The sequence below is a fragment of the Lysobacter sp. A378 genome, assembly GCF_054052125.1.
Map to the genome: position 1 here is coordinate 849,295 of NZ_JBSVRK010000001.1, position 54,560 is coordinate 903,854.

Below are 54,560 nucleotides of genomic sequence, written 5' to 3' on the forward strand. Positions count from 1 at the left end.
TCGAAGCCGAGCGGATCGAAGCCGAGCGGATCGAAGCCGAGCGGATCGAAGCCGAGCGGATCGAAGCCGAGCGGATCGAAGCCGAGCGGATCGAAGCCGAGCGGATCGAAGCCGAGCGGATCGAAGCCGAGCGGATCGAAGGCGAGCGGGTCGAAGGCGAGCGGACCGAAGCCGAGCGGACCGAAGCCGAGCGGACCGAAGCCGAGCGGACCGAAGCCGAGCGGATCGAAGCCGAGCGGATCGAAGCCGAGCGGATCGAGGCTGAGCGGATCGAGGCTGAGCGGATCGAGGCTGAGCGGATCGGAGCCGAGCGGATCGAAGCCGAGCGGATCGAAGCCGAGCGGATCGAAGTCGAGCGGATCGAAGCCGAACGGATCGAAGCCGAGCGGATCGAAGCTGAGCGGATCGAAGCTGAGCGGATCGAAGCTGAGCGGATCGAAGCTGAGCGGATCGAAGCTGAGCGGATCGAAGCTGAGCGGGTCGAAGCTGAGCGGATCGAAGCTGAGCGGATCGAAGCTGAGCGGATCGAAGCTGAGCGGATCGAAGCTGAGCGGATCGAAGCTGAGCGGATCGAAGCTGAGCGGATCGAAGCTGAGCGGATCGAAGCCGAGCGGATCGAAGGGGAGGAAGCGGCAGAGTACGCCGCCCTCGAAATCGAATACGCACAGCAAGCCACCGAGGCGGCTGGTGGAAGCGCGGCCCCCGCAACAGCGGTCGAGATCATCAACCCAGAGGTCGAGTCGTCTCATTCCGCCGTGGCGGCGTCGGGTCAGGAAGCGCTGCCAAACGACGAGCTGGCAGACCAGGCGGTTGATGGTTTGCGGGTGGTGAAGCCCGATGAAACCGCGGCATTGCTTGATGCCATCAGCCGGATCGAGGATCCCGACCAGGATCTGGACCTGACCGATCTTGATCCCGAACTGGTCGATATCTTCGTCGAAGAAGGCATTGACCTGCTCGACCATGCCGACTCCTTGTTGGCGACATTGCGTGACCGCCCCGAGGAACGCGAGCCGCTGGTCGGCTTGCAACGCGACCTGCATACGCTCAAGGGCGGTGCACGAATGGCCGGGATCATGGCCGTTGGCGAACTTGGCCATGTCATGGAATCGCTGCTGGAAGCGGTGGTCGAACAGCGCCGTGAACTCGGCAGCGATGGCGTGCCGTTGCTGGAGCGCGGGTTCGACCGCCTGCACGCGATGGTCACCCGGGTCGGCGGAGGTCGCGCCATCGCGATGCCGGACCTGTTGATCGCCGAATTTGAAGCGCGTTCACGCGGCGAAAGCACGGATGCGGCAGTCGTCGTTGTGGAGCGGGGTAGCGACACGGCGGCGACGGCGCCCCAGGCAGAAGCGCCCGCCAGCACCACCAGTGCGACGCTTGCGCCGTTGTCGGCGCCCATTGATGACCAGCAGCAAGACGACGATGACGATATCGTCGTGCGCGCGCCGCAGGAGCAGGTGCGTATTCGCGCCGACCTGCTTGACCGCCTGGTCAACTACGCCGGTGAAGTGGCGATCTACCGGGCTCGGTTGGAACAGCAACTGGGCGCGTTCCGCGGTGCCATCTCGGAAATGGCGGCAACCAATACCCGTATGCGTGACCAGCTGCGCCGGCTGGAGATGGAGACCGAGGCGCAGATCGTTGCCCGCTATCAACGTGAGGCCGAAGAGGGTGACTCGGTTTTCGATCCACTCGAACTGGATCGTTTCTCCACCTTGCAGCAGCTCTCACGGGCGCTGTCGGAATCGGCCGCCGATCAGGGCAGCCTGCAGCTCACCCTGGACGACCTGACGCGTCAATACGAAACCTTGTTGCTGCAGCAGTCGCGGGTCAGTTCAGACCTTCAGGAAGGCCTCATGCGCACCCGCATGGTGCCCTTCGATGGCCTGCTGCCACGCCTGCGGCGCGTGATCCGCCAGGCCTCCGGTGAGCTCGGCAAGCAGGTGTTGCTGAAGCTGGACGGCTCCAGCGGCGAGCTGGATCGCAACGTGCTGGAACGCATGACCGCGCCACTGGAGCACATGCTGCGCAATGCCATCGCGCACGGGCTGGAAACGCCGGCGGAGCGCAAGCAAGCCGGCAAGCCTGAAGAAGGCACCGTCCATATCCTGATCCGCCGCGAAGGATCGGAAGTGGTGCTGGAGATCGCCGACGACGGTCGTGGGCTGGATCGGGCGAGCATCCGTCGCCGCGGCGAGGAACGCGGGCTGGTCCGCAGCGATGCAGTGCTGAGCAATTTCGACCTTGATGCGCTGATTCTTGAACCGGGCTTCTCGACTGCGGATTCTGTCAGCCGCCTGTCCGGACGCGGCGTCGGCATGGACGTGGTTGCCAACGAGGTCCGGCAGCTGGGCGGGACCCTTGACATCCAGTCGGAGTCCGGCAAGGGCACCACCTTCGTCCTGCGCCTGCCGCAGACGCTGGCGGTCACCCAGGCGGTGTTCGTCAAGATTGGCGAGGTCAACTTCGCGGTGCCGATCGCATCGATCCGCGGTGTATCCCGCATCGCGCGCGAGGAACTGGTCGACGCCGCTGGCCAGCCACGCGATACCACCTACCGTTACGGTGGCGAGGACTACGTGGTCCACGACCTCGGTCAGCTGTCGGGCCACGGCCCGGCGAAGGCGGAAGGCCAGTTGCAGATGCCGCTGTTGCTGGTTCGCTCCGGCGACCTGCGGGTTGCGGTGCTGGTCGACCAGGTCATCGGCAACCGGGAAATCGTGGTCAAGCCCGTTGGGCCGCAGGTGGCTTCGCTGCCTGGCATCTTCGGCGCGACCATCATGGGCGACGGCAGCGTCGTGGTAATCCTCGATATCGCTCCGTTGGTGCGCCGTCAGGCGGCGTTGCCTGCCGACTACTCCGGCAACGTGACGGAAGTAGTGGAAGCGCGCTCGGTGCCGCTGGTGATGGTGGTGGATGACTCGGTGACCATGCGCAAGGTCAGTGGCCGTGTCCTGGAACGGCACAACTTCGAGGTGGCCACGGCAAAAGACGGCGTCGACGCGCTGGAGCGGATGGCCGATGTCGTGCCGGACCTGATGTTGCTGGACATCGAGATGCCACGCATGGACGGTTATGAGCTGGCGACCCACATGAAGGCCGATCCACGGTTGAAAGACATCCCGATCGTGATGATCACCTCGCGCACCGGGGACAAGCATCGCCAGCGCGCGATGGATATCGGGGTCGATCGCTACCTCGGCAAGCCTTACCAGGAACCCGAACTGATGCGCAATGTCTATGAGCTGCTCGGGATCGAAGTGCGCCATGACGGGTGAATCGCTGCGGGCGGCACTGTTGGCCAGTCCCGGGTTGGCGTGTGATCGCCTGCGTGAAGTACTGGGCCTGGCCGGCCTGGAATGCGTGTTGGAAGGCGATCCGGTGGATCTTGACCCGGCAACTTTGAACGATGCTGCGCCGAAGGTGGTGCTGGTGGCGTTGGACCCGTCGACAGAGGATGCGCTGGACCGGTTCGATGCGGTGCTGTTTGATTCCGATGTCGAGGTGATCTACGAGGAAGCCGAGTTGGCTGGCAACCGCGATGGCTGGGAGGTCGCGCGTTGGCAACGCCACCTGATCGCCAAGCTGCAACGGCACGGTGACGTGTTGCCGGCGGGTACCGAGCCCGGCGAGATGGAAGTGCCCGCATCCGTCGACGTGGCGGTCGCGGCCGATGTCGCGTCGACAGTTCTCACGCAACAGCCGGCACTGCCGGCACAGCCGGCACAGCCGGAAGGGCTGAATCTGTCAGACCAGTTCGATCCGGTGCTTGCGGAAATTGCAGATATCCCGGTGGCGGTGCCTGCACCGGACCGGGCCGGCGTGAACGAGCGTCCGGCAGAGCTGAGTCTCGACGACGGATCCGTGACACTTGAAGTGGCCAATGAGTCGACCATCAAAGACCGGTTCCAGCGTGACCTGGGTGACCTGGAACGGCGGATCTCCGGCCTTGAGCTGGTCGATGACACGCCCGTCACCGGGGCCGAGCAGGCACGTGGCGCGGTGCTGGTGCTTGCGGGACTGGGAGGCCCCGATGCGGTCCGGCAGTTATTGGGTGGGATAGCGGAAGGCTTCCCGCGGCCGATACTGGTCCAGCAGCATCTGGCCGGTTCGCGTTACGACAAGCTGGTCGCGCAGATGCAGCGTGCGACCGCGTTGCCGGTGCGGCTTGCCGAACCCGGTCAGTTTGCCCATGCCGGGATCGTCTACATCCTGCCCGACTTGATCGGCGTGGATGTCAGCGATAGCGGGATCCGCTTCAACCAGGAAGGGGACCTGATCGCGTCCATGCCATCGTCGGACAGCGCCATATTGTTGTTGAGCGGCAGTGATGCCTCCCAGGTCGACGCGGTCTTGAACCACGGCTGGGCCGGCGCCCTGGTGGCGGGGCAGGCCGCGGATGGGTGTTATGACGCGGACGCGTCCAATGCGCTGGTCGCGCGTGGTGGTGACGTTGCGCCGCCGGCGGAACTTGCCGTGAGGCTGTCGCGGCGCTGGCCGTCCTGAGGAATCCGATATGTCGAAACACTCTCGCGTAAAAGCTACCCTCGCCATTGACCCGTCCCGGGATGAGGACATCGATCAGGACGTTCGTGGGGTGTTGATCCAGATCGCTGGTGCGCGCCTGCTGCTGCCCAACGCCACCATCGCCGAGGTGATGTCTTTTGCTCCACCCGAGCCGCTGGAAGAGGCGCCGGACTGGTTGATCGGCCTGACCCGCTGGCGTGGCTGGCAGGTGCCCCTGATTGGTTTCTCGACGCTTGCCGGTGTGGCGCACGAGCAAGGCGGGCTCAGCAGCAAAGTGCTGGTCCTGAAAGCGCTGGCCGGGGTCACGAAAACGCCCTATTTCGCGATCCTCAGCCAGGGGTTTCCCCGTTTGGTGACGGTGTCGCGAACCAATCTGGAAGTTTCTGCCGACGATGCGCTGCCGGCAATGGTGCAGGCGCGGGTAAAGCTCAACGAAGATGAAGCCTACGTGCCGGATCTGGCAGCGGTCGAATCGCTGATCGCCGAGACGCTGGCGCGCAACCAGGCCGCATGAGCTGGCGCACCGTCACTGCATCGGTGATCCCTTCAGGTGCCGGACAGATCGCCGAAGCGGGCCTGGAGTGCGGCGATCGTAGCCAGGCCGGCAGTTTCAGTACGCAGGATTCGCGGCCCCAGGCGTAGGCCCTGGAAGTCCGCCTGAGCGAACTGCTGCTGGTCATTGTCTGACCACCCGCCTTCCGGCCCGATCGCAAGTACCAGGGTCTGGTCGCTGTCGAGTTCAATCCTGGAAAAAGCAAGCGGACCGTCAGGATCAAGGACCAGCCTGCGCCGGTCATCGGCGCACAGTGCGCCCAAGGCATCGGCCAGCGCTACGGGTGGGGCCACCACCGGCACCACCGCGCGGCCGCTCTGCTCGCAGGCGGCGATGACTACCGCGGACCAATGCGCCAAGCGTTTTTCCGCACGTGCCTGATCGAGCTTGACCTCGCTGCGCTGGGAGATGATCGGGTGGATCCCTGCCACGCCAAGCTCGGTCGCTTTCTGCATGATCAGGTCCATCTTTTCGCCGCGCGCGATGCCTTGCAGCAGGATGATCCGCAGCGGTGACTCGCACGTCACCGTTCGGGCCTCGCCAATCAATACCCGCAACTGGCGCTTGCCCACTGCGACGACGCGTGCCGGGTAGTCGTGTCCGTCTCCGTTGAACAACGTGCACGCATCACCGACGCCAAGGCGCAACACCCGCGCCAGATGCACGGCGGGGCCTTCCGGCAGCGCCAGGTCGGTCCCCGGCAACAGGGGCTGGTCGACATATACGCGGGTCAGGCGCATCCGGCCTCCGCTATGGCCTGATCAATGACCTCACGGGTGGTGTTGGCCAGCAGTTGCAAAGCTTCCTCGTCCACGGTGTATGGCGGCATCCAATAGAGGATGTCGCCCAGCGGGCGCAGCAATACCCCGCGGTCGAGTGCGGCGCGGTAAGTGCGTAAGCCGATGCGTGCCGCGGGATCGAACGGGGTGGCCTTGTTGCCGTTCCTGGTCAATTCGAAAGCAACGATCATCCCGGCCTGGCGCAGGTCGGCGACGTGAGGGTGCTCGCCCAGTGGGGCCGCAAGCTCCGCCATGCGCGCAGCCGTGACCTGGTTGCGTGCGATCACGTCATCGGACGCGAAGATGTCCAGCGTGGCCAGCGCCGCGGCGCAGCCAAGTGGATTGCCGGTATAGCTGTGCGAATGCAGGAATGCGCGCTCACGCGAGTCATCCAGGAAGCCGTCGTACAACTCCTGGGTCGCCAGCACGGCCGCCAATGGCATGGTGCCACCGGTCAGGCCTTTCGACAGGCACATCAGGTCCGGTGCAATGCCGGCCTGCTCGCAGGCAAACATGGTTCCGGTACGGCCAAAGCCGACCGCGACTTCATCGGCAATCAGGAATATCCCGTGCACGTCGCACAGCTCGCGTGCTCGCGCCAGGTAGATCGGGTCGTGCATGCGCATGCCACCGGCGCATTGCACCCGTGGCTCCAGGATCAATGCACAGATCTCGCCGGCATGGTGATCGAGCAGCCGGGCGAGCGCGTCGGCGGCATCTTCAGCGTGGCTGGCCGCGCTTTGCCCGGGTCGTGCCAGGTAGGCATCGGGTGAGGGCGCGAACACCGCCTCGGTCAACAACGGCGCATAGACGCGCCGATACAGCGGCACGTCGCCGACGGCGAGGGCGCCGAGGGTCTCGCCGTGGTAACCGCCTTCCAGTGCGGCGAACTTGGTCCGCCGCAGTTCGCCGCGGTTGCGGAACCAGTGGAATGCCATTTTCAGCGCGACCTCGACGCCGGACGAGCCGTTGTCGGCATAGAACACCTTGGTCATCGGGGGCCGGCCGGGCTCGCGTGGCGCCAGGGCAAGCAGCCGTTCGGCCAGCTCCACTGCGGGGGCATGGGAGCATCCGGCCAGAATCACATGCGCCAGGGTGCTGGCCTGCGTGGCGATGGCGGCCGCCAGGCGTGGCTCGGCATGGCCGAACAGATTGGTCCACCAACTGCTACCGGCGTCCAGGTAACGACGGCCGTCGCGACCGATCAGCCACGGTCCCTCGCCGCGCTCTATGGCGAGTAAGGGCAAGGTGTCGGGGTGCTCGCGCATCTGCGTGCACGGGTGCCACAAGACCGCCAGATCGCGAGCGCGCCAAGTCCCGGCATCGTCTGCGGAGTTGCCCTTGCCGACTTCGCGCTCTGCTAGCATCGTTGTATCGTGAGTCTTACCCTTCATTCATCCATTATCGCGCTTCCGGCGAGTCCGGTTTCTGTCACGGGCGTCACGCCATGACCAGAAAGCTGCCGGTCATCCATGGCATCGAGGAAGACGACAGCGGGCCGTACCGGCTTGAACACCTCGACCTGGAATTCAGCAACGGAGAGCGGCGACGCTTCCAGCGCCTGCACGGTCGCGGCCACGGCGCGGTCGTGGTGGTGCCGATGCTCGATGCGGACACCGTATTGCTGGTGCGCGAGTACGCCGCCGGTGTGCATCGCTACGAGCTGGGTCTGGTCAAGGGGCGGATCGACGCAGGCGAGGTGCCGGTGCAGGCGGCCGACCGCGAGTTGAAGGAGGAGGCCGGGTACGGCGCGCGGTCGTTGACCGTGCTGCGCCAGTTGACCCTGGCTCCGACCTACATGAGCCATGCGACCCATCTGGTGCTCGCGCGCGACCTGTATCCCGAGCGCCTGGCAGGCGATGAGCCGGAACCGTTGGAACTGGTGCCGTGGAAGATCGACTCGTTGCACGAGCTGATCCTTCGCGACGATTTTTCCGAAGGCCGCAGCATCGCCGCATTGTTCATCGCCCGGGAATGGCTGAGGATGCACGGATGAGCATTGATCAGGATCTGCGCGAAGCAGTGATTGCCGTTGCGCAGGCCGCCGCGACCCGCATCCTGGACGTTTACCGGAGCTCGTTCGTGGTCGATCACAAAGCGGACCAATCGCCATTGACCGCCGCCGACCTCGCCGCCCATCACTGCATCGTGGCCGGGTTGACCCGATTGACCCCGGACATACCGGTGCTGTCGGAAGAATCAAAGCAGCTCCCGGCGACCGAGCGTCTGCGCTGGTCGCGCCTGTGGCTGGTGGACCCGTTGGATGGCACCCGCGAGTTCGTCAAGCGCAATGGTGAGTTCAGTGTGAACATCGCGCTGATCAAACATGGGGTGGCGACCTGGGGCGTGGTCCAGGCACCCACCTCCGGGGCGGTGTGGCATGGCGGCGGCGGGTTGGGCGCGTTCAAGCGCGGCGACGATGGCATCGACCAGCCCCTGCATGTACGCCGCCCCGCGACGGCACCACTGCGGGTTGCCGCCAGCCGGTCCCATCGCGACCAACGTACCGCGACGTTCATCGAACGCATGGGGCCGGTGGAGCCGGTTGGCCTGGGATCGTCACTGAAATTCTGCCGTTTGGCCGAGGGTGCGATCGACGTCTATCCGCGTTTTGGCCCCACGTGCGAATGGGACACTGCCGCCGGGCAGACGGTGTTGGAAGGCGCGGGTGGTGGTGTGGTCGACCTGAAGGGCCGGCCGTTTCGCTATAACCAACGCGATACGTTGCTCAACGGGGCGTTCATCGCACTTGGCGATACCGCGTTGCCATGGCGCCAGTGGGCCGGCAGCGACGGTTGAGCTTCGGCGGGTGATCTTCACGAAACGTCTACGCGCCGGTCGGCAGTCTTCACAAAACTGAAGACAGGAGCGACTCATGCAGGGTACGCAGGATGGAGGGTTGGTCCTCATCGTGGAGGACAACCGCAATATTTCCGAGATGGTGGGCGAATACCTGGAAGGTCGCGGCTTCGAGGTGGATTTTGCCGCCGACGGGCTGGACGGCTACCGGCTTGCGGCTGAGAACAGCTACGACGTGATCGTGCTCGACCTGATGTTGCCGCGCCTGGACGGGATCGAGGTCTGCAAGCGCTTGCGCGAAGAAGCGCGCAAGTCGACGCCGGTCTTGATGTTGACCGCACGCGACACCCTGGACGAGAAACTCAAGGGGTTGTCCTCCGGCGCCGATGACTACCTGACCAAACCGTTCGCGATCCAGGAGCTGGAGGCGCGTTTGCGCGCGTTGATCCGCCGTGATCGTCGCCAGGTGGGCGGCGAGGTGTTGAAGGTGGCCGATCTGGTGCTGGATCCGGCCAGCTTGAGAGTGACCCGCGGTGGCAGCGAGCTGCAGTTATCGCCCATCGGGCTGCGCCTGCTGACGATCCTGATGCGTGAATCGCCCCGCGTGGTAAGCCGCCAGGAGATCGAGCGCGAGATATGGGGCAACGGGCTGCCTGACTCCGATACCTTAAGGAGCCACCTGTACAACCTGCGCAAGACAATCGACAAGCCGTTCGACAAGCAATTGCTGCATACGGTGCAATCGGCAGGTTATCGGGTGGCGGATATCTCGCAACAGCCGGAATGACATGGCAAAAGTTGCCGTGACCGAAGGCCTGCCACGCCGAATCAAGCTGGCCTTCATCCTGCAGGCCGTCGTGGCCAGCATCGTCATCACCGCAGGCGTGGTGCTGACCGGTATTGCCGTGCGCGACACCATCCTGGATAAGCGGATGCAGCACGAGGCCGACATGTTCTGGGTAGGCCGGGCGGCGAGCCCGGCATTTCCATTACCGCGGACCTCCACCATGGCGGGGTATGTCGATCCGGCCGCTCCGGGCGACCGCACCGCGCCCCGGTATCTGCGCGAGTTGGCGCCGGGTCGGTACCGGATCGCGGTGCCCGGCGCTCCGGAGCAGTTCGAAGAGGTGCTGGTTGATCGCCGCCCGCAAGGCAGCTTCTACCTGGTATTCCAGACGGACCACATTGATCGCGCCATCGGCCTTACCGGGCTGGTGTCGTTGATCCTGTCGTTGCTGGTGACCTACCTGGTGTCGTGGCTGACCTACCGCACGTCCAAGCGACTGGTGGCTCCGGTCGGTTGGCTGGCCAACGTGGTAACGCGCTGGGACCCGCGCGACCCCGACGCCAGCCTGATCAAGCCCCACAACCTGCCGGTCGAAGCGGGCAGCGAAGTACGCGAACTGTCACGCGCGCTGGTCGGTTTGGCCGACCGGGTAGCGGATTTCGTCGAGCGCGAGCGTGACTTTACCCGCGACGCCAGCCACGAGCTGCGCACACCGTTGACGGTGATCCGGGTGGCGACCGACATGATGCTCGGTGATCCGGATACCCACCCAACGACATTGCGTTCGCTGGCCCGCGTGCAGAGGGCCGGACGTGACATGGAGGCCGTGATCGATGCATTCCTGATCCTGGCGCGCGAAGCCGACGTGGCGCCACAAAGCATCCAGTTCGATGTGCGCGACATCGTCCAGGAACAAGTGGAGCGCATCCGTCCCATGCTTCGCGACAAGCCGGTCGCGATCGAGCTGGTCGACAACGGCGGGCCGCAATTATTCGGTCCGCCGCACGTGTTGGCGGTGATGGTGGGCAACCTGCTCAGCAACGCCGTCCAGTTCACCGATCACGGCAACATCGAGGTGCGGCTGGAGGCGGCCAGCGTGGAGGTGCGCGATAGCGGCATCGGCATGGACGCGCAAACCATGGCCAAGGCGTTCGAGCCGTTCTATCGGCACGATGCTTCGGGCGATGGCGGGCGAGGCATGGGGCTGTCGATCGCGCGCCGGCTCGGCGAACGCATGGGTTGGCCGGTGAGCCTGGGCAGCCTGCCGGGACAGGGCACTACTGCGACCATCCGGTTTCTCGGCTAGCCCGGTGGGACAGGCGGTCGGGTCGCGCTATCCTCGGCGCCTGATACCACGGAGCCGACCATGCGCCCACTTTTCTTCGCACCCGTCCTGCTGCTCGCGTTGACCGCCATGAACGTCCACGCACAACAGCCCGCGGCGGAGACCGGGATCACATCCAGGACCGCGCTGGTGATCCACGGCGGCGCCGGTTACGTGCCACGGCAGTCACTCAGCGCTGATGACGAGAAGGCGGCGCGGGCCGACCTTGGCCGGGCGCTGGATGCGGGTCACGGGGTTCTCGCGGCCGGGGGCACCGCGCTGGATGCGGTCCAAACGGCGATCCAGGTGCTGGAAGACTCCCCACGCTTCAACGCCGGTAAGGGCGCGGTATTCAACGCGCAAGGTGGCCATGAGCTGGATGCGTCGATCATGGAGGGCCACACCCGACGCGCCGGGGCGGTTGCCGGCGTGACCACCGTGCGCCATCCGATCAACCTGGCGCGAGCGGTGATGGAGCACAGCAAGCACGTGATGCTGGCCGGTGAGGGCGCCGAAGCTTTTGCTGACACGCAGCCCGGGATCGAGCGGGTGTCCAATGACTGGTTCGACACCGAACACCGTCGACGCGCACTTGAAAAGGCGCAGGCTGCGGTCGGCGACGACACGCCGGGGCAGTACTTCGGCACGGTCGGTGCGGTCGCTCTGGATCAGCACGGCCACATCGCCGCGGCGACCAGTACCGGTGGCATGACCAACAAGAAGTGGGGGCGGATCGGTGACGCCCCGATCATTGGTGCCGGCACCTGGGCCGACGACAATTGCGGCGTGTCCGGTACCGGTTGGGGTGAGTTCTATATCCGCAATGCGGTCGCCCACGATATCTGCGCGCGCGTTGCCTACCGCGGCGACTCGCTGGCCGAAGCGTCTGAAGAGGTCGTCAACCGGATCGTCCCCGCCGCTGGCGGTGACGGCGGCGCGATCGCACTTGATAGCGAAGGCAATATTGCGATGCCGTTCAACACCGGGACCATGTACCGCGCCTGGATCAAGCCTGACGGAAGTCGTGGCATTGCGATTTTCGAGGACTAGGGCCTGGTGACCGCCACTACCGCACGTCGGGAGCCGTGTGTCGGCAGGTCGTGTACGGGGGGGCGGCGGGTTCCAGGCCGGCGTTACCGCGATTGTTGTGGCAAAATTGGCGGTCTGGCGTGGCCTTGGTTGCGTCTACCCGGAAATTTTCGGGTGAACTTCCGCGAATGGCTCCCTGGATGACCAAGCCCCTACTGATGCCGACCCCATGCTGATCCGCGAGACCTCGATTCACGGGCAACGTCACTGAGATGGCTGATCAGATCGGCCATCTGCCACGCGGTCCCGGCCGCGTGCTGAAAGCAGCCAGGTGGTCGTTGCAGGGGATTGCTGCGGCGTGGCTGCATGAGTCCTCGTTCCGTCTGGAAGTCTGTCTGTTCGTGGTGCTCGCTCCGCTGGGCTGGTGGCTGGGCCAGACGCCCGTCGAGCAGGTGTTGCTGATCGGGTCAATGCTGCTGGTGTTGAGTGTCGAACTGCTCAATTCGGCGATCGAGGCAGTGATCGAACGCTATGGAGCGCAATTCCACGAGCTGTCGGGTCGGGCCAAGGACATGGGTTCGGCTGCGGTATTCGTGCTGATGCTGAACGTGGCACTGACCTGGGCGCTGATCGTCGGGCCGAGATGGTTCTGATTCTTTATTCAACTGACATGGGACACACGCGTGCCTGAGATGCTGATGGATCCTGAAGTCTGGATCACCCTGATTACGCTGAGCTCGATCGAGATCGTGCTGGGCATCGATAACCTGGTGTTTATTTCGATCGCGGTCAGCCGGTTGCCGGTGGAAACCCGAGAGCGAGCGCGCAAGATCGGCATCGCGGTCGCCTGTCTCAGTCGTATCTGCCTGTTGCTGGTCCTGGCATGGTTGGCCGGACTGACCAGCGATCTGTTTGAGCTGTTTGGCCGGGGTATTTCAGTACGCGACCTGGTGTTGATCCTGGGCGGCGTGTTCTTGTTGATCAAGGGCATTATGGAGATCCGTGAGTCGATCCGTGGCGAGCCCGAGTCGGAGGACGTCCACACCAAGCCGGCGGTCTCGTTCGGGATGGTGCTGGCGCAGATTGCCGTGATCGATATCGTGTTTTCGCTGGACTCGGTGATTGCGGCGGTCGGCATGGCCAACCAGACCTGGATCATGGTCTGCGCGATCCTGTTGGCCGTGGTGGTGATGTTGGCGGCCGCCACGCCGCTGGGACGCTTCATCGATCGCAACCCTACGGTCAAGATGCTGGCATTGGCGTTCATCGTGCTGATCGGCGTCTACCTGATCCTGGAAGGCTTCGGGTTGCATATCTCCAAAGGCTACATCTATGGAGCCATGGGGTTCTCGGCACTGGTCGAGGTGTTGAACCTGGCGGCCAAGCGTCGCGCCGCCAGGCAGCAACTGCACCACTAGGCGAGCCCTCTTCACCCGGCGTCTATTGCATGGTGCGGTCGGCGGTGGTGCAATGCCGACCATCGTCGGGAAAGGAGTCGTGCCATGCGAATCTTGCTTGTGCTGGCGGCTGCAATGCTGCTCAGTGGTTGCGGTTACAACACCATCCAGCAGAAGGATGAAGCCGTTTCCGCCGCCTGGTCACAGGTCCTGAACGTGTACAAGCGTCGGGCCGACCTGGTGCCCAACCTGGTGGCTACGGTGCAGGGCTATGCGTCCCACGAGCAACGGGTGCTGACCGAAGTCACCGAAGCGCGCTCGCGGGTTGGCAGCATCAATGTCGATGCCGGCGATGCGGCGTCACTGGAGCAGTTCCAGCAGGCGCAGGGACAGTTGCAAAGTGCGATTGGTCGGTTGTTGATGGTCAGCGAGAACTATCCGCAGTTGAAGGCCGACCAGAACTTCCTGCAGTTGCAGGCGCAGCTGGAGGGCACCGAGAACCGGATCACGGTCGAGCGCCAGCGTTACATCGAGTCGGTGCAGGACTACAACACCTTCATCCGCCAGTTCCCGACCAACCTGACGGCGATGGTGTTCGGGTACGACACCAAACCGAATTTCTCGGTGGACAACGAGGCGCAGATTCGACAGCCACCGACGGTTGATTTCAGCCAGCCGGGCGCCACTCCTGCGACCGCGCCGACACCATCGGAGCCTGTACAGCCGGAGCCGGCACAACCGGAGCCTGCGCCGGCGAATGGCTGACGATAGCGCCATCGCCGTGGTCGCGGCAGCCCCCACGCCGCATTCGTCGCGCGGCATGGGGCGTCTGTTGCGGCCCTGGCTGGTGGTCGCCCTGCTACTGGTATCGGGCGTGCTGTCGGCGCAGGATCTTGCACCGATTCCGCCGCTGGATTCGCCCGTGGTGGATACCACCGATACCCTCGATGCGGCCACCCGCCAACAGCTGGTGGCCCAGGCACTGGCGTTGCAGCAACGCAAGGGCAGCCAGTTGCAGGTGTTGGTGGTGCCCACCACGTTGCCGGAGGACATCGCGCAATATGCGGTGCGTGCCTACGACCAGTGGCAGCTCGGTCGCGAGAAAGTCGATGACGGCGTGCTGCTGGTGGTTGCCCGGGATGACCGCCGGGTCCGGATCGAGGTCGGCTACGGCCTTGAGGGCGCGATTCCCGATGCGACCTCGATGCGGGTGATCCAGGAATACCTGGTGCCGCAGTTCCGCCAGGGCGATTACGCCGGTGGCATCGTCGCCGCCACGGGTGCACTGACCAGCCTGATCGATGGCGAGCCGTTGCCGGCACCCATGGCCGACACCCGGACTGGTCGTGACGGTGGCGGTTGGCTGTTTGCTGTGTTCGCGGCCTTTATTGCCGCCCAGGTTGCACGAGGGGCGTTCAGCAGTGCATCCCGTCCAGTGCGCGGTGGGCTGGTGGCCGCCGCTGCCGGTGGCGTTGCCTGGTTGTTGTCGTCGTTGCTGCTGGTTGGCGGCATCGGGGCGGTCATCGGCCTGCTGTTCGGACTGGGTGGCGGCGGCGGTGGGCGATTTGCGCGACACCACGGCATTGGAGGATTCGGTGGGATTGGTGGTGGCGGGTGGGGCAGTGGTGGCTTTGGCGGCGGAGGCGGTTTCGGCGGCGGCGGGTGGGGTGGCGGCGGTGGCATGAGCGGAGGCGGCGGCGCCTCGGGCAGTTGGTGACGATATGTTGATGCGAATGCTCAGGCACCTGTTTGCACCTTCCACGCGGCGGTTGTTTCCGGCCGAGCGCTTGCAACGCATCACCGCTGCGGTTGCCGACAGCGAGCAGCACCACAGTGCAGAAATATGTTTTGCGGTCGAGTCGGCGCTGTCGATCCGCGCGGTCTTGGCGGGACAGTCGGCGCGCGACCGGGCGCAGGAAGTGTTCGCGCAACTCGGAGTATGGGACACACGTGGCAACAATGGCGTGCTGCTGTACCTGTTGCTGGCCGATCACCGCATCGAACTGGTCGCCGATCGCGGCTTTGACGACCGTGTCGGATCGAAGCAGTGGCGAGGTGTCTGCGAGTTGATCGAAGAGCACCTCAAGGCCGGTGAACCCGAAACTGCCATCGTGCGCGGTATCGAGGCGATATCGGTGCTGGTGGCCGGACATTTTGCGCGCGATCCGGATGATGAGGATCGCGACGAGCTGCCGAACCGGCCCCACCTGCTGGGCTGAGCGGGCACAATAGATTGAACCTCATCGACCGGGACCGCACGCTTCATGATCATCCTGCACCAGATCAATCCAATCGCTTTCAGCCTCGGGCCGTTGCAGGTTCACTGGTACGGCGTCATGTACCTGCTGGGGTTTGGCATCGCCTGGTGGCTGGGCTTGCGCCGCATCCGCGCGGGACGATTGCCGGGCGTGAACGAGCAGGCGTTTGGCGACCTGCTGTTTTACGGCATGCTCGGGGTGGTGCTGGGCGGGCGCATCGGCTACGTCCTGTTTTACGGGTTCAGCGACTTGCTGGATGATCCGTTGATGCTGCTGCGCATCTGGGAAGGCGGGATGAGCTTCCATGGCGGCTTGCTCGGGGTGGCCGCGGCCGGGTACTGGTGGTCGCGCAAGCAGGGCCTGCATTTCTTCGATGTGGCCGACTTTGTCGTGCCCCTGGTGCCGGCGGGACTGGGGCTGGGCCGGGTGGGCAACTACATTGGCGGCGAGTTGTGGGGCAAGGTCACCGATGGCGGCTGGGGCGTGCTGTTCCCGCGCGCGCCGGAGTTTGCCGGCTGGAGCAGCGAGCAGCTGCAGGCGCAGTTTGCCAGTGGGGCCCTGGACCGGTTCGCCCGCCATCCCTCGCAGTTGTACCAGGCCGTGCTTGAGGGCTTGGTAACGTTCTGCATCGTGTGGTGGTTTTCGCGCAAGCCGCGGCCACGTTATGCCGTGTCCGGACTGTTCCTGGTGCTGTACGGCAGCTTCCGGTTCCTGGTCGAGTTCGTGCGGGTGCCCGACGTGCAACTGGGCTACCTGGCGTTCGGCTGGCTGACCATGGGCCAGCTGTTGAGCCTGCCGCTGATTGCGCTGGGCCTGTTCTGGCTGTGGCGTTCCCGTCGCTCGCCGACCGTGCAGCCACAGCCGCTCCCGGAGGCCTGACATGCGCCAGTACCTGGAGCTGCTGGGTCACGTGCTGGAGCACGGCACCGAAAAATCCGATCGTACCGGCACCGGCACCCGCAGCGTATTTGGTTGGCAGATGCGTTTTGACCTGGCCCGGGGATTTCCGCTGGTCACCACCAAAAAGTTGCATCTGCGCTCGATCGTGCACGAGCTGCTGTGGTTTCTGCAGGGACAGACCAATATCGCCTACCTGCGCGACAACAAGGTCAGGATCTGGGACGAGTGGGCGGATGCGGACGGCGAGCTTGGCCCGATCTATGGCAAGCAGTGGCGTCGCTGGGCGGGCGCGGACGGCCAGGAGATCGACCAGATCGATTGGGTGGTGAACGAGATCAGGCGCAACCCCGATTCGCGCCGCTTGATCGTCTCGTCATGGAATGTCGCGGACCTGCCGGACATGGCGTTGATGCCGTGCCACACAATGTTCCAGTTCTATGTCGTGGACGGCAAGCTCAGCTGCCAGCTGTATCAGCGCAGCGGCGACATTTTCCTGGGCGTGCCGTTCAATATTGCCAGCTACGCCTTGCTGACCCATATGGTGGCGCAGGTGTGCGGGCTGGAGGTCGGCGATTTCGTGCATACCCTGGGCGATGCCCATCTATATTCCAACCACTACCAGCAGGCGCGCGAGCAGTTGTCGCGCGAGCCGCTCGCGCTGCCACGGTTGCAGTTGAATCGGCAGGTGCAGGATATCTCCGGTTTCACCTACGCCGATATCGAAATCCAGGGCTATGACCCGTTGCCGGCGATCAAGGCACCGGTGGCGGTGTGATGGTCGAACTGGTGCTGATTGCGGCGCTGGACCGGCACCGCGCGATCGGTCGTGGCAATGACATGCCGTGGCGCCTGTCCGACGACCTCAGGCGTTTCAAGGCGCTGACACTGGGCAAGCCGGTACTGATGGGGCGCAAGACCGCCCAGTCGTTGGGACGTGCATTGCCGGGCCGGAGAAACCTGGTGTTGACCCGCTCGGGTCTGGCGCCGTTTGACGGCATGCAGCCGGTGGCATCGCTCGAGGCGGCGATCGACCTGGTTGCCCGGGACGGTGGCAGCGAGCTGTGGGTGATCGGCGGGGGTGAGATCTATGCCCTGTGCATGGCAGCGGCAGCGCGAATGCACCTGACCCATGTGGATACGGTGGTCGCGGATGCCGATGCTTTTTTCCCGGCGTTTGACCCACTGCAATGGCAGGTCACTGGCCGCGAGCGCCAACCGGCCGACCCCAGACATGCATACGGTTTCGAATTTGTCGACTACCGCCGGTGCGGCCAATAGGCGTGGTGATTCGCGCTTAGCGCCGCGGACGCTGCCGCGGCTTTGGCGGATTGGCGGGTACATCCCGGCCGGGGACCTGGACGACGCGCAGTTGGTCGGTATCCAACTGGATCGCGGTCAGCTTGCCGCCCCATACCGCGCCGGTATCGATCGCGTGCACGCCGTGGCCGATGAACAGCTCCAGTGCCGACCAGTGACCGCAGACGATCTTCAGGTCACGCTCGACGCGGCCGGGTACCGCGTACCACGGATAGAGTCCCGGTGGCTGGGTGCCGGGGACCCCCTTGTCGTCGAATGAAATCCGGCCGCGTGGCGAGCAATAACGCATTCGCGTAAGCAGGTTGATGATCGCGCGCTGGCGGTCGATTCCGGCCAGCCGGGGGTTCCAGACCGGCCCGTCGCCGTACATGTGCTTCAGCAACCGCGGGTACTGGTCGCCCCGCAGCAGTGCTTCGATTTCACGGCCGTGCTTCTCGGCCAGTTGGGTGGTCCATTTGGGAGCCAGGCCTGCATGCACCATCATCCAGCCCAGTTCGCGGTCGACGTGAACCATTTCCTGCCTGCGCAGCCAATCCAGCAAGGTATCGCGGTCGTGGGCGAAGACGACACGCTGGAGGTCGGGATTGACTCGGCGCTGGTCTTCCTCGCGACGCTCACCGACCGCCAGCAATGACAGGTCATGGTTGCCCAATACCACCTGCACGTTGTCGCGCAGCGAGTGCACCAGGCGCAGGGTTTCCAGCGATTGGCCGCCGCGATTGACCAGGTCGCCACAGAACCACAGCCGGTCGCGGGCTGGATCGAAGGCGATTTTTTCCAGCAGCCGCTGGGTGATGTCGTAACAGCCCTGCAGATCACCGATTGCCCAAACACTCATGCCAGGCCCGCCATCAGTGCAGGGTGCGCGGCACAGTCAACGTAAAGACAGGCACGGGGACGTCGAAGTGGGTGCCATCATCGGCGACCATCGCGTAACTGCCCTCCATCGTCCCCAGGTCGGTCTCCAGTACGGCCCCGGAGGTGTACTCGAAGCCTTCGCCGGGCCGCAGCCACGGCTGCTCCCCGACCACGCCTTCGCCCTCGACCTGTTGCACCTTGCTGTTGGCATCGGTAATCAGCCAGCGGCGCGAAATCAGCTGCGCCGGCACGGCGCCGCGGTTGTGGATCTGGATGGTGTAGGCGAAGACAAAGCGATCCTGCTCGGGCTCGGACTGGTCGTCGAGATACCGGGTGGCGACCTTGATGTCGAATGCATAATCGGTGCGGTGTTCCATATCTGACAGTGTAAGTCGTGACCGGCTGGAGCGGGGGGCGGTTGTCGTCAGCGGGCGAGCGAGTTGGCAAGGCGGATGAACTCAGCGACGTCGATCTGCTCGGCGCGTGCCTGCGGACTGATCCCTACGGATTCCAGTGCGGCGGCGTCGCATAGCCGCGACAACGCGTTGCGCAGGGTCTTGCGGCGTTGTCCGAAGGCATCGCGAACGACGTGGGCAAACAGCTTCCGATCTTGGATGTCGATGCTGCCGGCGGCATGCGGCACCAGGCGCACGACGGCGGATTCGATTTTTGGTGCGGGTCGGAATGCGCCCGGCGGCACCAGGAATAGCGGTGTCACCGTGCAGTAGGCCTGGAGCATCACGCTCAGCCGGCCGTAGATCTTGCTGCCAGGGCCGGCGGCCATGCGGTCTACCACTTCCTTTTGCAGCATGAACACCATGTCCCGGATCGACGGGGCGTGGTCGAGGGCATGGAACAGGATCGGCGATGACAGGTTGTACGGCAGGTTGCCCACCAATCGCAGTTGACGGGTCGATACATCGGCAATGTCGGCGGCAAGCTCGCGAAAGTCGACCTGGAGCACATCGCGGTTGATGACCGTCAACTCGCCATGCGCGCGCGCGGCGGCGGTCAGCGGGACAATCAGGTCGCGGTCGAACTCGATCACGGTCAGTTCGCCATGACGTTGCAGCAGCGGGAACGTGATGGCGCCCTGGCCGGGACCAATCTCGACCAGCTGGTCACCCGGTTTGGGGTTAACCGCCTGCACGATCTTGTCGATGATCGTGCGGTCATGCAGGAAGTTCTGACCCAGGTGTTTCTTTGCCTTGGCCGAGAAGCCACCGGAAGACGCGTGGTGGTGTTCGCCAAATGGGGTGTGCGGGGTCGTCATGCTGTCAACCGGTGCTTGCGGGCCTTGGCAAGCTGGGCGCAATGACGCGCCGCGGCGAGCAGGCTGGATGGATCGGCAATACCCTTGCCGGCCAGATCGAGCGCGGTACCGTGATCGACGGCGACACGGGGGTAGGGCAGGCCAAGGGTCAGGTTCACCGCCTGCTCGAAGCCGCTGAACTTGAGTACCGGCAAGCCCTGGTCGTGGTACATCGCCAGCACCACATCGAACCGGCGCAGTTTGTCCGGCAGGAATGCGGTATCGGCAGGTAGCGGGCCGATCAGGTTCATGCCTTCGGCGCGTAGGGTTGCCAGTACCGGTTCGATGACGTCGATCTCCTCATGCCCCATGTGACCGGCTTCGCCCGCATGCGGGTTGAGCCCCAATACCGCGATGACCGGGGCGACAATGCCGAAATCCGCCGTCATCGCCGCCTGCACGATCCGCAAGGTGCGGGTCAGTGATTCAATGGTGATCGATTCACTGACGGCACGCAGCGGCAGGTGGGTGGTGGCGAGCGCGACCCGCATGACCGGGTTGGCCAGCATCATCACCACCTCGCAGCCGGCCTGTTGCGCCAACAGTTCGGTGGTGCCGTTGTAAGCGATGCCGCCCTGGTTGATCACCGCCTTGTGCACCGGTCCGGTCACCACGCCATCGAAACCACCTTGCAGGCAGCCGTCGGCGGCACGCCGCAGTGCATTGATCACGGCTCCGGCATTGCGTGGGTCGGGTTGACCGAACGCGACGGGTACGGCGTTGGGAATGTCGACCAGGGCCAGCTCTCCTGCTGACCCGCTGGCCTGGTCTGGGGTAACCAGCCGTAGCGGCAGCCCGAGTGCGGCGGCGGCGGCCTGCAACGTGGGACCATCGCCGAATGCGGTCAGTCGATAATCCCGCGACTGCTGCACCAGGCGCACGCACAGTTCAGGCCCGACGCCGGCCGGCTCGCCTGGGACCAGCGCAAGCCGGACCGGGGTCATCTCAGTTGCCGTCGGCGGGACTCACGGCAGGCGCGCTCTCCTGCTCGGCGGCTTGCTCCGCAGCTTGCTCGGCCGCGGCGGCGCCGGAGCGGAAGTCGACGAACGCCTCGCCACGCATTTCGCGCAGGAACCGGTTCCATTCGTCCTCAAGCTTGCGCCGGCCGATGGTCTCGCGGACCTGGGCGCGCTCGGACTGCTCGCCAACATCGGCTTGCCGGACACCGGTGCGCTTGACGATGTGCCAGCCGGCCGCGGTGCGGAAGGGTGCAGACACGTCGCCGTCGGTCAAGGCGGCCACCTCGCTGCCGAAATCGGGGCCGAACTGGTCCTGGGTAAACCACCCCAGGTCGCCCCCGCGGTTCTTGGAGCTTGGATCTTCAGAGTGCTCCCGCGCCAGCTCGGCAAAATCGGCGCCGCCGACAATGCGGGCGTGCAGGGTATCGACTTCGGCCTTGGCCTGGGCGTCGGTGGTGGTGCTGGGGTCGACGCGGATCAGGATGTGACTGGCTTTGTACTGCGTGGCCATCGCCGGATCGGAGGCGGATGCCGCGCGGACGTCGACCAGCTGCAACAGCTGGAACCCGCTGGGACCGCGGATCGAATCGGTGATCTGGCCAGGGGAAAGACCACTCACCATATCCTTGAACGCGGCCGGAATTTCATTCGCCGCGCGCCAGCCCAGGTCACCGCCTTCCAGTGCGTTGGGGCTGTCGGAGTAGCGGACCGCTGCCGCGGCGAAATTCATTTCACCGCGCTCAATGACACTCTTGATGCCGTCGATCTTGCTTTGTCCGGTACTGATTTGTTCCGGGGTGGCACCTTCTGGCAATGCCACCAGGATATGGGCCAGGTGGTATTGATCGCCCGTGGCCTGCTGCGCCGCCATGGCGGCATCGACCTCGGCGTCACTGACCGACACCTGGCTCTGCGCAAGGCGCTGGCGCAAGCGCTGGACCAGCAACTCGTCGCTGATGGAGTCGCGGAACTGGGCCAGCGACGTACCATCGCCAGCCAGTTGCGCGGCCAGTTGGTCGACGCTGGCCTGGTTTTGCGCAGCGATCGCCCCGATGGCCTGGTCGACCTCCTGGTCGGTCACGCGCACGCCGGTGCTCTTGGCCCGTGCGACCTGCAGTTTGAGCAGGACCAGCCGCTCGGCGACCTGGCGTTCAAGCACGTCGTCCGGAGGCAGCTGGTCGGACCGGCCAGCGTACTGGTTACGGATATTGGCCAGCGCCCGGTCCAACTCGCTTTGCAGGATGACATCTTCATCCACCACGACGGCGATGCTGTCGATCGGCTCAAGTTGTTGCGCATGGACGACGGGCACCATAAGAAGCGCACCGGCGAGAAGACAGGCGAATAATTTCATCATGGGATCGGATCGAGGGAGTTGTCGTAATCGTCACCATCCAGAGAAGATGGTGGCACCAGATAAAGATCGTCACGATCATAGCCGAGGATAGCACGGCTCAATATATCCTCGGTCTTTTGGCCGGCCGAGCCTAGGCCCTTGAGCTCGAACTCCAGACGCAGGGAATCATCCAGGTCGCCGTTGCGCTCGCGGACGTAGCGCCGCGCGATCAGGCGCACGGCCATGCAGCAACTTTCCCACTGCACGCCGGCGATGGATTCGAGCAACTTGTCGTCTTCCAGCGAGTAGTAGTAGCGACCGACCAGGCTCCAGTTCTGGTTGACTGGATACAGGAACGAGAAATCCACCTGCTCGGTGAGGTCGCGCCGGTATCGGTAGCCCAGGTTGACCACACCGACATCGCCGATCAGGTAGCGCGTGCGGATGCTGGCAAGGTCCTCGCGACGGTACTTCGGGTCCCATTGATAGGCGGCGTTGATGCTCCAGCGGTCGGTGGCGTAGACCCCGACGTCGGCGACCCAGGCCGACTTGCCGCGCTCGACGAGGTCTTCACCAGGTACCACCACGAGACTGTCGTCGAAATACTGGATCTGCCCCAGGCTGACCGACACACGCTCGCGTCCGTCGTCCTGGCTGATCAGGCGGCTGGTGACGGCGGTCGTCAGCTGGTTGGCGTCGATCTGCCGGTCCGGGCCGGTATAGCGGTTGTCACGGAACAGCTGCCCCCAGCTGAACGTCATCGGATTGGTGTCGAAACGCGGCAGGCCGCCCTGGTCCCGGTAGGGGACATTCAGGTAATAGACCCGCGGCTCCAGGGTGTGCAGGTAGGACTCGTTGCCGAAGCTGACCTCCCGGTCGAAGAACAACCCGGCGTCGACCGACGCGATCGGCAAGCTCCGCGTCGGCGCATCGTCACCGCCATTGGCCGCCGCGAGGTTGTCGTCGAGCTGGTAGGCGGTATAACGCCAGGCCAGTTTGGGGGTGACGAACCAGGCGGCGCCTTGCAACGGCATGCTGACAAAGGGTTTGAAGTCGAGCCGACTGCCCTCGTTGCGGACCTCGTGGCGAAAGTGGACTGCTTCGGCATTGACGCCGACTTCAAACCAGCGGGCAAACGGCTGCGCCCAATTCAGATAGGCCCGAGGCATGCGGTCGTAGCGCAGGTTGCGTTCGGTCAGTGTGTAATCGGCGAGCTGGTTGTGGTCGGCCATCAGGCCCGCATCCCAGTGCTGGCCGCGGCCTAACACGCCGACCTGGCTGCGGATCTGCCAGGTCGACAGGCCGTAGAGGCTGTTGCTGGAGTCTTCCAGGTAATGGGTGTCACTGACCCAGCCCAGATTCGCCTGGGCGCGCCATCCACCGCCCAGCGCATGCACCGCGTCGAACTTGAATTGGCCGCGGTCGTCTTCCGGCAGCGTTGCCCCGGCGATCGGTCGCCCTTGTTCGTCGTTGAGGTAACGCCCGGGTTCATCGCCAGGGAGTTTGTCCTTGGGCAGCCATTCTCCGGAAAACTCGCCGCGTCCTCCCTCATACAGCCAGCGGAACTCGCCGCCCAGCTGGATGCCTCGATTGGTCATCAGCCGCGGCATCAAGGTAGCGTCGTAATTGGGCGCCAGGTTGAGGTAGATCGGCTGGCGCCAGTCGAAGCCATTGCGACCGGACACCTTGATCGACGGATACAGCAGGCCGGTGCGACGGCGGTCGTCGATCGGGAACATCAGCCATGGCACGTACAGCACCGGCACGCTGCCAATGCGCACGGTGGCGTTGTGGGCTACGCCCAGGCCCTCGGCGGTGTCAAAATCAATCTGGCGGGCGCGCAGCTCCCACCCGCGCTGCGATGGGGCGCAAGTCGAGTAGGTCGAGCTCATCAAGGCACCCTGGTCTCCCTGCATCCTGATCTGTTCCGCGCCGCCATTGCCGCGCTGCTCGATCAACTGGTAACGCAGGTCCTCGATGGTGTGGGTGTCGGCATTCTGGTCGCCGTGGGCCCGTTCGGCCACGATGCGCATCCCGGAATCCTGGTAACGCACGCTGCCCTCGGCCACGTAGGTGCCGTCCTCGCTGTTGTAGGACAGCTTGTCGGTGCCCAGGAACTGGTCGCCGCGATTGAGCTCCACGTTGCCCTTGAAGACCGAAAGGTTGCTTTCACTGGCACTGAGCGCGTCACCGGCGATATCGGTCGGCTGGTCGACGCGCTCACCGTCGACGGGAGCCGAAGGCGGTGCCTCGATGAACGCCGGCACGGCGTCCTCGATCGGGCACAGCTGCCAGTTCTCGGCGTCATCCGCCGCATGGGCGGGTAACGCCAGTGCGATGCACAACGACAATGGCAGCAAACGGAGAGTGTTGCGCACGTAGCGATCCGGGAATCCTGAAACGGCAGTTAGCTTGCCGCATCGACGGGGTCGCGGCAACGAGGGTGTGGGCGGGGATGCTGCAACATTCATGTTTGACCGCTTCTCGGAAAGTCGCATTAGGGATACGTCAACGGCCGTTATGGTTCAGTGCTCCAGCAGGGCGCCGACGTGGGCCAGGCTGCATTGTCGTAATGCTTCCAGGTCGTAACCGCCCTCCAGGGTGGATACCAGACGGCCGTCGGCGTGGCGGTCGGCAATCTCGCGCAACTGCCCGGTCAACCAACCAAAGTCGTCGGCATGCAGGCGAAGGCTGGCCAGCGGGTCGCGCCAATGAGCGTCGAAGCCGGCCGATATGAACACCATCTGGGGCCTGAAACCAGCGACGGCGGGCAACAGGTGCTCCCGCCATGCGGCGTGGAACACATCGCCATCGGCCGCTTCCGGCAACGGCCAGTTGAGTATGTTGCCGATGCCGCGTTCACTGGTCAGTCCCGTATGCGGATACAGCGAGGACTGGTGGGAGGAGACGTACATCACGCGCGCATCGGCCTGGAAGATCGCTTGGGTACCGTTGCCGTGATGGACGTCAAAATCGATCACCGCCACCCGCCGCAAACCGTACTGTTCGCATGCGTGAGCTGCGGCAACGGCAACGTTGTTGAACAGGCAGAAGCCCATCGCAACCCGGTCGGTGGCGTGGTGTCCGGGAGGGCGGACAGCACAAAATGCACGGCGGGCCTGGCCGGCCATCAACGCATCAACCGCCGCGATACCTGCCCCGGCGGCATGCAGGGCCGCTTGTGCCGAGCCGGCGCCGAGCAGCGTGTCCTGGTCGAGAGCGACGGGTGCAGCATCCGGCAGGACCACGGTATCGAGCACTTGGCGCAGCAGGCCGGGATGGTGGACGCGGAGCAGTTGGCTACCGGTGGCAGCGGGTGCCTGGTGCCACGGCAGGTCCGGCCAGACCTCGCTGATCGCCTCGATAACGGCTTGCAGACGGGCAGGGCTTTCGGGGTTGCCGGCGCCCGGCAGATGCCCGAGACAGGCCTGATGGGTATACAGGTGCAGGTCGGCGGCATTCACGGCTGCCGCCACCGGCTCAGGTCTTGCGACGCTCGTGTTGCCATGTGACTTCACCGTGGCCACTGGCGCGGGCGAGGACGCGACACAGGACGAACAACAGGTCCGACAGCCGGTTCAGGTAGCGCACCGCTTCGGGCCGGACGCTCTCGTCGCGTGACAGGGTGATGGTGGCACGCTCGGCGCGACGCACCACGGTGCGGGCGATGTGGCACCGCGCCGAGGCCTCGCCACCACCGGGAAGAATGAACTCCTTCAAGGCGGGCAGGTCCTGGTTGAACTGGTCCAGGTGTTGCTCCAGACGGTCCACGTCGGCATCGGTGATCGCCGCGTGGCCCGGAATGCACAGCTCGCCACCCAGATCGAACAACTGGTGCTGGACCGCGATCAGCAAGGTCCGGATGTCGTCCGGGACCTCGCTGGCCAGGACCAGTCCGATCGCCGAGTTGGCTTCATCGACGGTGCCGTAGGCGTTGACCCGCGCCGAGTCCTTTGCCACCCGGCTGCCGTCACCCAGTCCGGTGGAGCCATCGTCACCGGTCCTGGTGTAGATCTTGGAGAGACGATTGCCCACGGTCGCCAATCAGACCGTCTGTGCGTGCAGCGAGGGAAGGCGCGAGCGCAGCAGCGCGAAACCGCCGAACAGGATTGCCGAGTAGAACAGCGTACCCAGCACCGACCACTGGAAGAACGGGATGCCGGCGGCATAGGCCGCCGTCAGTCCGGCAACCGTCTTGGGATACATCGGATCGGCCAGGAACGCGCCGAAATTGGTGATGACGAAGAACAGCACCGAGCCCGCCAGCGAGTAACCCAGCACGGTGCCGCCGCGAACCTTGCCGCGCAGCCCAAAGCCCATTACGGCGGTCACTACGATGCAGGCGTAAACCAGCCAGATGCCGATGCCGTTGAACCAACTCGCATACAAGCCGCCGTTGAGCGATGCCAGCACCAGATCCGACAGGAACAGGCCAATCAACGGCACCAGCAACGCCCAGCTGCGGCTGGCGAAATAGGCGCCGCCAAACAGTGCGATTGCAGTCACCGGCGAGAAGTTCGGTGGATGTGGCAACACCCGGGTGAGCGCGGCGAGCAGGATCAGCCCGACCAGCACCAATGGGCCGACGGCGAACAGGGAAACAGGGGATTGGGAAGGTTTCATCGTGATCTGGGTGCGGGACGACGGAGCCGTTAGCATAGCGCAATGGCTGCCAGTTCCCGATCCGTCGAAACCCTGCCCGAAGAGGCTTGTGTGCCTCCTGCGGCGTCGCATGATGTGTTGATCATTGGCGGTGGCCTGGTGGGCTCCAATCTGGCCATCGCGCTGGAACAGGTGGGGGTCGACGTCGGACTGGTGGAGGCCGTGGCGCCGGCAGACCCGTCGACAGCCGCGCAGGCCAGCGTTTTCGATGAGCGCAACCTCAGCTTCGCCGAGGCGACCGTGAATGCGCTGACGGCGCTGGGAGTGATGCAGGAGCTGCGTGCACCGGGCGGGGCTATCGAACGGATCCACGTCAGCCGCCGCGGGGATTTCGGACGCAGCCTGCTGCGTGCCTGCGACCATGGCCGCAGCGAATTTGGCCGGGTGGTGGTCGCACGCGATTTTGGCCAGGCGCTGGAAGCACGGCTGTCCGGACTGTCCGGTTTGACGCGATATCGTCCGGCGCGTTTCCAGACGCTGGAACCGGACCAGGAAGGGTTTCGGGCTGTACGGATCGCCGACGACAGCGGTGAGCACTTGTTGCGGGCGCAGCTGCTGGTCGGCGCCGATGGCACGCGCAGTGCGGTGCGCGAGAGCCTGGGTATTGGCGCCCGGGTGCACGACTACCAGCAGACCCTGTTTGTCACCCGGATGCGGCCCGAACGCGCGCCCGACGGCACCGCCTATGAACGTCTGGGTGCGTCCGGTCCGACCGCCTTGCTGCCGCGGGGTGATCGTCATTACGGATTGGTGCACGCGGTTGCACGCGACGATGCGGAGGCGGTCGCGGCGCTGGACGAAGCCGCGTTCCTGGCGCGGGTGCAGGCGGCGTTTGGCTGGCGGGCCGGACGTTTCCTGGCGTGTGGCCCGCGGGTGGCCTACCCGGCCATCCGGGTGCTGGCCGAGCGCACACACGCCCATCGCGCCTTGTTGGTGGGTAATGCCGCGCAGACCATCCATCCCCTGGGCGCGCAGGGCTTCAATCTGGGATTGCGTGATGCACTGATGCTTGCCGAGCTTGTTGAAGCGGCGCGCCGGGCGGACCCGATGGCTGATTGCGGCGCCACCGGCCTGCTGGCCACCCATGCGCAGCGGCGTGCGCAGGATCGCCGGCGGACGCTGGAGTTTTCCGATGGACTGACACGGATCACGACGAACCCATCGCCACTGCTGAGGCCGCTTCGCAGCCTCGGATTGCTGGCGATCGATCAACTGCCGTCCTTGCAGGCGAGCCTGGTGGCCGGTGCGTTGGGCTACCGCGGCGACGTGCCCGCGTTGTCACGCCGCCGGGTGGATGACGCATGAGTCGGCGCGGGATGCTCGATGCGGTGGTGGTGGGTGCCGGCGTGGTCGGCTCCGCCGCGGCGTTGGCGCTCGCCCTGCGCGGGTTGCGCGTTGCATTGGTGGAAAACCGCCAGCCGGCCCCATGGCGACGCGATGCACCAGATCTGCGGGTGTTTGCCTTCGCGCCCGACAACGCGGCCCTGCTGGACCGGCTGGGGGTGTGGAATGCGATCACCAGCGCACGCATCCAGCCCTACCGCGAAATGCGTGTCTGGGACGCGGCTGGCGGCGCGCCGCTGGTATTTGATGCCGACCAGCTGGCGCGGCGTGAGCTGGGCTGGATCGTCGAGAACGGGTTGCTGGTTGACCGACTCTGGAACGCCTTGCCGGGGGCCGGAGTGCAACTGCTTTGTCCCGAGCAGGTCACGTCACTGGAGCAGGACGCCGACAGCGTGAATCTCGGATTGGCGTCGGGCGGTCGCCTGCGCGCACGCCTGCTGGTGGCCGCCGACGGTGCCGATTCGCAGCTGCGCGCACTGGCCGGGATCGATGCCCCGCGGCACGATTACCACCAACGTGGGCTGGTGGGGTTCATCCAGCATGAGCGTGCGCATCAAGCGACTTGCTGGCAACGGTTCCTGCCGGGCGGGCCGTTGGCGTTCCTGCCATTCAGCGACACCGATGATGGCCAGCCGCGCAGCTCGATTGTGTGGACCTTGCCGGAAGATGAAGCCGCGCGGCTGTTGGCGGCCGATGACAAGACGTTCCTGGCCGAACTTGGGCGGGCGTTCGACGGGCCGCTCGGAGCGCTGCTTGCGGTGTCCAAGCGGGCTGCGTTCCCGTTGCGCCGGCAACTGGCCACCACCCAGCTGGCTGGGCGGATGGTGCTGGTGGGCGACGCCGCGCACGCGGTCCATCCACTGGCCGGGCAGGGCGTGAACCTGGGTTTGCGCGATGTCGCCGGCCTGGATGCGATGCTGGCCGGGACGATTGCCGGCAATGGCGATCCGGGAGCGGGCAGTCGCCTGCAACGTTGGGACCGTCAGCGCCGAAGCGACAACACGATTTCAGCGCACGCCTTCGAGATGATCAACCGGATGTTTTCCAACGATGCGGTCGCGCCCACGTTGTTGCGCGGGCACCTGCTCGGCCTGGCCGGGCGCATGCCGCCGCTGACCCGGGCACTGTGGCGTCACGCGGCCGGGCTGCGGGACTGATGGTGGGCGCCTGGATCAGCGCTTGGGCATCGCCAGCACGGTGATTTCTTCACGATCGTGAAACAACTGGCGGGCACGGATGACCATCGGCCGGTGGGTCTGGTGCTCGAAGGCCTCCAGGCAGATCCGGGTCTCCTCCCAGCGCTTCTTCATCGGCAGCTTCAGGTTGAACACCGCGTACTTGCACCAGCCTTCGCGAAACCAGGTTGCCATGCGGTCAGCGACCCGGCGCGGTTGTTCGACCATATCGCAGACCATCCAGTCGACCGGGCGTCGCGGCTGCCACTGGAACCCGTCGGCGCGTATGTGTTCGACCCGGCCGCTTTCCAGCAACTGCTCGCGCATCGGGCCGTTGTCGACGGCGGTGACCAGCATGCCGTGGCGCACCATCACCCAGCTCCAACCGCCCGGCGCCGCGCCCAGGTCGACGGCCTGCATGTTGTCGCGCAGCAACCCCTTGCGTTCGTTGTCGTCCAGCAGCGTCAGCAGCGCCTCTTCCAACTTGAGTGCGGATCGGCTCGGGGCGTCGGCGTGCATCCGCAGCCGCGGAATCCCCAACGGCCATGGCGAGCTGTCCGCCGGCGTGCTGGTGGCCAGCACCAGATGGTGGCCGCCCAGGAAAACCACGTGCAGTCGCGGCCGGCGCAGGTCCTCCTTCGCGCTGAGCCAACCGGCCTTGCGCAGCGCCGGGCGCAGCGCGTTGCCGAAACTGCGGGCCAGCCCGGCCAGCGGCTTGCCGGCATCCGAGTCGGGATGTTCGACCCACAAATCGCCAAATCGCGGCTGGCCCTGGTTCGCGTTGGGCAGCTCTGCCAGCGCAGCAAGCAGCGGAGTGATCCGGTCGGTGGGATCCAGCGCGCGCAAGTCGGCCAGTCGCAACAGCTTCTGGCGGGCGAATACCAGTTGGTCCAACGGCACCGCGCGCGAAAGCGCCAACGCGTCGGCGGTGATGAACTCGACATAGCCGTTGCCACGCTCGGCACGCGCGTAACCCGACACGCCGACAAGGGCGGCCCGCTCGGTGAGCTCGGCAGCCAGTTCCGGTTCGAACCCGGCGCGGCACCAGCAAAAAAGTGCATCGGCCATGTCAGTACCCGACCCCGCCGAGTTGCGCATAGCTGGCCAGTACTTCGCGCGCGGCAGTTCGATGCAGGTCGCGCACGACCGCGATGCCGCGTCGCTCCAGCTCACCCACCCAGTCGCTGGGCAACGGGCCTTCGTCGAACTCGGTCAGCTCCTCAACGTCCTCGCTGCGTGCGCCGATCAGCAACCGGTCGATGCCGGCCCAGATCGTCGCCCCATAGCACTGGCAGCAGGGTTGCGCGGAAGTCGCCAAGGTGATTGGTCCGGCGCTGACCCCGGGTTCCACCTGGTTGAGTCGGCTGCGCTGGGTGCGCTGCTGGGCCAGCATGTAGGCCATGGTTTCAGCATGTGCCAGCGAACAGGCCTGGGGGACCACCCGGTTGACCCCGATGGCGAGGATGCGGTCGTCGCGGTCGAACACCGCCGCACCAAACGGACCGCCGCTGCGGGCATCGATGTTGCGCCGGGACAGGTCGATGGCCAGCGCAACCTTGGCGTCGTCACCGGTGTAGGTGGCGGCGGTATCGATCGCTCCGTGGACCCAGACCGGCAAGGTCAGGTGGATTTGTGCGTACAGCATCGGCAGGTCTCCATTATTTCAACCGGGCCTGGTTGCTGCCCTGGCACCGGTTATTCACGCATTGGCAATGGCTGATCGCCGGGAAGCCGCAGACCGAAGCCATGCCGGTGCTCGCGCATTGTGCCTGCACGCGGGCCGGGTCGGTCGGGCTGTCGAGGTTGACGCATGAGGGGTAATAGCCACAGCAGTTGCCGACGTTCTTTACCGTGCAATCGGCGTCGCTGTGGCAACTGCGGTCGATCTGGACCGGGTTGCCGGTGATGATCCGCCCGACACTGCTGGCGGGTGCCGGCGTGGGTGAGCGATGACCGTCGATCGTGGATGGGGCGCTGCAGCCGGCCAGCATCAACAACAGCAATAGCCATGGTACGAAAAATCCCGGGGTGCGTTTGCTCTGTCTTGCTGGCAGGCAGTGACTCAAACCTTGTTGGCCCAGATGTCGCGCAAGGTGACACTGCGGTTGAACACCGGCTTGCCGGGCGCATGGTCGCGGCGATCGGCAACAAAGTAGCCCACGCGTTCGAACTGGAAGGTCTGCTCCGGTGCGGCCAGGACCACCGAGGGCTCCACCTGCCCGGTCACGGTGCGGCACGAATCGGGGTTCAGGTGATCCTGGTAGGTCTTGCCGTCATTGTCGTTGTCCGGGTCCGGTACCAGGAACAGGCGGTCGTACAGGCGGATTTCCGTGGCGATCGCGTTGCGGGCACAGACCCAGTGGATGGTGCCCTTGATCTTGCGGCTCGCGCCTTCCAAGCCGGGCCGGGATTCGGGGTCGAGGGTGGCGTGCACTTCGATCACCTGTCCCTGCTCATCGCGCACGACACCGGTGCAGCGCACGATACCGGCACCGCGCAAGCGCACCTCGCCCCCCGGGACCAGACGTCTGAAGCCCTTGGGTGGCACTTCGGCGAAATCATCGCGCTCGATCCACAACGCATTCGAAAAGGGCACCTGGCGCGAACCGAAGTCCTCATCCTTGGGATGGTTGGGGAAGGTGAGCGACTCGGTGTGGTCGTCGGGCAGGTTGTCGATGACCAGCTTCAGCGGATCCAGTACCGCCATCCGACGGGCCGCAGTGGCATCCAGGTCCTCGCGCAGGCAGCCTTCCAGTACCGAGAAATCGATCATCGAGTTCTGCTTGCTGACACCCAGCCGGTCGACGAACAGACGCACAGACGAGGGCGTGTAGCCACGGCGGCGCAGTCCCAGCAAGGTGGGCATGCGCGGGTCGTCCCAGCCATCGACCAGCCCGGACTGCACCAGCGCCATCAGCTTGCGCTTGCTCATCACGGTGTAGTTGATGTTCAGGCGCGAGAACTCGATCTGGCGTGGCTTTGCGGCCTCCAGCGGCAGGCCGTTGGAGGTCAGCGGCTTCAGCAGGTCGGGGTGGCCGGCCAGGTCGACCTGGTCCACGCACCAGTCATACAGGGGGCGGTGGTCTTCGAATTCCAGCGTGCACAACGAATGGGTGATGCCCTCGATTGCATCACCCAGTGCATGGGCGTAGTCGTACATCGGGTAGATGCACCACGCGTCGCCGGTGTTCTGGTGCGGCACGTGCTTGATCCGGTAGATCGCCGGGTCACGCAGGTTGATGTTGCCGCTGGCCATGTCGATCTTCGCCCGCAGGGTGCGCGCGCCGTCGGGGAACTCGCCGGCACGCATGCGGCGGAACAGGTCGAGGTTCTCGTCGATGCTGCGGTCGCGGAACGGCGATGGCCTTCCGGGCTCGGTCAGGCTGCCGCGGTACTCGCGTATCTGCTCGGCGCTGAGGTCGCACACAAAGGCATCGCCCTGGGTGACCAGCTTTTCCGCCGCCAGGTAGTACACCTCGAAATAGTCGGATGAGTGGCGCAGTTCATTCCACTGAAAACCCAGCCATTGCACGTCTTCCTGGATCGCGGCGACGTACTCGAGGTCTTCGCGTGTCGGGTTGGTGTCGTCCAGGCGCAGGTTGCACACGCCGCCGAATTCCTTGGCGATGCCGAAATCCAGGCAGATCGCCTTGGCATGGCCAATGTGCAGGTAGCCGTTGGGCTCGGGTGGGAAGCGGGTCTTGATCGCCGTGTGCTTGTCGCTGGCGATGTCGTCGCGGACGATCTGGCGGACGAAGTCCTGCTTGAGGGGTGTGCCCGGATCAATGGTGGGGGACGTGGACTCAGACATGCGGCGCATCGGGGAGACGAAGGGGAAGCGACAAGTCTAGCCGGTGTCAGGGCACGGTTCCCGTTGTTGTCACGGCATTGTCGTGGTGCGCGGTATGCTCGGCTGCAATGGCATCACGCCTATTACATCACGCCTATTACATCATGCCTATTGTGGAGCGTACCGATGAGGGTCGTATATGAAGCTGCCGGGATCATTGACGCCCATCTGATCCGTCACGCGCTGGAAGCGGCGGAGATTCCGGTGTTCATCAAGGGCGAAGCCTTGCTCGGCGGCATGGGCGAGCTTCCGATGTTCGGCCTGGTCCAGGTCTGTGTGCCGGATGCGGCCTGGCTTGCGGCGCGCGAGGTGGTGGAAACGGTTGGCCTGGGCGCACCGGTCGCGCTGGGCGAATCGGACCAGGACCATTGGCAGGCAGGCGCCGCACCCGCGGTGGGATGAGAGCGGCTGCCGCGCGTTCAGCCGAGCGCTGGGTCAGGCTTCGGTGCTTCCAGCAGCGCGGCTGGCAATCGGCGCAAGCCTTGTGCGACCTGTTCCAGCAGCGGGCCCATTGCGGAGGTCTTGCGCCATACCATCGCGATGCGGCGGTGCGGCGATTCACCCCTGAAGGGCAGTAGCGCGATATCCGGAGACGGCGGTACCGGCGGCTGGGTCGCCAGTACCGGCAGCAACGTCAGCCCGACCCCGGCGGCCACCATCTGTCGCAAGGTCTCCAGACTGGTCGCACGAAACCCGTCACGCTCCCCGGCGCCGGCCATACGGCAGACATCCAGCGCCTGGTCGCGCAGGCAATGGCCTTCTTCCAGCAGCAGCAGCGGGACATGGTCAAGGTCGCTGATCGCCAGCGATTTTCGCGCTGCCAGCGGATGTCCACGGGGCACCGCCAGCAGGAAAGGTTCATCAAACAGCGGTTGCACATGCAACTGTTCGTCGTGGACCGGTAGCGCGAGCAGGGCCGCGTCCAGTCGCCCCTCGTGCAGGCGCGCCAGCAGGGCGTCGGTCTTCTCCTCCACCAGCAGCAATTCGAGCCGGGGGAAACGCTCGCGCAGTGACGGCAGCACGTGCGGCAGCAGGTAGGGGCCGAGGGTCGGGAACATGCCCAGGCGGATACTGCCGGCCTCCGGGTCCTGGCTGTGACGGGCGATCTGGGTCATCTGTTCGACATTGGCCAGCGCCTTGCGTGCGCGCTCGACGATCTCGCGCCCGATCGGGGTCAGCATCACCTTGCGGGGTGCGCGCTCGAACAGCACCACTCCCAGTTCCTCCTCCAGTTTCCTGATCTGGGTGGACAAGGTGGGCTGGCTGACGAAGCTGGCCGCCGCCGCGCGACCGAAGTGCCGGTGCTCGGCCAGTGCCACCAGGTATTTGAGATCGCGCAGGTTCATGGGGTGCCTCGCTCACGCCGCGTCGCGCCGGCTTGGCAGAGCCGGTGCGACGCGACGCGTGGGTCAGATCAGGCGACCGCGGCTTCTGGCTGCGGCACGGAGTGGGCGGTTGCCGGGGCCGGCGTCCGGATCAGATGATCGAACGCGCTCAGGGCAGCCGTGGAGCCTGCCCCCATCGCGATCACGATCTGCTTGTACGGCACCGTGGTCGCGTCACCGGCGGCGAACACGCCCGGCATCGAGGTGCCGCCGCGCTCGTCGATGACGATTTCGCCGCGTGGGGACAGTTCCAGGTCGCCCTTCAGCCAGTCGGTGTTGGGCAGCAGTCCGATCTGCACGAAGATGCCGTCCAGGTCGACCTGGTGGACTTGCTCGCTCACGCGGTCCTTGTAGACCAGTGTGGTGACCTTCTTGCCGTCGCCCAACACCTCGGTGCTCAAGGCGCTGACGATGATGGTCACGTTGGGCAGGCTGCGCAGCTTGCGTTGCAGGACTTCGTCGGCGCGCAGCTGGCTGTCGAACTCGACCAGGGTGACGTGCTTGACGATGCCGGCCAGGTCGATCGCGGCCTCGACGCCGGAGTTGCCGCCGCCGATCACCGCCACGTCCTTGCCCTTGTACAGCGGGCCATCGCAATGCGGGCAATAGGCGACGCCCTTGTTGCGGTATTCCTCCTCACCGGGAACACCCATCTGCCGCCAGCGCGCGCCGGTGGACAGGACCACGCTGCGTGATTTCAGCGACGCGCCGTTGGCCAGTTGCACCTCGACCAGCCCACCGGGTTCGCTCGCCGGGATCAGCTTGGTCGCGCGCTGCAGGTTCATGATGTCGACGTCGTATTCCCTGACGTGCTGCTCCAGCGCGGTGGCCAGCTTGGGGCCTTCGGTGTAGGTGACCGAGATGAAGTTCTCGATTGCCATCGTGTCCAGTACCTGGCCGCCGAAACGCTCGGCCGCCACGCCGGTGCGGATGCCCTTGCGCGCGGCATAGACCGCTGCCGCCGCGCCGGCCGGGCCGCCGCCGATTACCAGCACCTCGAACGGCGCCTTGGTCTTGATCTCCTCGGCCGCGCGCTGCCCGGCACCGGTGTCCAGGCGGGCGACGATCTGCTCGACCGTCATCCGGCCGGTGTCGAAGGCCTCACCGTTGAGCAGCACGGTCGGCACCGACATGATCTCGCGCGCCTCGACCTCGTCCTGGAACAGTGCGCCGTCGATCGCGACGTGGTGGATGTTGGGATTCAGCACGCTCATCAGGTTCAGCGCCTGCACCGTGTCCGGGCAGCTCTGGCACGACAGCGACATGAAGGTCTCGAAGCGGTACTCGCCTTCCAGGTCGCGGATCTGGTTGGCTTCTTCCTCGGAGATCTTCGCCGGATGGCCGCCGACCCACAGCAGCGCAAGCACCAGCGAGGTGAACTCGTGACCCATCGGGATCGCGGCAAAGCCGACGCTGACGTCGGTACCGATGCGGTTGATCGTGAACGACGGCTTGCGCGGCTGCGAATCGTCGCGGCGCAGGCTGATCTTGTCGGACAGCGCGGCGATGTCGTTGAGCAGGGTGTTGAGCTCCTGCGACTTGTCGCCATCGTCGAGCGAGGCGACCAGCTCGATCGGCTGGACCAGCTTCTCGAGATAGCCCTTCAATTGGGTCTTGAGGTTGTTGTCAAGCATGGCAATGGCTCCATGAAGGCGAAAAATGATGGCTCGGGTGCTTGCAGAAGCGGCCTGGGGCGAGGGGAGGGAGCCGGAGAGAGTGTTCCGGCAACGTCCCAGGCCGCTGATGCAAGCAACCGGATAAGCAAGGTGCGGATTCCGGTGGGCCGGATCGACGCGGCGGAGGGCCGGGCGACTTGCGCCCGGACTCCGTGTCACATGAAGCGGGTGGAGACTTTGGAGAAGCCCTGCCAACTCGCTTTTGATTGTCACTTCCGTAGCGACCGTTACTCCCGTAGGACCGTCACTCCCGCGCAGGCGGGAGTCCAGGGACGTTGCCAATCGACGACTTGACGTCCATGGATCCCCGCCTTCGCGGGGATGACGGCTTACTGTCAGGTGACGGTGCGCTGCCAGGTGACGGTGTGCTGTCAGCTGACGGTGCGCTGCCAGGTGACGGTGTGCTGTCAGATGACGGTGTGCTGTCAGATGACGGTGTGCTGTCAGATGACGGTGTACTGCCAGGTGACAGTTTGTTGCGGGGTGACGATCCGTTGCCGGGTAACGGCAACGGTTCAGGCGATCCTTAGATCTTGCCGACCAGGTCCAGTGACGGCTCCAGGGTCTTCTCGCCTTCCTTCCACTTGGCCGGGCAGACCTCGTTCGGATGGGCGTTGACGTACTGGGCGGCCTTGACCTTGCGCAGCAGCTCGGACGCGTCGCGGCCGATGCCGCCCGCGTTGATCTCGATGATCTGGATCTTGCCGTCCGGGTCGATCACGAAGGTGCCGCGATCGGCCAGACCAACGTCCTCGATCATCACCTCGAAGTTGCGGGTGATGGTGCCGGTCGGGTCGCCGACCATCGTGTACTGGATCTTCTTGATCGCCTCGGAGCTGTCGTGCCAGGCCTTGTGGGCGAAGTGGGTGTCGGTGGAGACGCTGTAGATCTCCACGCCCAGCTTCTGGAACTCGGCGTAGTTCTCGGCCAGGTCTTCCAGCTCGGTCGGGCAGACGAAGGTGAAGTCGGCCGGGTAGAAGAATACGACCGACCACTTGCCCTTCAGGTCGGCGTCGGAGACTTCAATGAACTTGCCGTTCTTGAACGCCTGGGCCGTAAACGGCTTGATTTCGGTATTGATCAGAGACATCAATGGATCCTCGGGTTGGTTGATGAACAGGAGAGAGTGAAGCCATCATAGATCGGCCGTTTTGATTGTTCAAATCGATTGAATTTATCATTGCAATAGATCGTAACTATCAATGGAGTGCTGATGCCTGAACCGATGGCAGTGGGCGGATCACGTCTGGATCCCCGGAGCGTCGCTGTGGGCGCAGCCGATGGAGTACCAGCACGCTCCAGTCCAGATCGCGGTGATCCGCTCGTTTATCAAGTGAAGCCGCGCCAAACCCCCGCTTTTTTCCGGAACCTAGGGTTGTCTCCGGTACGATGCGGCTGGTTAAGCACGCCGATTTAAAACACACCAATGCTGGAGCCCGATGGCACGCATAGACCACACGCTGCGCGCGGCACGGTCGGGGATCGAGCCCGGCGAGGCGGAGTTGTTGCTCGCCCACGTGCTGGGGCGGCCCCGAAGCTGGCTGTACGCCCATGGCGACGATTCGCTGGATGAGCAGAACTCGGCGCGGTTCGAAGTATTGCTGACGCGGCGCCGCGCGGGCGAGCCGGTGGCCTACCTGCTTGGCCAGCGGGGGTTCCGGGACTTCGACCTGCGGGTGGGCCCGGCAGTGCTGATCCCGCGACCCGAGACCGAGTTGTTGGTTGAGCTGGCATTGGACCGGTTGCCCGACACAGTGGTGCTTTCGATTGCGGACCTGGGTACCGGTAGCGGTGCCATCGCGATTGCCTTGGCACGTGAACGGCCACTGGCGCGCGTGGTTGCCACCGACGCCAGTGCGGATGCGCTGCAGGTCGCGATCGACAATGCGGGCCGGTTGGGCATGCCGAACATCGAGTTTTCACAGGGGGATTGGCTGACCCCGCTTGCCGGCGCAAGCTTCAACTTGATCGCAAGCAATCCGCCTTACATCGCCCAGGCCGATGTCCATCTGGGCCAGGGCGACTTGCGTTTCGAGCCGCGCGGGGCGCTGGTCTCCGGCGAAGACGGACTGGACGCGCTGCGGGTGATCACCCGCGATGCGCCGCAGCACCTGATGCCGGGTGGCTGGCTGTTGCTGGAGCACGGTTGGGACCAGGGCGAACGCGTACGCGGGATGCTGGCTGAGGCCGGACTGGTCGAGGTGGCGACCGTCGCCGACCTGGAGCAACGCGATCGCATCAGTCTGGGTCGCAAGCCGGATTGAACCGGTTGGAAGACCGACTTCGCGGGTTGGTGGGCAACGTGCTCAAGACGCACCGGTCGGCTCGGGGAGTGCGGCAACGTTGAGGCCTCGTTAGACTCGGGCCATCTTTCCAGCGAGCGTCAGCATGCGCAGCCTATACCCCGAGATCCAGCCTTACGACACCGGCACCATCGAGGTCGATGAACGCCACACCTTGTACTACGAGCAGTGCGGCAATCCCGACGGCAAGCCGGTGGTGTTGCTGCACGGTGGCCCGGGCGGTGGCTGCAGCAGCAAGATGCGGCGCTTCCACGATCCGGCCAGGTACCGGATCATCCTGTTCGACCAGCGTGGCAGCGGCCGCTCCACGCCGGCCGCCGACCTGGTCAACAACACCACCTGGCACCTGGTGGAGGACATCGAGAAGTTGCGGGTCAAGTTGGGCGTGGACCGGTGGCAGGTGTTCGGTGGCAGCTGGGGCTCGACGCTGGCATTGGCCTACGCCGAGAAGCACCCCAAGCGGGTGACCGAGCTGGTCCTGCGCGGGATCTTCATGCTGCGGCGCTGGGAGCTGGAGTGGTTCTACCAGGAAGGTGCCAGCCGCCTGTTCCCGGAGGCCTGGCAGCACTATGTGCAGGCGATCCCCGAGGTCGAGCGCCACGACCTGATCAGTGCCTTCCACCGTCGACTGACCAGCAGCGACGAGAAGGCCCGGTTGGACGCCGCCAGAGCCTGGAGCGTGTGGGAAGGCGCGACCAGCTTCCTGCATGTCGACGAGGATTTCACCACCAGCCACGAGGACCCGGAGTTCGCACTCGCGTTCGCCCGGATCGAGAACCACTATTTCGTCAACAGCGGCTTCTTCGAGGTTGACGACCAGTTGCTGCGTGACGTCGGCAACATCGCCGATATCCCCGGCATCATCGTGCATGGCCGCTATGACGTGGTCTGCCCGGTGCAAAATGCTTGGGATCTGCATCAGGCCTGGCCGAAGGCCGAGTTGTCGATCAGTCCGGCCTCGGGCCATTCGGCATTCGAGGCCGAGAACGTGGATGCGCTGGTACGGGCGACCGACGGCTTTGCCTAGCTCGCGCTCAGGCCGGGTTGGCGGGTGAACCGTCCGGGTTGCGATCAATCATCCACAGCCCGGCCCACAGTTTCAGGTCCAGTTCGAAGCCTTCGCGCTGCTTCTGTATCAGCCATTGCGGGACCTGCGGACGCGGGACCTTGTGCACGGTGATGTCTTCGTTGTCGACGCCGCCGCCTTCACCCACCTTGACCAGGTCCGACGCACGCACGAACGCGATGCGCTCGCTGCTCATCCCCGAAGAAGTCGGCCCGGTGAGCAGCACGTCGACGCGACCGGGCTCCCAGCCGGTCTCCTCGACCAGCTCCCGATGCGCGGCGCTGGCCAGGGTGTCCTCGGCATGGTCATCGCCGACCAGCCCGGCGGGCATCTCGATGGTGCGGGCGCCAAGCGGCACCCGGTATTGCTCTACGAACAACACATGGTCATCGGGCGTGACGGCGATGATGATCACCGCCATGCCGTTGCCGTGGGTGCGCTCGGCATACTCCCAGCGGCCGCGACGGACCATGCGCAGCCATTGGCCGTCGTAGAGGATTTCGGGAGTTTCGTCATGGTCGGTCATGGTTCGATGCTAACCGCGCCTTGACGCTAAAACACGGTTTGCCTTCAGGCAGGGGCGAATTCAAGGCCTGCGGCGTTGTAGAGCCGGCGGCGGGTCATCGGGCCGAAGCGCAGGCCATTGCACAAGGCCCCCAGGGTCGCGCCATCGGCGCTGTTGCGCAGGAAATGTTCCTGGCTGCCTTCCAACGCCACGTCGCAGGCGATGGTGGACAGTTGCCGGCACAGCAGGGCTTGCTCGCGATGCATGCGCAGCCGTTGCGCGCAGGCTTTGGCCCCACGCAGGCGCAGGAACGGGACTTCCTCGACGCGTTCGAGCAAGGCGTCCAGGGTGTCAAAGTGCGCCAGCAATGCCGCGGCGGTTTTTGCGCCAATCCCCGGTACCCCGGGAATGTTGTCCACCGCGTCGCCGCACAGCGCCAGGTAGTCGGCCATCTGTCGCGCCTGCACCCCGTGCCGGGCCGGCACCCCGTCCGCACCCCAGCGCTGGCCACGGGCAAAATCCCACTGCTCGTCGTGCTCGCCAAGCAGTTGCGACAGGTCCTTGTCAGCTGACACGATCACCGACCGGAAACCGTGCGCCCGTGCCTGCACGCAGGCGCTGCCAATCAGGTCGTCGGCTTCGTAATGGCGGTGCCCCAGTACGCTCAGCCCGAGCGCCGCGCACAAGGCCCGGCACTGCCCGAACTGGCGCCTGAGCTCTTCCGGTGCGGGGTCGCGGTTGGCCTTGTAGGCTGGATACAGCAGGTTGCGAAAACACGAATCCAGTGCCTCGTCGAAGGCCACCGCGATGTGCTGCGGCCGGGTCCGGTCCAGCAGCTCCAGCAGGAACCGGGCGAAGCCGTGCACCGCGTTGGTCGGCCAGTCGTCGGCGTCGCGGAACTCATCGGGCATCGAGTGCCAGGCCCGGAACACGTACAAGCTGGCGTCGACCAGATAAAGGGTGCGGGTGGGCACGGCGGTCGAAGCGCTCAAGGTGTCCACTGGGTGAGCAGCTCGGCGGGATCGGGGCGCTTGCGTTCAGCCGCTTGGCGGGAAGGAGTCCCCAGGTGGATGAAACCGATAACGTGTTCCGTTTCATCCAGGCCCAGCAGGCTGGCCACGTCCCGGTCGTAGGCGGCCCAGCCAGTCAGCCAGCAGCCACCGAAGCCGATTGCCTGCGCAGCCTGCAACAACGCAAAACCGGTGCAGCCTGCGGTGAGCAGGCGTTCCTGTGCGGGGATTTTTTCATCCGGCCCCAGTCGGGCGACCAGGACCACGATCACCGGGGCATGCAGGTAGCGATCGCGGTCCTTGGCGATGGCCGCCTCGCTGGCTTGCGGGTCGGCGGCCAGGTGACGCGCCGCCAGTTGCTCACCGAACACGCGACGTGCCTCGCCGCGGATGGATACAAACCGGAACGGTACCCTGGCGCCGTGGTCGGGTACGCGTGTCGCGCTGCCCAGCAGGCGTAGCAAGGTAGCCGGGTCGGGGCCCGGCTCGCCCAGCAGCATGAAAGGCACCGAGCGGCGGGCATCCAGTGGCGCCAACGGGTTGGGTGGCTGTGAAGGGCTAATGTGATAGGTATTGGTGCGGCTGGCGGACATGCATCACAGTTTGATGAAGGTAATGATTGGCTGACGTATCTTGCCACTAAGCTGCGTAGTGCGTCCGTTGAGACGAGTCAACGTCACACCAACCTCGGAGTAGGCGTGCCTATCCAACCATCGCGTGGCGTCAACGCCGTGCCAACTGATCCTACCCGGGTGCTTGAACAGATCAAGCGACTGGTGCTGGAGCATCTGGGTGGGCTGCCTGGGGAGTTTTACGGGCCGATCGAGGAGACGTTGAATGCGGCAGCCGTGGGTGGCGATGACGCCCATGCCGGACAGGTCGTCTATCAGAGCCAGTCGGCATTGTGGGTGTTGCGCCAACATCATGCAGCCCAGGTGATGCGCTACCGGCAGCAGATCGCGCAGGGGTTCGACGATTTCCGCTCGCCGCATGCTCGCAATCAAGGCGACCAGCCATTGGGCCTGATCGCTGATACCCAGATCGATTTCCACCTGGCAGGGCAAGCGCTCGTCACAGTGCTTCAACACGATTTTGAAGAGCCCCTGGAGGTGATGGACCGGCGCCTGGGACTGTTGGCCGCTGCGCTTGGCGTGGAAGCCAGCGTCAACCCGATCGGTCCGCTACGGCTGGCCAACACCTTCGTAGAGACCTTCAGCGACGAGCAGATTCCCGAGATCCTGCGCGGGCACCTGTTCGGCCATTACCAACACGAGTTGATCCGGACGTTGGACGAGATATACGCCAAGGCCAATACCCTGTTGGCAACGGCGGGCTATGGCATGGCGGAAGTGCCTCGCCGAGCACCGATTTCCGCCGGGTCGCGGTCGCCGGCGTCATCGGGTCGCAGTGAATCGAGTCATGGCGAATTGGGTCATGGCGAATCCGGTCATGCGGATGGGTCTGACGGACGAGGCGGACGAAACTACGACGGTCACGGCCACGCAGACCACATCGGACATGGTGGACACGGCGGGTACGGCCATCAGGCGGGCAACGGTCGCGTAGCGGGGTCAGATCAGGGTTACGGACGTGATGGCCCAGCAGGGCAGTCAGGACAGGCAGAGCAAGCAGGCCATGGCCATCGCGGTCAGGCTGGCGTCGGTGCAGGTATCGGCGGCGATTCCGCTACCCCGCACGAACTGGGTGAGCTGCGCAGCATGCTGCATGCATGGCGAGAGGGCGCTTTGAACAGCCCCGCCGAGCCGACCAGCCAGGCGAAAACGGACGCTTCGTCGCAATGGCACGAGTTGCGGCTCGATGAGGTGGTCAGTGTCGCCTCGCTGCTGCAGGCCGAGCCCGCCGATGCTTTCGCCCGTGCGCTGGCGGGGTCCGGGACATTGGCCGATGTGATCCGGCAACAACTCAGCGGTGGTTCGCGCCGGCTGGGACTGGATCCGCAACGGATCCGCTTCAGCACCGAAGACGAGGATGCGATCGACCTGGTCGGACTGGTGTTCGACTCGCTGTTCCACAGTCAGCAATTCGAGGCCCCGGCGCGGCGGGTGTACGCGCGCCTGGTGTTGCCTTTTGTCAAGGTGGCGTTGACGGACCAGCAGTTGTTCGTGCAGCCGGGGCATCCGGCGCGGCGACTGTTTGACTCGATCACCGAGGCGATCGCCGGCAATCGCGGCGAGACCGCCCATGAGCGTGAGCTGCTGGACCGGGCGACCGCCATCTCGCAACGCGTGGTCGCCGAGTACAACGAGGATCTGGCGATTTTCGAGATCGCCCACCATGAGCTGGACACGATGTTGCAGCAGCAACGGCGACGCATCGAATTGCAGGCCGAGCGGGCGGCGAAGGCGACCTATGGCCGCGAGCGGCTGAACCACGCGCGCGAGTACACCGACACCCTGTTGTCACGTCGTCTCGCCGCTCCGCCGTTGAGCCCCGCTGTGGCCGAGTTCCTGAGTACGACCTGGCGGCATCATCTGGTCCAGGTGCTGCTGCGCGAAGGGCCCGACAGCGAGCAGCTGGTCGAGGCGATCGCGCTGGGCGACTCGTTGGTGGAGGCAGACCGGATCGCCGCAGAAGGCCGTGGTCGCGATCTCGCCCGCCACCTGCTGGCAATAGAGCCGGCGATCAGCACCTGTCTGGCCAGCTCCGGGCTGGGTCACAGCGCTGCCGAGCATGGTTTGGCGGTATTGGTGAAGGGGTTGGTCTATCCCAACACGCCACGCGATCTGCATCCAGCGCCCCCCAGTGAGGCCGAGGAGGATGCGCAGGAGAAGTACCTGTGGCTGGACAAGGGGGAGCGACTGGAATTTGATCCTTCCCAAGCCGATCAACTGCGTTCGCTGGCCGTGGGCAGCTGGTTGCAAGTGACCGATATCCGGGGCAACTCCAGCGCGGCGAAGATTGCCTGGGTCAGTCCGGTCACCGGACGCCGGCTGTTGGTCAGCCGTCGGGGCGTGCGGCTGTTGGTGGCGTCCGTCGAGGAACTGGCGATGCTCGCCGGAGTGGGTCGATTGCGGACGGGTTGTGAGCCGACGGCTTTCGAGCAGGCGATGCAACACGTGCGGGTGCAGCTCGATCGGGCCGCCCATACCCACTGAACACCTGGTTGGGGCTTCGCCGCCGAGGGCGCATCGCGCTGACGAGGGTCATTGGTTACGATGATCCAACCTCGGCAAGGAAGTATGTGCATGACCGCGACGGCGATAACCATTGGCGTGGCAAGCGAGACTGCCCCCGGCGAACGCCGTGTTGCGTTGACCCCTGAAACCGCGAAAAAACTCACTGCCGCCGGTGCCAAGGTGCGCATGCAACGTGGTGCAGGGTCGCGAGCAGGCTTCGACGATGAGGCTTACCGGCAAGCCGGGGTTGAGCTGGCGGATGATGCCGAGTCCGCGCTGCGCGACGCGGACCTGGTCCTGTGCGTACAGGCACCGCCGGTGGAATTGCTGGGGCAGTTGCGCCGCGGTGCCGCGCTGGTCGGCCAGATCGCGCCGCAGGCAGATACTGCGCGCGCCGAAGCAATCACCTCGCGCGGGTTGCGGGCCTTTCCGCTGGAGCGCCTGCCTCGAACCACCCGGGCGCAGGCGATGGACGTGCTCAGCTCGCAGGCCGGCATGGCCGGTTACAAGGCCATGTTGATCGCCGCCCAGCTCAGTCCACGTTTCTTCCCGATGCTGACCACCGCGGCGGGAACCATCCGGCCCTCCAAGGTGCTGGTGGTCGGGGCGGGAGTGGCCGGTCTGCAGGCGATCGCGACCGCCAGGCGTCTGGGCGCACAGGTGGAGGGTTTTGATGTCCGTCCTGAAACCCGCGAGCAGATCGAATCATTGGGAGCCAGGTTCCTCGACCTGGGGGTCAGCGCGGCCGGCGAGGGTGGGTATGCGCGTGCACTGACCGATGAGGAGCGCGCCGAGCAGCAGCGTCGGCTCGGCGAACACCTCAAGGTGGTGGATGTCCTGGTCACCACGGCGGCCGTACCTGGCCGGCCTGCGCCGAAGATCATCAGCGAGGCCATGGTGGCGGGAATGAAACCCGGGAGCGTGATCGTCGACCTGGCCGCCGAGACCGGTGGCAACTGCGAGTCGACCCGGCCGGGCGAGACCATCCAGGCGGACGGCGTCACCATCGCCGGGCCGCTTGACCTGGCCAGCAGTGGTGCGACCCACGCCAGTGAGATGTTTGCCCGCAACGTATTCAACTTCGTCGGCCTGTTCCTTGTCGACGGAGCCATCCAATTCGACTGGGACGATGAATTGCTGGCGAAAACCGTATGGCCGGAGCGACCAGCGGCGGCTTAGACACGGCGATGGCCCGCGCTATCGCGAGTCTTTTCGATGTGTGCCAGCCGCCCGGGTGAGCACGTCCGCGACACGGCTATGATGCGATCAACACCTTGCGGAGAAGCAACGATGGGCGATGGACTGATGGGGCTCTATATCTTCATGCTGGCGGCAATTGCCGGCCACGTGATCATCGCCCGGGTGCCGGTCATCCTGCACACCCCGCTGATGTCGGGCTCCAACTTCATCCATGGCATCGTGCTGGTCGGCGCGATGGTGGTGTTGGGCCATGCGGACACCACGGTTGAGAAGGTCATTGGTTTCGTCGCGGTATTGCTCGGTGCGGGCAATGCTGCTGGCGGTTACGTGGTGACCGAACGCATGCTGGACATGTTCAAACCCAGCAAGCCAGTTGGGAAATCCGGTGATCAGCCCGGTGGCCCGGCGTGATCGCAGACGGGTGGCAATCGCTGTTGGCGGCGGGCAGTTACTTCATCGCCGCGACCTTGTTCCTGCTTGGTTTGCAGCGGATGGCCTCGCCACGCACCGCGCGCAGTGGCATCCGCTGGGCGGGCGTCGGGATGGTGGTGGCGACGGCCGCGACTTTCCTGCTGCCGGGCTTGCACAACTTCGAGCTGATCGTGGTCGCGTTGGTGATCGGCACGGTTGCCGCGTGGGTTTCCGGGCGCAAGGTGGCGATCACCGACATGCCGCAGATGGTGGCGCTCTACAACGGCATGGGCGGCGGGGCGGCGGCGGGGATTGGCGCGGTGGAATTACTGAAATTCTCGTCAATGACGTCGGGCCCGCCGGCCGCGGCATCCGCCGTTGCCGCGTCGCCGGTGCTGTCGGTGCTGGTGCTGGCCGTACTGGGTGCGGCGATTGGCGCCGTGTCGCTGTCGGGCTCGGTGATCGCGTGGGCCAAGCTCGATGGGAGGCTGGACAAGCGGGTGGTGTTTCCGGCGCAGCAGCTGCTCAGCGCCGTGGTCTTCATCGCCATGCTGGTGGCCGGGGGCTGGGCGGTGGTGTCGCTGGAGGTGCCGGTGATCATCGCCTTCTTCGCCCTGGCGCTGCTGCTCGGCCTGTTGATGACATTGCCGATCGGCGGGGCCGACATGCCGGTGGTGATCTCGCTGTACAACGCCTTGACCGGCCTGGCCGTCGCGTTCGAGGGTTTCGTGCTCGGCAACCAGGCGCTGATCATTGCCGGCACCATGGTCGGTGCGGCCGGCATGTTGTTGACCCGGCTGATGGCCAAGGCCATGAACCGGCCAATCAGCGGGGTGCTGTTTTCCCACTTTGGCGGTGGTGGCGAGGCGCAGGAAATTGACGGCACGCAGAAGCCCATTGAGGCCGGGGATGTCGCCGCGATGATGGCGTATGCCGAGCGGGTGGTGATCGTGCCGGGTTACGGCATGGCAGTGGCCCAGGCGCAGCACAAGGTGTGGGAGTTGAGTCAAAAGCTGATCGAGCGCGGGGTCAAGGTGAAGTTCGCGATCCATCCGGTTGCAGGTCGGATGCCCGGCCACATGAACGTGTTGCTGGCCGAGGCAGGCGTGCCGTACGACTTGATCGTCGACATGGACGATATCAACCCGGAGTTTCCGCAGACCGACGTGGCGCTAGTGATTGGTGCCAACGACGTGGTCAACCCGGTGGCGAAAACCGACCCCGCCAGCCCGATTTACGGCATGCCGATCCTGGACGTGATGAATGCCAGGAACGCAGTGGTGATCAAGCGTGGCAAGGGCACCGGCTTCGCGGGTATCGAGAATGCGCTGTTCTATGCCGACAACACCCGGATGCTGTACGGCGATGGCGCGGAGATGGTCGGGGCGCTGGTGTCGGAGCTCAAGGCGCTGGACGGCTGAGGCACCTGGCAGCGCGACACCGTTGGCACGAACAGGGTTTGGCGAGGCCGGCCCGTCAGGAGGTCGCTCAGCGGGTGGTCAGCGCAGCCACCAGCAAAGCCAGCGACAGCCAGGCCAGGTCTGCGGCGTCGTTGGCCAGCCCTGCCAGGGTCCACGCGTGGTGGAAACCCAGGCGGGTGGCTGAATCCCACGGCAGCAGGCCCAGCATCGCGCCCAGGTGGGAGGCGATGATGCCCCAATTGGCCAACACCACGATCGTGGCCGTGGACAGCACCGCCAGCAGCATGCGCCCCATGCCCGCGCGCCAACCACCCAGACGCAGGATCACGGCGACGTCCAGTGCGCCCACGACCGCCATCCAGCTCTTCTGGGAGTCGGTGTAGACGGCCAGCATCACCCAGATCGCGGCGAACCCGCAGATGCCCAGCACCAACAGCAGGCGCGAAAGCACCCAGTGGGGAAACCGGAACGGGCGAGCAGTCGATCGCGAGGATGGAACCATGGAATGGGATGTCGAGTCGGGGGCCGTGCAGCATAGCTGTCGCGCTGCCAACAGCATATTGGACTAGAATGGTCCTACTTCCAGAAAAGCCGGTCTTGGCGGCCTCCCACATGTATTCACGCAACAGCGAACCGGTCCGTTTCGAGCGCGACTGTCCTGCCGTACTGGTCCCCCAGGGCGATGTCGTCAACTTGCCCGCCGGCACCACGGGTTACATCACCCAAAGCCTGGGGGGCAGTTACACCGTGTTCGTGGATGGCAACCTGTTCCGGATTGCCGGCGAAGACGCGGATGCCATTGGCAAGGAGCCTCCCGAACCGCTGGAGCTTGCCGATGGCGCGGATGAAGGCGCTGTCGAGGAGTTGGTGTGGAAGCAGCTACGAACCTGTTTCGACCCCGAGATCCCGATCAACGTGGTCGACCTGGGGCTGATCTATGAGGCCAATGTAAAGGCGCATCCGCAACAAGCGGGGCAGCGGCTGGTCGAGGTCCGGATGACCCTGACCGCTCCGGGTTGTGGCATGGGTGAGATCCTGGTGGCGGACGTCAGCGACAAGCTCAAGATGATTCCGACGGTGACCGAGACCGACGTGGAACTGGTATTCGAGCCACCCTGGAACCGCCACATGATGTCCGAGGCCGCCCAGCTCGAGACCGGGATGCTTTGAGGCTTGAGGCTTGAGCACCGATGCGTTGCGTCGAACGCTGATGGGTGACGGCTCCATGACTCCCCGCATCCTGGACATGCTGTAGCGTGTAATTTTTCCAGGTTTGTGGAGGAGCCCATGCATGGCCCATACCTTTTTGTTCGCGCAGGGCTTGCGGTCGCATTGGTCGCTGGCATGAGCGCTTGCGCCGTGGCGACGGGCAATCCGGAGCCGCAGGACCTGACGCCGGTGCCAACGGCGGATAACGCTGATGCGTTACCGGCAGTCACGCCGGCTCCGACAAAGCTTGGCGAGCTCCCCGGTGAAGGCCCCTACCAGCGCTTCATCGTGAAGTACCGCGATGGCAGCGTCGCAGCGCAAAGCCCGGCAGCCGCACGCGCCCAGTTGGAAGCCAGTGCTGTCGCCAGTGGTCTGGACGGGGCTGCGACGGGCCAATCATTGCAACTGGATTGGCAGCTCCGCCTGGCGGTGGGTGCCGACGTATTCACCACGTCGCGTCCATTGGACCGGCAAGAGGCGGCGGCCCTGATGGCTCAGTTCGGGTCGGACCCACAGGTTGAATACATCGAAATCGACGGCATTGTGACGATCCAGCAGGGGTCGACGCTGCCGCCGCCGGAACCGCTTGGCGGCAACCTTTAGAGCGCCTCGAACCGGTTCGCTTCGACGTTCTTGCGCACCTTGGCCGGGTCCCAGATGCGTCCGTTCATGGCAATGTAGACACCGGCCGGCAGCGATTGCACCGCGCCGACGGCGGTGCCGATATTGAACTGGGCGTCGGAGCCGCGGAATCGTGCGGGGTTCAGCGCACCGGTCAACACAATGGTCTTGCCGGCGATGCTGGCCAGTACGTTGGCCGTCTCCACCATCGAGTCGGTGCCGTGGGTGACCAGCACGCAGCGCGCGTCCTGTGCCGTAATCGTTGCCCGGATCAGCTCGCGGTCATCGTGGGTGATATGCAGCGAATCCTTGCGCAGGATCGGGATCACCCGATAGCGGAACGCGACCCCCAGATCCTCCAGGATCAGTCCGATCTGTGGCTCGCCGATCTGGTAATCCGACTTGTCGTCAAAATAGATCTTGTCGATCGTGCCGCCGGTGGTGACGATGCAGAGTTGGTCCATGGGGCTTCGCGTTGCGGGTTGACCGACGATTATAGGCACCGGCGTTGCCGGGGTGGCAGGTCTACGAGCGCCTGGTCCCGAATCGTGCACGCAGCCCAGGCAGGTTGGCGGCGAATATCACCACCAATGCCAGCAAGGTTTCCATCAAGGCGAACCCCAGCTCGGCCGGGCGTGTCCATGCCGCCATGATCCCGTGGCTGAACCAGGCCAGCGCCAGTACCGAAGCCCAGAACCCGGCCGTGCGCCAGCCAAGCCATGCCGCGATCCCCAGTGCCAATGGCGGCAACCCGAATACGGTCAAGGCGACCCAATCACGCGGCGGCGCAAACCAGGCCGCATACAGCACCGCCAACCCGATCAAGCCAAGCACCAGCACCAGTGAGCGGGCCGGATGTGACCGTGTTGTGGTCCCGGGTTCGCGCGGCGTACTCATCCCAGCCTCCCGGCAATCATCGCGACCCGCTTGCCCAGCGCCCGCGCCAGGTGCGCTTCCTCGTCGCTGATTGGCCGGTCATCGCCCGTGCCAGTGACGTGGCTGGCGCCGTATGGTGTGCCGCCGGTTTGGGTGGTGCTGAGCAACGGCTCGGTAAACGGGATCCCCACCAGCAGGCAGCCGTGGTGCAGCAGCGGCACCATCATTGTCAGCAGGGTCGACTCCTGACCGCCGTGCATGGTGGTGGTGGAGGTGAACACCGCCGCCGGCTTGCCCACCAGGGTGCCGCTGGCCCATTGCCCGCCCAGCCCGTCCAGCCAGTGCTTGAGCGGCGCGGCCATGTTGCCGAAGCGGGTCGGGCTCCCGATCGCCAGCCCGGCGCATTCCTCCAGGTCGCGAGGCTCCACGTAGGGCGCTCCATCCTCCGGCACCGATGGTGCGACCGCCTGGGTGACTGCGCTGACCGGCGGCACCGTGCGCAGCCGGGCACTCATGCCCGGGACCTCGCCGATCCCGCGTGCAATCTGCCGCGCCAGCCGCGCGACCGCCCCGTTGCGGCTGTAGTAAAGCACCAGAATTTCCGCCATTGCCTTGCGCACCCAGCATCAAAGCGCTCAAGGATAGAGGAAGCCGCTGCCGTCATCAGTTAACCTGCTGTGGATGGAACCACTGGACTCCCTCAACCGCTGGAGCGAGCGCGTGCGCGATCGCCCGCGCGTGCTCAGCTTCCTGCGCTTTCTTGGCAGGCGAGTGCTGGACGACAATCTGTTCCAGGCCGCCGGCGCGTTGTCGTACACCACCGTATTCGCCCTGGTGCCGCTGTCGATGGTGGTCTTCGGGGTGCTGTCCGGATTCCCGGTGTTCGCCGAGTGGAGCGAGCGGCTGAGTGATTACATCTTCTCCAACTTCGTGCCGTCCGCGGCGCGCTCGGTGGAGGGATATCTGCTCCAGTTCTCCAGCAACGCCGGCCAACTCACCACGGCGGGCATTGTCGCCCTGGTGGTGTCCTTGCTGATTACCCTGAACGGCGTTGAAGTGACCTTCAACCGGATCTGGCGGGTCAAGGCGACCCGGCCCAAGGTCGGTCGCTTCCTGGTGTACTGGATCGTGCTGACGTTGGGGGCAATCATCGCGGCGGCCAGCCTGGCGGTGTCGGCGCGGTTCTTCTCGCTGTCGGTTTTCGACACCGCGGCCGGGCATGCCTTGGAAGTGGTGATGCTGCAGGTGGCGCCGATGGTGCTGGAACTGATTGCATTCTCGGCGATCTATCGCGTCGTCCCCCATCGCACCGTGCAGTGGCGGCATGCGATTGCCGGTGCGGTGCTGGCCACCTGCCTGTTCGAACTGGTTCGCTGGGGGTTGGGGGTGTACCTGGGCACCTTCGGCAACTACTCGCGGATCTACGGCACCGTCGCGTTCGTGCCGATCTTCATGATGTGGATCTTCCTGAGCTGGGTGGGGGTGTTGCTGGGCGCATCGCTGGCCTCCTCCAGTTCCGCATTCCGCTATCAACCCGTGTCGATGCGCTTGCCGGTCGGGTATGAGATCTACGGCTTGATGCGGCTGTTGGCGCGTTTCAACGAGGCGCGCGAACGCGGGGAGGGGCTGCATAGCGAGGATATCCAGCACCTGGAGCCGATACTGACCGACGCGCTGATCCAGGAAATGCTTGCCCAACTGGGCGGGATCAATGTGGTGCGGCGCGCCGACGATGGACAGTGGCTGCTTGCCCGGGATCTCGACAACCTGGCGCTGGGCGAGATCTACGAGGCCTGCCAGCTGCGTATCCCGATCGCGGAGGTGCACTTGCCGTGCCGGGACGATGCCTTGGGCAAGTCTGCGGTCGCCGCCCTGGACGAATTGCGAATACCCCTGCGCGACCTGCTCAAGCGCCGGGTTTCCACCATCCATGCCGAGGACTGAACCATGACCCGAACGAGCGTTGTCGTATTGCTGGTTGCCGTGCTGCTCGCAAGCTTGCTCGTCGCCTGCCAGCCCGCCGGGGACCCCGCGACCGAGTCGGCTGTTGCGCCGCCGTCGCCGGAGTCGACGGCGGCTGCGCCGGATTCACCAGGCATGGAAGTGACGGCGCCAGGACAGACCGCGCCACTACCGGACGCCGCCCATGTCCCGGTCCTTCAGGTCACCACCATCGATGGCGACCCTTACGATCTGGCCGATCATCGTGGCAAGTGGGTGGTGGTGAATTTCTGGGCCACCTGGTGCCGGCCGTGCCTGGAGGAAATGCCGGAGCTGTCTGCCCTGGATGCGATGCGCGAGCACGTCGAGGTGATCGGACTGGCGTACGAGGACATCAAGCCGGCGGACTTGAAGGCTTTCCTGCTGGAGCATCCGGTGGTGTATCCGATCAGCATCGTCGACACCTACGATCCGCCGGTCGGCTTTGACACCCCGCGTGGATTGCCGATGACCTACCTGATCGCGCCCGATGGCAGCGTGGCCAAAAAAATCCTTGGCCCGGTCACCGCCAATGAGATCGAGGCGGTGATTGCCGCCGCCACGTAAGCGGCACCGATGAGAATGGTGCGGTGCCTCAGCCGGCGCTCATCGCGAGCACCGCCGACGCGAAATCGTTGGCGAAACCCTCCATGTCGAACACATCGCCATCGCGGCGACGCTGGTCCAGCCTGGACCGGACCGTATCCAGCTGCCGGGGGTTGCGACCCAACTCGATGGCGCGGGCGATGAACGCCCGGTCGTCGGGCATGTTCATCTCATCCATCCCGAGGTGGTGGTTGAGGCTGCCGGCGACGCGTGAAGCGAAGGTCTGGCCGGGCCGGGTCAGTACCGGGCAGCCGGCCCACAGCGCGTCAGAGGCGGTGGTATGGGCGTTATACGGCTCGGTATCCAGGAACAGGTCGGCGTGGCGAAGCCGCGCAAGATAGTCCGCATGCGGTTGCTTGGCCATGAACACCAGACGCTGGGGGTCAACGCCTTCGGCCTGGGCCACCGCCCGTAACCGCTGGTCGGCATGACCCGGTCCGGACAGCAACCACAGCACGCTGCCGGGTACGCCATGCAACACCGCCAACGCACGCTTCACGCTGTGGGCGTTGAGCTTGTAGCTGTTGTTGAAGCAGCAGAACACCACGCCATTGCCATCGATTCGCGGCGGCAGGCCGCACTCGGCGCGCGGCGGTGGCGGCGCGACTTCGCGTGTGGTGTCGGAGGGCTGGAAGCAGCGGGGCAGGCGGACCACTTTTTCGCTGAAATGCGGCGCCAGCGATTCGGGCAGCACGAACCCATCCGCCAGCACGAAGTCGATCCAGGGCGCACCCGAGGTTCCCGGGTAGGCGAGCCAGTTGACCTGTACCGGTGCCGGCCGCATCGCCAGGACTTCCGGCACGCCGCCGCCGCCCCAGCCACGCAGGTCGAACAACACGTCGATGCGGGCCTCCCGGATGGCTTCGGCGACGTCGGCATGACGGCGTCCGGCGACGTCATGCAACCGGGTCGCCCGACCGAGTCGCTCCCGGATCGGGCTGCCATCGTCGGGATTGAGGGCGAACAGGTGAACGTCGATCCGCGCCTGGGTGGCCAGCGCTTCCAGCAGGGCTACCGTCAGCAGGCCGGTCGGGTGGGCACCAAACCCGTTCGACAACAATCCGGTCCGCACCGACCTGCTACTGGCGGGGATGGGCTGGCGGGTGGACAGCGGTAGCACGGCACGAGCGATGCTGGCCGAGCGCAGGCGGGCGCAGTGAAGTTGCTCGGCGGCGGTGCTGTCCTCACTCAGGAACGCGAATGGTTCGATCGCGGCCTGTCCGCGGCGGACGGCGTCGCGAACCTGGTCCGACAGCCGGTCCAGATCGCGCCAATCGCACAGCTTGCGGCGCCAGGCCAGCAAATAGGCGGCCAGTTGGGGTTCGCCGGGGGCGAGGACATGGGCCCGTGCGTAGGCATCCGCGGCCGCTTCGGCCTCACCGATGTCTTCCAGTACATGGCCCAGCCAGACGGCGATGCCGGGATGGTCGGGCGCGTTGCGTGCCGCCGCGCGCAGGCTGGCCGCAGCCTGGGCGTGGTTGCCTTGCATCCATTGTGCGCGGCCCAGGCGCGCCAGTGCTTCGGGATGTCCCGGCCGCAATGCCAGTGCACGCTGGCAGGCCGCCTCGCCGGCCCTGGCGTCGCCGGCGTCCAGTTCAGCTTCCGCCAGGACGATCCATGCCATCGGGTTGTGCGGTTCGCGGGCCACCGCTCGGCGCAGGTCATTGCCCTGGTCGATGGGCGGCATGGCTCAAGTCCCCTGCTTCATTCGCTGTGGGTCAGTCGCGCCAGTTCATCGGCCTGGTGCTCCTGCTGCAGCCGCTCCACCAGTCCATCCAGATCGCCGGTCAGGATGTTGGGCAGGTCGTACAAGGTCAGCCCCTCGATCCGGTGATCGGTGATCCGGCCCTGCGGATAGCTGTAGGTGCGGATGCGTTGGCTACGGTCGCCACTGCCAACTTGCAGCTTGCGGTCCTGGGCAATCGCGGTGGCCGCCTTGCTGGCCTGCTGCTCGGCCAGGGTGGCGCGCAGGCGCTTCATCGCGG

Annotated in this window: 57 protein-coding genes and 3 pseudogenes (1 of these 60 running past the window's edge); 31 read left to right on the forward strand and 29 right to left on the reverse strand. The window is 65.2% G+C overall.

From position 1 onward, the window contains the following. A pseudogene (locus tag ACW7G1_RS03765) lies at positions 1 to 204 on the reverse strand (pentapeptide repeat-containing protein); the annotation flags it as partial. A 57-nt stretch (positions 205 to 261) separates the two neighbouring features. Between ACW7G1_RS03765 and ACW7G1_RS03770 the strand changes: the two are divergent. Next, a pseudogene (locus tag ACW7G1_RS03770) lies at positions 262 to 444 on the forward strand (pentapeptide repeat-containing protein); the annotation flags it as partial. Here the strand turns inward: ACW7G1_RS03770 and ACW7G1_RS03775 are convergent. Beyond that, positions 355 to 567 (reverse strand): annotated as a pseudogene (locus ACW7G1_RS03775) (pentapeptide repeat-containing protein); the annotation flags it as partial. The pseudogenes ACW7G1_RS03770 and ACW7G1_RS03775 sit on opposite strands and share 90 nt — an antisense overlap. Here ACW7G1_RS03775 and ACW7G1_RS03780 point away from each other — a divergent pair. From ACW7G1_RS03780 to ACW7G1_RS03795, 4 genes are all read left to right on the forward strand, one after another. Then, on the forward strand, positions 472 to 831 hold the full coding sequence (locus ACW7G1_RS03780; RefSeq protein WP_456978837.1) for a pentapeptide repeat-containing protein: 360 nt from the start codon (positions 472 to 474) through the stop codon (positions 829 to 831). The pseudogene ACW7G1_RS03775 and the gene ACW7G1_RS03780 sit on opposite strands and share 96 nt — an antisense overlap. Positions 832 to 851: 20 nt before the next feature. Then, on the forward strand, positions 852 to 3,281 hold the full coding sequence (locus ACW7G1_RS03785; protein ID WP_456978412.1) for a response regulator: 2,430 nt from the start codon (positions 852 to 854) through the stop codon (positions 3,279 to 3,281). Continuing rightward, entirely contained in the window at positions 3,271 to 4,509 is a 1,239-nt protein-coding gene (locus ACW7G1_RS03790) for a chemotaxis protein CheB (protein ID WP_456978413.1), read from the forward strand. The genes ACW7G1_RS03785 and ACW7G1_RS03790 overlap by 11 nt, the downstream gene beginning before the upstream one ends. 91 nt (positions 4,510 to 4,600) lie before the next feature. Further along, positions 4,601 to 5,044 (forward strand): chemotaxis protein CheW, encoded by a 444-nt coding sequence (locus ACW7G1_RS03795; RefSeq protein ID WP_456978414.1) that lies wholly within the window; start codon positions 4,601 to 4,603, stop codon positions 5,042 to 5,044. Positions 5,045 to 5,076: 32 nt separating this feature from the next. Here ACW7G1_RS03795 and ACW7G1_RS03800 read toward each other — a convergent pair whose 3' ends face one another. Continuing rightward, positions 5,077 to 5,823 (reverse strand): 16S rRNA (uracil(1498)-N(3))-methyltransferase, encoded by a 747-nt coding sequence (locus ACW7G1_RS03800; protein ID WP_456978415.1) that lies wholly within the window; start codon positions 5,821 to 5,823, stop codon positions 5,077 to 5,079. Then, positions 5,814 to 7,229, reverse strand: a complete 1,416-nt coding sequence (gene bioA / locus ACW7G1_RS03805) for an adenosylmethionine--8-amino-7-oxononanoate transaminase (RefSeq protein ID WP_456978417.1) — start codon at positions 7,227 to 7,229, stop codon at positions 5,814 to 5,816. The genes ACW7G1_RS03800 and bioA overlap by 10 nt, the downstream gene beginning before the upstream one ends. Before the next feature lie 80 nt (positions 7,230 to 7,309). Between bioA and nudE the strand changes: the two genes are divergently transcribed. From nudE to ACW7G1_RS03870, 13 genes are all read left to right on the forward strand, one after another. Further along, on the forward strand, positions 7,310 to 7,858 hold the full coding sequence (gene nudE / locus ACW7G1_RS03810) for an ADP compounds hydrolase NudE (protein ID WP_456978418.1): 549 nt from the start codon (positions 7,310 to 7,312) through the stop codon (positions 7,856 to 7,858). Beyond that, entirely contained in the window at positions 7,855 to 8,661 is an 807-nt protein-coding gene (cysQ, locus tag ACW7G1_RS03815; protein WP_456978419.1) for a 3'(2'),5'-bisphosphate nucleotidase CysQ, read from the forward strand. Before nudE ends, cysQ begins: the two co-directional genes overlap by 4 nt. A 76-nt stretch (positions 8,662 to 8,737) precedes the next feature. Next, positions 8,738 to 9,448, forward strand: coding sequence for a response regulator transcription factor (locus ACW7G1_RS03820; protein ID WP_456962293.1), 711 nt, complete (start codon positions 8,738 to 8,740; stop codon positions 9,446 to 9,448). A 1-nt stretch (position 9,449) separates the two neighbouring features. Next, on the forward strand, positions 9,450 to 10,754 hold the full coding sequence (locus tag ACW7G1_RS03825) for a sensor histidine kinase (protein ID WP_456978420.1): 1,305 nt from the start codon (positions 9,450 to 9,452) through the stop codon (positions 10,752 to 10,754). A 108-nt stretch (positions 10,755 to 10,862) separates the two neighbouring features. Continuing rightward, positions 10,863 to 11,822, forward strand: a complete 960-nt coding sequence (locus ACW7G1_RS03830) for an isoaspartyl peptidase/L-asparaginase family protein (RefSeq protein ID WP_456978838.1) — start codon at positions 10,863 to 10,865, stop codon at positions 11,820 to 11,822. Between the two features lie 251 nt (positions 11,823 to 12,073). Continuing rightward, entirely contained in the window at positions 12,074 to 12,454 is a 381-nt protein-coding gene (locus ACW7G1_RS03835) for a diacylglycerol kinase (RefSeq protein WP_456978421.1), read from the forward strand. A gap of 45 nt (positions 12,455 to 12,499) precedes the next feature. Further along, a complete protein-coding gene (locus tag ACW7G1_RS03840) occupies positions 12,500 to 13,219 on the forward strand; it encodes a TerC family protein (protein ID WP_456978422.1) in 720 nt (239 codons plus the stop codon). Between the two features lie 84 nt (positions 13,220 to 13,303). After that, positions 13,304 to 13,963, forward strand: a complete 660-nt coding sequence (locus ACW7G1_RS03845) for a LemA family protein (RefSeq protein WP_456978423.1) — start codon at positions 13,304 to 13,306, stop codon at positions 13,961 to 13,963. A 55-nt stretch (positions 13,964 to 14,018) separates the two neighbouring features. After that, a complete protein-coding gene (locus ACW7G1_RS03850; protein WP_456978839.1) occupies positions 14,019 to 14,915 on the forward strand; it encodes a TPM domain-containing protein in 897 nt (298 codons plus the stop codon). Between the two features lie 10 nt (positions 14,916 to 14,925). Continuing rightward, positions 14,926 to 15,417: a TPM domain-containing protein gene (locus ACW7G1_RS03855; RefSeq protein WP_456978424.1), complete on the forward strand. Its 492-nt coding sequence runs from the start codon at positions 14,926 to 14,928 to the stop codon at positions 15,415 to 15,417. Between the two features lie 45 nt (positions 15,418 to 15,462). Beyond that, positions 15,463 to 16,335 (forward strand): prolipoprotein diacylglyceryl transferase, encoded by an 873-nt coding sequence (gene lgt / locus ACW7G1_RS03860; protein WP_456978425.1) that lies wholly within the window; start codon positions 15,463 to 15,465, stop codon positions 16,333 to 16,335. Position 16,336: 1 nt separating this feature from the next. Further along, positions 16,337 to 17,131 carry a thymidylate synthase gene (locus tag ACW7G1_RS03865; RefSeq protein ID WP_456978426.1) on the forward strand — a complete coding sequence of 265 codons (795 nt, stop codon included), beginning with the start codon at positions 16,337 to 16,339 and terminating at the stop codon, positions 17,129 to 17,131. Beyond that, positions 17,131 to 17,634 carry a dihydrofolate reductase gene (locus ACW7G1_RS03870; RefSeq protein WP_456978840.1) on the forward strand — a complete coding sequence of 168 codons (504 nt, stop codon included), beginning with the start codon at positions 17,131 to 17,133 and terminating at the stop codon, positions 17,632 to 17,634. The genes ACW7G1_RS03865 and ACW7G1_RS03870 overlap by 1 nt, the downstream gene beginning before the upstream one ends. A 16-nt stretch (positions 17,635 to 17,650) precedes the next feature. On the opposite strand, the gene ACW7G1_RS03875 is transcribed toward ACW7G1_RS03870, so the two are convergent. The 9 genes from ACW7G1_RS03875 to ACW7G1_RS03915 form a co-directional block, all read right to left on the reverse strand. Continuing rightward, positions 17,651 to 18,511: a symmetrical bis(5'-nucleosyl)-tetraphosphatase gene (locus tag ACW7G1_RS03875; protein WP_456978427.1), complete on the reverse strand. Its 861-nt coding sequence runs from the start codon at positions 18,509 to 18,511 to the stop codon at positions 17,651 to 17,653. A 13-nt stretch (positions 18,512 to 18,524) separates the two neighbouring features. Continuing rightward, on the reverse strand, positions 18,525 to 18,908 hold the full coding sequence (apaG, locus tag ACW7G1_RS03880) for a Co2+/Mg2+ efflux protein ApaG (RefSeq protein WP_456978429.1): 384 nt from the start codon (positions 18,906 to 18,908) through the stop codon (positions 18,525 to 18,527). A 47-nt stretch (positions 18,909 to 18,955) separates the two neighbouring features. Next, on the reverse strand, positions 18,956 to 19,804 hold the full coding sequence (gene rsmA / locus ACW7G1_RS03885) for a 16S rRNA (adenine(1518)-N(6)/adenine(1519)-N(6))-dimethyltransferase RsmA (protein ID WP_456978430.1): 849 nt from the start codon (positions 19,802 to 19,804) through the stop codon (positions 18,956 to 18,958). Then, positions 19,801 to 20,787 carry a 4-hydroxythreonine-4-phosphate dehydrogenase PdxA gene (gene pdxA / locus ACW7G1_RS03890; protein WP_456978431.1) on the reverse strand — a complete coding sequence of 329 codons (987 nt, stop codon included), beginning with the start codon at positions 20,785 to 20,787 and terminating at the stop codon, positions 19,801 to 19,803. The genes rsmA and pdxA overlap by 4 nt, the downstream gene beginning before the upstream one ends. A gap of 1 nt (position 20,788) precedes the next feature. Continuing rightward, on the reverse strand, positions 20,789 to 22,159 hold the full coding sequence (locus ACW7G1_RS03895; RefSeq protein ID WP_456978432.1) for a peptidylprolyl isomerase: 1,371 nt from the start codon (positions 22,157 to 22,159) through the stop codon (positions 20,789 to 20,791). Continuing rightward, positions 22,156 to 24,516 carry an LPS assembly protein LptD gene (gene lptD / locus ACW7G1_RS03900; protein ID WP_456978433.1) on the reverse strand — a complete coding sequence of 787 codons (2,361 nt, stop codon included), beginning with the start codon at positions 24,514 to 24,516 and terminating at the stop codon, positions 22,156 to 22,158. Before lptD ends, ACW7G1_RS03895 begins: the two co-directional genes overlap by 4 nt. Positions 24,517 to 24,663: 147 nt before the next feature. Further along, entirely contained in the window at positions 24,664 to 25,587 is a 924-nt protein-coding gene (locus tag ACW7G1_RS03905; RefSeq protein WP_456978841.1) for a histone deacetylase family protein, read from the reverse strand. A gap of 31 nt (positions 25,588 to 25,618) precedes the next feature. Next, positions 25,619 to 26,173 carry a cob(I)yrinic acid a,c-diamide adenosyltransferase gene (locus tag ACW7G1_RS03910; protein ID WP_456978434.1) on the reverse strand — a complete coding sequence of 185 codons (555 nt, stop codon included), beginning with the start codon at positions 26,171 to 26,173 and terminating at the stop codon, positions 25,619 to 25,621. A 9-nt stretch (positions 26,174 to 26,182) separates the two neighbouring features. Further along, entirely contained in the window at positions 26,183 to 26,761 is a 579-nt protein-coding gene (locus ACW7G1_RS03915; RefSeq protein ID WP_456978435.1) for a DUF6580 family putative transport protein, read from the reverse strand. Between the two features lie 42 nt (positions 26,762 to 26,803). Here ACW7G1_RS03915 and ubiH point away from each other — a divergent pair, with 42 nt between their 5' ends. Further along, entirely contained in the window at positions 26,804 to 28,105 is a 1,302-nt protein-coding gene (ubiH, locus tag ACW7G1_RS03920) for a 2-octaprenyl-6-methoxyphenyl hydroxylase (RefSeq protein ID WP_456978436.1), read from the forward strand. Continuing rightward, positions 28,102 to 29,301: an FAD-dependent oxidoreductase gene (locus tag ACW7G1_RS03925; RefSeq protein ID WP_456978437.1), complete on the forward strand. Its 1,200-nt coding sequence runs from the start codon at positions 28,102 to 28,104 to the stop codon at positions 29,299 to 29,301. Before ubiH ends, ACW7G1_RS03925 begins: the two co-directional genes overlap by 4 nt. 15 nt (positions 29,302 to 29,316) lie before the next feature. Here ACW7G1_RS03925 and rlmM read toward each other — a convergent pair whose 3' ends face one another. From rlmM to ACW7G1_RS03945, 4 genes are all read right to left on the reverse strand, one after another. Further along, positions 29,317 to 30,387, reverse strand: a complete 1,071-nt coding sequence (rlmM, locus tag ACW7G1_RS03930) for a 23S rRNA (cytidine(2498)-2'-O)-methyltransferase RlmM (protein WP_456978438.1) — start codon at positions 30,385 to 30,387, stop codon at positions 29,317 to 29,319. Position 30,388: 1 nt separating this feature from the next. Beyond that, on the reverse strand, positions 30,389 to 30,964 hold the full coding sequence (locus ACW7G1_RS03935) for a nucleoside deaminase (protein WP_456978440.1): 576 nt from the start codon (positions 30,962 to 30,964) through the stop codon (positions 30,389 to 30,391). Positions 30,965 to 30,977: 13 nt separating this feature from the next. After that, positions 30,978 to 31,310 carry a hypothetical protein gene (locus ACW7G1_RS03940; RefSeq protein WP_456978842.1) on the reverse strand — a complete coding sequence of 111 codons (333 nt, stop codon included), beginning with the start codon at positions 31,308 to 31,310 and terminating at the stop codon, positions 30,978 to 30,980. A gap of 71 nt (positions 31,311 to 31,381) precedes the next feature. Further along, on the reverse strand, positions 31,382 to 33,130 hold the full coding sequence (locus tag ACW7G1_RS03945) for a glutamine--tRNA ligase/YqeY domain fusion protein (protein WP_456978441.1): 1,749 nt from the start codon (positions 33,128 to 33,130) through the stop codon (positions 31,382 to 31,384). A 165-nt stretch (positions 33,131 to 33,295) separates the two neighbouring features. Here ACW7G1_RS03945 and ACW7G1_RS03950 point away from each other — a divergent pair, with 165 nt between their 5' ends. After that, a complete protein-coding gene (locus ACW7G1_RS03950) occupies positions 33,296 to 33,571 on the forward strand; it encodes a putative signal transducing protein (RefSeq protein WP_456978442.1) in 276 nt (91 codons plus the stop codon). A gap of 17 nt (positions 33,572 to 33,588) precedes the next feature. Here the strand turns inward: ACW7G1_RS03950 and ACW7G1_RS03955 are convergent, their stop codons facing one another. From ACW7G1_RS03955 to ahpC, 3 genes are all read right to left on the reverse strand, one after another. Then, positions 33,589 to 34,515 carry a LysR substrate-binding domain-containing protein gene (locus ACW7G1_RS03955; protein ID WP_456978443.1) on the reverse strand — a complete coding sequence of 309 codons (927 nt, stop codon included), beginning with the start codon at positions 34,513 to 34,515 and terminating at the stop codon, positions 33,589 to 33,591. A 68-nt stretch (positions 34,516 to 34,583) separates the two neighbouring features. Further along, complete coding sequence (gene ahpF, locus ACW7G1_RS03960) at positions 34,584 to 36,188, reverse strand: alkyl hydroperoxide reductase subunit F (RefSeq protein WP_456978444.1); 1,605 nt, start codon at positions 36,186 to 36,188, stop codon at positions 34,584 to 34,586. A gap of 568 nt (positions 36,189 to 36,756) precedes the next feature. Next, positions 36,757 to 37,320 carry an alkyl hydroperoxide reductase subunit C gene (gene ahpC, locus ACW7G1_RS03965; RefSeq protein WP_456978445.1) on the reverse strand — a complete coding sequence of 188 codons (564 nt, stop codon included), beginning with the start codon at positions 37,318 to 37,320 and terminating at the stop codon, positions 36,757 to 36,759. A 349-nt stretch (positions 37,321 to 37,669) separates the two neighbouring features. Between ahpC and prmC the strand changes: the two genes are divergently transcribed. Together prmC and pip are read left to right on the forward strand one after the other, a co-directional pair. Further along, a complete protein-coding gene (prmC, locus tag ACW7G1_RS03970; protein WP_456978446.1) occupies positions 37,670 to 38,494 on the forward strand; it encodes a peptide chain release factor N(5)-glutamine methyltransferase in 825 nt (274 codons plus the stop codon). Positions 38,495 to 38,618: 124 nt separating this feature from the next. Further along, complete coding sequence (gene pip, locus ACW7G1_RS03975; RefSeq protein WP_456978447.1) at positions 38,619 to 39,560, forward strand: prolyl aminopeptidase; 942 nt, start codon at positions 38,619 to 38,621, stop codon at positions 39,558 to 39,560. Positions 39,561 to 39,567: 7 nt separating this feature from the next. Here pip and ACW7G1_RS03980 read toward each other — a convergent pair whose 3' ends face one another. Genes ACW7G1_RS03980 through ACW7G1_RS03990 form a run of 3 tightly spaced genes read right to left on the reverse strand, consistent with a single transcriptional unit; the run spans position 39,568 to position 41,707 of the window. Next, positions 39,568 to 40,125 carry an NUDIX hydrolase gene (locus tag ACW7G1_RS03980; RefSeq protein WP_456978448.1) on the reverse strand — a complete coding sequence of 186 codons (558 nt, stop codon included), beginning with the start codon at positions 40,123 to 40,125 and terminating at the stop codon, positions 39,568 to 39,570. Positions 40,126 to 40,169: 44 nt separating this feature from the next. Beyond that, positions 40,170 to 41,096, reverse strand: a complete 927-nt coding sequence (locus ACW7G1_RS03985) for a 5'-3' exonuclease (protein ID WP_456978449.1) — start codon at positions 41,094 to 41,096, stop codon at positions 40,170 to 40,172. Beyond that, positions 41,093 to 41,707: a nitroreductase family protein gene (locus ACW7G1_RS03990; protein ID WP_456978450.1), complete on the reverse strand. Its 615-nt coding sequence runs from the start codon at positions 41,705 to 41,707 to the stop codon at positions 41,093 to 41,095. The genes ACW7G1_RS03985 and ACW7G1_RS03990 overlap by 4 nt, the downstream gene beginning before the upstream one ends. A 105-nt stretch (positions 41,708 to 41,812) precedes the next feature. On the opposite strand from ACW7G1_RS03990, the gene ACW7G1_RS03995 reads away from it, so the two are divergent. From ACW7G1_RS03995 to ACW7G1_RS04010, 4 genes are all read left to right on the forward strand, one after another. Further along, positions 41,813 to 44,230, forward strand: a complete 2,418-nt coding sequence (locus ACW7G1_RS03995) for a DUF1631 family protein (RefSeq protein ID WP_456978451.1) — start codon at positions 41,813 to 41,815, stop codon at positions 44,228 to 44,230. 90 nt (positions 44,231 to 44,320) lie between these two features. Continuing rightward, entirely contained in the window at positions 44,321 to 45,430 is a 1,110-nt protein-coding gene (locus ACW7G1_RS04000; protein ID WP_456978452.1) for an NAD(P) transhydrogenase subunit alpha, read from the forward strand. Between the two features lie 111 nt (positions 45,431 to 45,541). Further along, entirely contained in the window at positions 45,542 to 45,862 is a 321-nt protein-coding gene (locus ACW7G1_RS04005; RefSeq protein WP_456978453.1) for an NAD(P) transhydrogenase subunit alpha, read from the forward strand. Beyond that, complete coding sequence (locus ACW7G1_RS04010; protein ID WP_456978454.1) at positions 45,859 to 47,283, forward strand: NAD(P)(+) transhydrogenase (Re/Si-specific) subunit beta; 1,425 nt, start codon at positions 45,859 to 45,861, stop codon at positions 47,281 to 47,283. The genes ACW7G1_RS04005 and ACW7G1_RS04010 overlap by 4 nt, the downstream gene beginning before the upstream one ends. A gap of 67 nt (positions 47,284 to 47,350) precedes the next feature. On the opposite strand, the gene ACW7G1_RS04015 is transcribed toward ACW7G1_RS04010, so the two are convergent. Next, positions 47,351 to 47,734 (reverse strand): hypothetical protein, encoded by a 384-nt coding sequence (locus ACW7G1_RS04015; RefSeq protein WP_456978455.1) that lies wholly within the window; start codon positions 47,732 to 47,734, stop codon positions 47,351 to 47,353. A gap of 161 nt (positions 47,735 to 47,895) precedes the next feature. Between ACW7G1_RS04015 and sufT the strand changes: the two genes are divergently transcribed. Together sufT and ACW7G1_RS04025 are read left to right on the forward strand one after the other, a co-directional pair. Then, complete coding sequence (gene sufT, locus ACW7G1_RS04020; RefSeq protein ID WP_456978456.1) at positions 47,896 to 48,453, forward strand: putative Fe-S cluster assembly protein SufT; 558 nt, start codon at positions 47,896 to 47,898, stop codon at positions 48,451 to 48,453. Between the two features lie 174 nt (positions 48,454 to 48,627). Next, the gene (locus tag ACW7G1_RS04025; protein ID WP_456978457.1) at positions 48,628 to 49,095 is read left to right on the forward strand and encodes a hypothetical protein; all 468 of its coding nucleotides are present in this window, start codon (positions 48,628 to 48,630) and stop codon (positions 49,093 to 49,095) included. On the opposite strand, the gene ACW7G1_RS04030 is transcribed toward ACW7G1_RS04025, so the two are convergent. From ACW7G1_RS04030 to wrbA, 3 genes are all read right to left on the reverse strand, one after another. Beyond that, a complete protein-coding gene (locus ACW7G1_RS04030; RefSeq protein ID WP_456978459.1) occupies positions 49,092 to 49,577 on the reverse strand; it encodes an asparaginase domain-containing protein in 486 nt (161 codons plus the stop codon). The two genes, ACW7G1_RS04025 and ACW7G1_RS04030, sit on opposite strands and share 4 nt — an antisense overlap. A gap of 61 nt (positions 49,578 to 49,638) precedes the next feature. Further along, the gene (locus tag ACW7G1_RS04035; protein WP_456978460.1) at positions 49,639 to 50,010 is read right to left on the reverse strand and encodes a DUF2069 domain-containing protein; all 372 of its coding nucleotides are present in this window, start codon (positions 50,008 to 50,010) and stop codon (positions 49,639 to 49,641) included. After that, positions 50,007 to 50,597, reverse strand: coding sequence for an NAD(P)H:quinone oxidoreductase (wrbA, locus tag ACW7G1_RS04040; RefSeq protein ID WP_456978461.1), 591 nt, complete (start codon positions 50,595 to 50,597; stop codon positions 50,007 to 50,009). The genes ACW7G1_RS04035 and wrbA overlap by 4 nt, the downstream gene beginning before the upstream one ends. Before the next feature lie 73 nt (positions 50,598 to 50,670). Here wrbA and ACW7G1_RS04045 point away from each other — a divergent pair, with 73 nt between their 5' ends. Both ACW7G1_RS04045 and ACW7G1_RS04050 read left to right on the forward strand, forming a co-directional pair. Beyond that, complete coding sequence (locus tag ACW7G1_RS04045) at positions 50,671 to 51,933, forward strand: YihY family inner membrane protein (protein ID WP_456978462.1); 1,263 nt, start codon at positions 50,671 to 50,673, stop codon at positions 51,931 to 51,933. Between the two features lie 3 nt (positions 51,934 to 51,936). Next, positions 51,937 to 52,536, forward strand: coding sequence for a TlpA family protein disulfide reductase (locus ACW7G1_RS04050; RefSeq protein ID WP_456978463.1), 600 nt, complete (start codon positions 51,937 to 51,939; stop codon positions 52,534 to 52,536). Positions 52,537 to 52,564: 28 nt separating this feature from the next. Here the strand turns inward: ACW7G1_RS04050 and ACW7G1_RS04055 are convergent, their stop codons facing one another. Both ACW7G1_RS04055 and prfA read right to left on the reverse strand, forming a co-directional pair. After that, positions 52,565 to 54,262 carry an O-linked N-acetylglucosamine transferase, SPINDLY family protein gene (locus tag ACW7G1_RS04055; protein WP_456978464.1) on the reverse strand — a complete coding sequence of 566 codons (1,698 nt, stop codon included), beginning with the start codon at positions 54,260 to 54,262 and terminating at the stop codon, positions 52,565 to 52,567. 17 nt (positions 54,263 to 54,279) lie between these two features. Beyond that, positions 54,280 to 54,560, reverse strand: partial view of a peptide chain release factor 1 gene (prfA, locus tag ACW7G1_RS04060; protein WP_456978465.1) — the 3' end only. Its footprint extends 805 nt past the window's final position; only the last 281 of its 1,086 coding nucleotides appear in the window; its start codon lies off the right edge, out of view — the gene reads right to left on this strand; its stop codon occupies positions 54,280 to 54,282.

What these genes read in the sequence shown, in the direction of transcription:
- ACW7G1_RS03790 (WP_456978413.1), top strand. Translation starts at nt 3,271, where the DNA reads ATGACGGGTGAATCGCTGCGGGCGGCACTGTTGGCCAGTCCCGGGTTG.
- ACW7G1_RS03800 (WP_456978415.1), bottom strand. Translation starts at nt 5,823, where the DNA reads ATGCGCCTGACCCGCGTATATGTCGACCAGCCCCTGTTGCCGGGGACC.
- bioA (WP_456978417.1), bottom strand. Translation starts at nt 7,229, where the DNA reads ATGCTAGCAGAGCGCGAAGTCGGCAAGGGCAACTCCGCAGACGATGCC.
- nudE (WP_456978418.1), top strand. Translation starts at nt 7,310, where the DNA reads ATGACCAGAAAGCTGCCGGTCATCCATGGCATCGAGGAAGACGACAGC.
- cysQ (WP_456978419.1), top strand. Translation starts at nt 7,855, where the DNA reads ATGAGCATTGATCAGGATCTGCGCGAAGCAGTGATTGCCGTTGCGCAG.
- ACW7G1_RS03820 (WP_456962293.1), top strand. Translation starts at nt 8,738, where the DNA reads ATGCAGGGTACGCAGGATGGAGGGTTGGTCCTCATCGTGGAGGACAAC.
- ACW7G1_RS03825 (WP_456978420.1), top strand. Translation starts at nt 9,450, where the DNA reads ATGGCAAAAGTTGCCGTGACCGAAGGCCTGCCACGCCGAATCAAGCTG.
- ACW7G1_RS03830 (WP_456978838.1), top strand. Translation starts at nt 10,863, where the DNA reads ATGAACGTCCACGCACAACAGCCCGCGGCGGAGACCGGGATCACATCC.
- ACW7G1_RS03835 (WP_456978421.1), top strand. Translation starts at nt 12,074, where the DNA reads ATGGCTGATCAGATCGGCCATCTGCCACGCGGTCCCGGCCGCGTGCTG.
- ACW7G1_RS03840 (WP_456978422.1), top strand. Translation starts at nt 12,500, where the DNA reads ATGGATCCTGAAGTCTGGATCACCCTGATTACGCTGAGCTCGATCGAG.
- ACW7G1_RS03845 (WP_456978423.1), top strand. Translation starts at nt 13,304, where the DNA reads ATGCGAATCTTGCTTGTGCTGGCGGCTGCAATGCTGCTCAGTGGTTGC.
- ACW7G1_RS03850 (WP_456978839.1), top strand. Translation starts at nt 14,019, where the DNA reads ATGGGGCGTCTGTTGCGGCCCTGGCTGGTGGTCGCCCTGCTACTGGTA.
- ACW7G1_RS03855 (WP_456978424.1), top strand. Translation starts at nt 14,926, where the DNA reads ATGCGAATGCTCAGGCACCTGTTTGCACCTTCCACGCGGCGGTTGTTT.
- lgt (WP_456978425.1), top strand. Translation starts at nt 15,463, where the DNA reads ATGATCATCCTGCACCAGATCAATCCAATCGCTTTCAGCCTCGGGCCG.
- ACW7G1_RS03865 (WP_456978426.1), top strand. Translation starts at nt 16,337, where the DNA reads ATGCGCCAGTACCTGGAGCTGCTGGGTCACGTGCTGGAGCACGGCACC.
- ACW7G1_RS03870 (WP_456978840.1), top strand. Translation starts at nt 17,131, where the DNA reads ATGGTCGAACTGGTGCTGATTGCGGCGCTGGACCGGCACCGCGCGATC.
- ACW7G1_RS03875 (WP_456978427.1), bottom strand. Translation starts at nt 18,511, where the DNA reads ATGAGTGTTTGGGCAATCGGTGATCTGCAGGGCTGTTACGACATCACC.
- apaG (WP_456978429.1), bottom strand. Translation starts at nt 18,908, where the DNA reads ATGGAACACCGCACCGATTATGCATTCGACATCAAGGTCGCCACCCGG.
- rsmA (WP_456978430.1), bottom strand. Translation starts at nt 19,804, where the DNA reads ATGACGACCCCGCACACCCCATTTGGCGAACACCACCACGCGTCTTCC.
- pdxA (WP_456978431.1), bottom strand. Translation starts at nt 20,787, where the DNA reads ATGACCCCGGTCCGGCTTGCGCTGGTCCCAGGCGAGCCGGCCGGCGTC.
- ACW7G1_RS03895 (WP_456978432.1), bottom strand. Translation starts at nt 22,159, where the DNA reads ATGATGAAATTATTCGCCTGTCTTCTCGCCGGTGCGCTTCTTATGGTG.
- ACW7G1_RS03915 (WP_456978435.1), bottom strand. Translation starts at nt 26,761, where the DNA reads ATGAAACCTTCCCAATCCCCTGTTTCCCTGTTCGCCGTCGGCCCATTG.
- ubiH (WP_456978436.1), top strand. Translation starts at nt 26,804, where the DNA reads ATGGCTGCCAGTTCCCGATCCGTCGAAACCCTGCCCGAAGAGGCTTGT.
- ACW7G1_RS03925 (WP_456978437.1), top strand. Translation starts at nt 28,102, where the DNA reads ATGAGTCGGCGCGGGATGCTCGATGCGGTGGTGGTGGGTGCCGGCGTG.
- rlmM (WP_456978438.1), bottom strand. Translation starts at nt 30,387, where the DNA reads ATGGCCGATGCACTTTTTTGCTGGTGCCGCGCCGGGTTCGAACCGGAA.
- ACW7G1_RS03935 (WP_456978440.1), bottom strand. Translation starts at nt 30,964, where the DNA reads ATGCTGTACGCACAAATCCACCTGACCTTGCCGGTCTGGGTCCACGGA.
- ACW7G1_RS03940 (WP_456978842.1), bottom strand. Translation starts at nt 31,310, where the DNA reads ATGCTGGCCGGCTGCAGCGCCCCATCCACGATCGACGGTCATCGCTCA.
- ACW7G1_RS03945 (WP_456978441.1), bottom strand. Translation starts at nt 33,130, where the DNA reads ATGTCTGAGTCCACGTCCCCCACCATTGATCCGGGCACACCCCTCAAG.
- ACW7G1_RS03950 (WP_456978442.1), top strand. Translation starts at nt 33,296, where the DNA reads ATGAGGGTCGTATATGAAGCTGCCGGGATCATTGACGCCCATCTGATC.
- ACW7G1_RS03955 (WP_456978443.1), bottom strand. Translation starts at nt 34,515, where the DNA reads ATGAACCTGCGCGATCTCAAATACCTGGTGGCACTGGCCGAGCACCGG.
- ahpF (WP_456978444.1), bottom strand. Translation starts at nt 36,188, where the DNA reads ATGCTTGACAACAACCTCAAGACCCAATTGAAGGGCTATCTCGAGAAG.
- ahpC (WP_456978445.1), bottom strand. Translation starts at nt 37,320, where the DNA reads ATGTCTCTGATCAATACCGAAATCAAGCCGTTTACGGCCCAGGCGTTC.
- prmC (WP_456978446.1), top strand. Translation starts at nt 37,670, where the DNA reads ATGGCACGCATAGACCACACGCTGCGCGCGGCACGGTCGGGGATCGAG.
- pip (WP_456978447.1), top strand. Translation starts at nt 38,619, where the DNA reads ATGCGCAGCCTATACCCCGAGATCCAGCCTTACGACACCGGCACCATC.
- ACW7G1_RS03980 (WP_456978448.1), bottom strand. Translation starts at nt 40,125, where the DNA reads ATGACCGACCATGACGAAACTCCCGAAATCCTCTACGACGGCCAATGG.
- ACW7G1_RS03990 (WP_456978450.1), bottom strand. Translation starts at nt 41,707, where the DNA reads ATGTCCGCCAGCCGCACCAATACCTATCACATTAGCCCTTCACAGCCA.
- ACW7G1_RS04000 (WP_456978452.1), top strand. Translation starts at nt 44,321, where the DNA reads ATGACCGCGACGGCGATAACCATTGGCGTGGCAAGCGAGACTGCCCCC.
- ACW7G1_RS04005 (WP_456978453.1), top strand. Translation starts at nt 45,542, where the DNA reads ATGGGCGATGGACTGATGGGGCTCTATATCTTCATGCTGGCGGCAATT.
- sufT (WP_456978456.1), top strand. Translation starts at nt 47,896, where the DNA reads ATGTATTCACGCAACAGCGAACCGGTCCGTTTCGAGCGCGACTGTCCT.
- ACW7G1_RS04025 (WP_456978457.1), top strand. Translation starts at nt 48,628, where the DNA reads ATGAGCGCTTGCGCCGTGGCGACGGGCAATCCGGAGCCGCAGGACCTG.
- ACW7G1_RS04030 (WP_456978459.1), bottom strand. Translation starts at nt 49,577, where the DNA reads ATGGACCAACTCTGCATCGTCACCACCGGCGGCACGATCGACAAGATC.
- ACW7G1_RS04035 (WP_456978460.1), bottom strand. Translation starts at nt 50,010, where the DNA reads ATGAGTACGCCGCGCGAACCCGGGACCACAACACGGTCACATCCGGCC.
- wrbA (WP_456978461.1), bottom strand. Translation starts at nt 50,597, where the DNA reads ATGGCGGAAATTCTGGTGCTTTACTACAGCCGCAACGGGGCGGTCGCG.
- ACW7G1_RS04045 (WP_456978462.1), top strand. Translation starts at nt 50,671, where the DNA reads ATGGAACCACTGGACTCCCTCAACCGCTGGAGCGAGCGCGTGCGCGAT.
- ACW7G1_RS04050 (WP_456978463.1), top strand. Translation starts at nt 51,937, where the DNA reads ATGACCCGAACGAGCGTTGTCGTATTGCTGGTTGCCGTGCTGCTCGCA.
- ACW7G1_RS04055 (WP_456978464.1), bottom strand. Translation starts at nt 54,262, where the DNA reads ATGCCGCCCATCGACCAGGGCAATGACCTGCGCCGAGCGGTGGCCCGC.